This window comes from Indolivaga alginatilytica (assembly GCF_003201355.1).
Lineage (GTDB): Bacteria > Bacteroidota > Bacteroidia > Bacteroidales > Dysgonomonadaceae > Dysgonomonas_A > Dysgonomonas_A alginatilytica.
This window is the reverse complement of the sequence record NZ_QICL01000001.1, coordinates 288,357-346,027: the sequence shown is the minus strand read 5'-3', so window position 1 is coordinate 346,027 and position 57,671 is coordinate 288,357. Positions and strand designations below refer to the sequence as shown.

The following is a 57,671-nucleotide window of genomic DNA, read 5'->3' as shown; positions in this document are numbered from 1 at the left end:
CGAAGTGCTTTTTGATAAATTCTTGAACTACATCCATTCGAAATAAATAACCGGTTGATTCTGTATCAACAAGTACGCTGAGCGTGTTACTTATCCTTAGTTGGTAATAGGCATCATATTTTATGGCTTCAAATACGGGTGTATTTGGGTATTGTTTTGCCATAACATCTTTTATATTTTGAGGAAATGTGCTGTAAAGATTCCCGGAGATAGGGTAATTTTGGTTTGTTATCGAATACCAATCACCATTCTTGTCGAAACTGATTTTTGCAGATAGTTTTGTTATAACGTCTGTTCTTATATTGGTTTTCTGTTGCAGCGAAATTTTATATATTTCTCTGCCATTGCTTTCAGTAGCATATATTATATATTCGATATTCATTTCACTATAATATGTTTCAATGAAATTTTTTATTTTCTGAGGCACAGTTTCTTGTTTCTCAGTAAGATCAGTTGCTACTATTACTTTTACGGCATTAGCTTCGGTGAAGTCGGTATATAGTGCTAACGATGTATTATCGGCTAGTGTTACCTTTCTCCTGAACTCGGTATCATTGTAAATCGCTTTAAGTTCCGGATTTGGGTATTTGGTTTTCAAGGCTTCTATTTCCTCCTTGTCGAAAGCTTCTATCAGCGATGCTGGTAATTTAGTCTTACTTTCGGCACGCCACCAATAACCCACATTGTTGAATATAATAGTTAAATCGTCGGAGAAGGTTATCTTGTATTTATTCAGGTCGGTAACTTCGGGTTTTAAGTCCTCAATCTTTATTATTTGGTGATCGGGCAAATACTTATTTATAAACGATTTGGTTAAACCGGGTAATTCATCTTTACTTATCACATCGGACAATTGGTTATTGGGCAATTCGGTTTCTACTATGTGATTCTCTTCGTCTGACGAACATGAGGTGAAGCCTGTTATCAGAATTAAAAACAGACAAAATAATAGTTTAGATGCTTTCATTATATGTTCAAGTGTTTAGTTGTTAATTCTTTGTAAAGGTATATATCTTTTTGATAGCTAGCGCTTTGTATGGGGAATCTTAATAATAAGGATTTTGCTTAACAATTAGTTGTGTTCTTTTTAACAATAAGGTATATCTGTAATGATTTGTAGTGTCATTTGTTAATAATCTACTCTTTTTTTAATATGAACTACGCTCAATTATTACACCAAATTCACCAAATCTCATTTGTTTAATTTAAAATAGTGTTCTTCTCCTTTTATAGGTTGTTTCCTGTTTTTGACTTTTTAGTTTGAATTATTTGTTGTTAATTTGTATGCGTAAAAATTTAGGTACCAATTAATTAATAAAATTATGTTGTTAAAAGTAAAAGGGCTGCTCTCAGTCCTTGTAATGGCGTGTATGTTTTCTGCTTGCGGACTGGGTGATAATGAGAAGTTTTATTTGACCAATCCTACAGATAAATCTATTGAAGTTGAAATCGCTGATCAAAAATATACTGTTGAACCAAATGGGATTGTTGAATTGAACTTAACGGAAGGAACCTATACCATGGTATTACCTGATAAGGAGACCGTGAAGTTTAAAGTGTTTCAGAATTCTACAGGAGGAATAATCAATCCCACAAAAAGTCCGCATGTTATTTTCACAATGATATATGTTGTAGATGATAAGGCTGCAAGTAGTTTTATGCCTCCAACAAACGTAGTGCTTATTGATGGTGTGGAATATGAAGGTCCTATCCGTACTACCGATGCTATGTTTATCGATAATAATATCTATAGATGTACTTATCCTGTAGGTCAGCCATTTCCGGAGGTATTAACTGTGGGTGACCAAAACTCGAAGGGAAACATGAAAAGCAAATTCTTTACCAAAAACGAGTTTGTTGATTTTTTCAGTAAAGAAGCCGTTGGAGATGCAAATTTTCATGAGGATAATAAAACAGCAGGAGGTGAAACTACAATCACCGAGAAACAATCGCTTGTTTTCCCGGTAGCCGATTTTGAAAACAAAGAGCTACAAGAACAAGCTAATAAGTTAATAGCTACGATAAAAGGATATATGGATGCTGAGACGGGAAGTGAACAAGAGAAATTTCAAAAGCAGTATCACGATAATATGATGGCATTGGTGAATGCTCATAAAGATTATACGAATGTTGTTGAAAGTCAAAAGTATAATGACTTTGTGGGACAAGCAGGTTCGTTTATCGGATTGGGAATTGTGGAGTTATAATAGCTTCGTTTTCTTAAGTACGGAAATCTTATAAAAAAGTAAAAGCTGCTCTGTAAAGGGCAGCTTTTACTTTTTTATATTTAAATGAATGCTCAGCTAAGTAAATTGCCGTTACTGTCAAATTTATATACTGTATTCGCAGCTTCAACAGAATAACCGCCATCGGTCTCTTTAGTTATCTTTTTTGTCTGTTGAGTTATCTGTTTTTCAGTCAAAACAGTTTTTATACCTATGGGTAATGTATCGAATATAGACAAAGGCATAGGTTTTTTCTCCACTTGCAGCGTCTGCCAACTTCCGTCTATATATGCATCTATCTCAATATTATAGCCGGCTACATCTATTTTGCACTTGCGTGTACGGGGGTTACTATATTGATTTTTAGTGATAGACATGTTTAAAAAAGATGTAGTATTAGGGACAAAATGTGTGTAAATAAATTCTTGAACTACATCTGCACGAAATGGTTGTGTATCTGATTCTGCATCTATAATAACCATATAAGAACTGTTTATTCTAAGATGATAAGCCATTATATCCCTTCTAACCTCAATAATGGGAGTATTAGGATAATCTTTTGCCCACTTATCGATTATATGTTGAGGGAATGTTGCCCATATGTCCTCGGAGATATTGAAATTTACATTTGAAATGAGGTTCCAATCCCCATTTTTATCAAATTCAATTTGAGCGGAAAGCTTTGGTGCCACACTCATTTTTGTGCTTACCTTTTTTTGTAGCGAAACTTTATACACTTCGTTGCTGTTACTTTCTGTAGCGTGTATTATGTACTCCGCATACATATCGCTGTAATACCTTGCAATAAAATCTTTTATCTTTTGAGGTACAGATTCAAGATCTTCGGTCAGATCGCTGGCTACTGCTATAGCATTGGAATCGTAGTATAGAAATAAAGGTGTATTGTCAGCTAATACTATTTTCCTTCTGAATGGGGTATTGTTATAAATACCTTTAATTTCCAGATTCGCATATTTGGCCTTTAAAGCCTTTAACTCAATATAGTCAAGAGCCTCTATCAGTGATTCGGGTAGCTTGCTTTCACTTTCGGCACAGATCCAATAACCCTCTGTATTGAATATAATAGTAAAATCATTAGAGAAAGTTACTTTGTATTTGTCAAGATCAGTACCCTGTGGTTTCAGATCCTCTATCTTTACTGTTTGGTGATCCGGTAAATAAGTATTTATGAATGATCTGGTTTCATCGGGTAATTCATTTATACTTATTGTATTGCCCTCATCATCCGAAGAACAAGCCGTAAAGCCTGAGATCAGAACTGCAAGAATAAGATACAATAGCTTAGGTGTTTTCATAATTTATCGGAATGTTAATGTTTTTGGTAAGTATAATGATCTCTAGTTATTATACTTATAAAATATAGCAATGTTTTTTTTAATTTAAAGTGCTTTAAAGATAAGTTATTTTTGATATAATCGTTTCATGAATTTTTTTATTGCTTTAATTTTTCATAAAAGATTACTTATCTCCTACTAATGCGCCCGAAATACACCAGTAACTACGGCTCGACCCTTCGGGATCGCCCACGGGAATAGCTATTTTCAATTGATGACTACCTGCTTTTATATCACCTATATGAACAAAGACAGGATAACTGACTATACCCGGACACCATCCCGAACGGCTGAGGTCGGATGATGAAAGCCCGTTCGAAAAGTTACCCGATGCGGGATTCAATTCACGGTAGCTTCCGCAATCTTCACGCCAGGGAGTATAAGCTATGATACGGTTATTATCGAGGAATATTTCGTTCAGCTTGGGATTAAATTCGTCACCGCCTCCCCAGCCGCCATGACCTGTCGAAATATATCGGATATAGGCATTCTTAAGGTCGGTATCTGTTTTGAAATTCACAGTTAACGAATCGTTTCGGAACATTCCTTCGGGATATGCCTGACCTGCCATTTCCATGATATTTACAGTGGTAAATAACGGATATATTTCCTTAGCCTCCTTCTTTTCGTTTGGATAATATTTGATCTTTAACGAAACATTATGCCCGTTTTCTGCATAATTGCCTATCCATGCACCCACCCATACTTCGCCTTTTAGGGCTTTGGCATAATCGGTTACTTCTTGTTTGAAAACAACCGAATCGGGCCAGTTATAATTGGCTACTTGTATATGATTGAATCCTTTTACACCAAAAGAAGTATAGAAACGCATCAATTCTAATGGTGGTAGGTAATCGTTGGTAACAGTCATGCCCTCATATTTGTCGCCATGCTTGTCTGTATATTGAGGTAATGCTTCTTTGCCTTGCATCAATCCGTCTAAGAAGGATTGTTTACGATCGGTCGGAACTATAAATACCGATCCTGTGCGGTCATACGCATCGCCTTCGGAATGTTGGGACAGTTCCGTAAAAATTGAATACCCCGAATTATCAGCAGGAAGAGTCACTTTCTTCAAGATGATAGAACCATTTGCAAATTGCAACACTTCGGTACTATTCAAGTCTGTAGGTTTCGGTATATTTCTGAAATAGATGCTTTGACGGTCAAATACATCTACTGCTATTACTTTACTTTGCTGTATTTTATAATTGTATGCAGGTGTCGAAAGTTGCGATCCTGTAAGAACGGGTTGTAAAGAAGTTACCTCTTTCAGAAGCTCTACTTTTACGGCTTTCTCCTCTCGTTGTCCGTTGCGTACTATTTTCAGAACTATACCTTCGGGTATCGCAGTACCGGGTTGCATCGATCCCATAACTCCCAATTCGGTAGTGTACCATATCTCGAGTCGGTTCGAATTGATGCTTGCGGTAACTTTTTTGCAATTGTAGCCTGCAATTTTTTCGGTTTCGGGTTGAGGCGTAAGTCCGTCATTCAATACAAAGGTACGAGTGGTGTAAATAGTTTCGCCGCCATTTAACTTTGCCACTTTTGTTTCCTGATTATTGGTATAGTTCAGATAAATATTCTGAACGGCATCGTCCTGTTCCTTGCGTGTCGAATTGTAACTTATGCGAGCTATATTCTCGGATATCTCCATCACGGTAGTTGATGTAGAGTCGGGTTTATTATTGAAACTTGTTTGATAAGTTATTCGTACGGTTTTGAAATCTTTCTTGCCTTTAGCTTCTATTTGAAAAACGAGGCTTAAAAGGAGTAAGATTGCGAGACTTTTTTTCATGAATCCAGATTTATATTATACATGGTTTTTCTTAAATACAAAAGTATGAAAAATAGACTTTGATACTAAATAATTATTATCCGTTTCTCAATTGTCATTTATACTTATTGTTTTGTGTTAAAATAATTATATCTTTGCTTCTGTAAAATAACTCTTTAGCTGAGAAATGACATTGAATTTAACAAACATGTTTGCGGATAAAAATCTAAATTTTAACGGTTTAGGTTTGGTTAATTGCGTTGAAATATTAGAGAGAGAGAGAGAGAGAGAGAGAGAGAGAGAGAGAGAGAGAGAGAGAGCTAACTAGTACCTCATCGCATTTAAGTTACTACTTATTTCTAAAAATTACAAGCGGGGTCGTTTCTCTTCGCTTTTTGTTACGTCTTTCTGACGTTTATTTTTCCCTGTTACAATATTTCCCCAATAAATATATTAGTGGTTGTTTCGGTAAACACTTTCGTGTAACTGATTTGTTTTTTTGTTGTCGTTCAAAATCGGCACGAATCAAGTTTTTACCTGTGTCACAACTATGTCCGGCAGCAGCGTGTAGCGATTACATGTTGCTGCTTTTTATAAAACTAACTAACCCGAATATCAATTTAAATTAAAAGTAAGATATGAAAAAATTTCTGTTTTTGACAATTGTAATCCTGCTAAGCGTCTGCCCGATGGAGGCACAAGTCGGGATTAATACCACCAGCCCTCATCAATCGGCTGCACTTGATATCGAAAGTACGAGCAAAGGAATGCTGATTCCCCGAATGGCAACCATCCAGAAAACCGCCATTGTAAACCCTGCTCCGGGGTTGATTATATACGATACTACCCTCAGATGTATTTCGCAGAATGCCGGAACAGCCACCAGTCCTGCATGGGTATGCCTGTCACAAAAAGATGCCCAGAACGGATTCTTTTATATGCCCACCATAGCTGTCGATGCTTCCACCATAGTTACAGGCAAAACGATCGACCTGTATAATGAATACAAAAAACAATTCACAGCACCTGCAAAGAACCCTTCGGCTCCTGCCAACATCCCTTATTTCACCAGTAGAACCGATCTCTATTACTACATCACCAATTATGATACAGATGTCTTGAATAATATATCGATAAGTAATCAGGGTGTCATGACTTATGACGTGAAAGCAGAATCGGATTACGATTCGTTTATGACTGTGGTGTTTGTACTTAAGTAAACTTTATTTGAACTAAGATGAAAAAGATAATCTATATATTTTTGCTTGTACTATTTTGCCAATTAACTGTTTATGGTCAAAAAGAAACAAGCTGGTGGCATTTCGGATATAATAGTGGGCTTAATTTTAATTCGTTGAGTAATGCCAAAGCGAGTGATGGTACAGTTGTAACTAATATGCCTACTCCTATAGTCGGTTCATTGAGTACTTCGGAGGGTTGTTTTACTGTATCAACTTACGATGGTAAATTATTGTTTTCTTCGGATGGATCAATTGTATATGATAAAAACGGAAATCCTATGATTAATGGTTCGGGCTTATTGGGAGGAAATTCTGCTACCCAATCGGGTATTGCAATTCCTAAACCGGGAAGTTTGACCGAATATTATGTTGTTACAGTTCCACCGGATTATACTAATTTTCCCGATGGTATACGGTATTCGGTGGTTGATCTGTCTAAAAGAGAAGGGTTGGGAGAAGTTGTATTAGCTACTAAAAATTCCCTTATTAAAGCAGGTGCTGTGTATGAAAATATTGCAGCAGTACCCAATGCGAATGGAAAAGATTATTGGTTATTGCATCGGTCATCGGGCGAATTTTATGTATGGGCAATCACCGTAGCGGGAATATCGACAACTCCCCATCAGAAACTTGCAAGTACTCTTATTCCTAGTGTTGCTAATTCGCATGTTGGCGAACTTATCCTATCGGATGATCATACCAAACTAGCAGCAGCCACATATATAGCAAGAACAGTTGTTACTGCAAAATTTGATTCATCAACAGGTCTTATTTCCGATCTGAGATCAAATACTTTACCGGCAAGTACTTATCCTGAACCATATGGGGTTACTTTTTCTCCCAATAGCGACTATCTCTATGTTACAACCGGATATAATGATAATGGATTATTGTATGTCGGTAAATGGGATGCTCTGAGAGCGGGTGGGGCTTTTACTTACCTTACAGATAAAATAAGTAATCTAAAGAAAGGGGTGGATAATAGGTTGTATGGCATACATTCTTATAGAAGAACAGCTCCTCTCACCGGATTTGCGAGGACACGAAATTTAAGCGTAGTGCTTAATCCTGATCAGGGTGGTACAAACATTAAATTCTTTCCGGACTTCCTGATAAATGATGCTTATTTAGGACTGCCGACATTTGCAGCCGGTTTTATTCGTATTATACCCAAAGAGCGCCCCTTTGCTTGTACTGCCAATGATCGCACCTACATTGTTGAGGTTGATCTGACGGGAGGAAATGCTCCTGCAAGGCTTGAGTGGAACTTTGGTGACGGTACTCCGATTGTAAGCCAAGCGGTGATTACCACGCAAAACAAGCAGCCGCAGAATCATAAATACAATAAATCGGGAGTTTATACTATTACTGTGACTCCTTATAAGGGTGATGGTACGATGTTGGATATTGTAATAATGCAAGCAAATATTGTAGATTGTACGCTCAAAAGTAATCGTATGACCAGATCGGAATTGCTGAACTCCAGACAGATGATGAACTAAAAGGTCTGTTACTATATTAATCAGTTCAATAAATAGGCTTTAGACCCTAAATATAACGCAAATGAATAAAATTTTATCAATAATAATTGCATGTCTGATGCTTTACATGGCTGAAGCATCGGCTCAGATTGCAGTAAATACCGATACGCCCGATTCCTCGGCAGTGTTGGATATAACAGACTATAACAATAACAAAGGGTTGCTGATGCCTCAAATGACCACAGCACAAAAACTGGCAATAGCCAATCCTGCCCCGGGTTTGTTGGTGTACGATATCGATTATAATTGCATCTCACAATACAAAGATACCCCCTCTAATCCGGGAGTATTCGGCTGGACTTGCCAGACACTTTTCAACCGACATTTTCTATATATGCCATCCATTAATATCCCTACCTCCGATGGTACAGGCAATTTACTTTCGGGTACTCAGGCTATTGATCTGTACAGCATATACAAAACGGGATTTGATACACCTCCCGTCAGAAGTTCGGGGGCTCCTGCTTCGATCCCTTATTTTAATAAAGAACAACTGCATTATTATATTACCTATTGTGACCCGTGTATTACAGTCAGGGGAATCAGCGACAGCGGAGTTTTGAGTTATACCGTAAACTCTCTTCCCGATTACGATGCCTTTACCAATATTGTGTTCTTAGTACGATAGTATAAGCTTGCATATTTGCCTGCATATTTCTGCAAGAGGTGTTGCTATAAAAGGAGCATTTAAATAGCAGGTTGATGAAAATTTCTATAAAAACAAAAGTCTTAGCCTAAAAAGGTTGAGGCTTTCGTTTTTTATATTTTGTGTTAAGTTATTGTATATTCTGAAAAAAAAGCTACTGTTTTCTTGCCTGTCCTTAATACTATTTGTATCTTACTAAGCGATTAATTATTAAATGTATATGTTATGAAAAAGTATCTGTTATTCTTTTTTATTACGGTTACCTTTACAGTATTTTCTCAGGGACGAAAGGATATTAAACCCGATCGTATAATTGATGTGGGAGCTATGGGTATTAGCGATAAGTTTCAGATAGCACTCGATTGCTCTACGGAAAAGCTAAGTAGTTGGTCTGGACTCAATAAACTCGTGGAAGAGGATTGTGGAACTATCCAATTTGGCGTATCTCAAAATAATTCGGTAACTGTTGGAAGCTCTTTTTATTTTGAAATCTTTTATAATAATACCTCTACTTCTGGGGCACATCTTATTGGAGTTAAAGGAACCTATAAATAGCTGATATAGTTCCGTGTTTTTTATATCTGATCTAAACCTCGTCTTAAATCTATGCCCTGTTGCTTAAATCGGGTAGGAGTCAATCCTGTGACTTTCTTAAATTGTGCAGATAGGTGAGCCACACTGCTATACCCTAATTCGTCGGCTATTTCGCTCAATGTCTGCAGGTCGTAAGTAAGAAGCTCTTTCACCCGTTCTATTTTTTGTAGAATTACAAAATGTTCTATTGTAATGCCTTCAGTAGTCGAAAATAACTTACTGAGGTACGAATAATCGCGATGAAGTTCCGAAACAAGAAGTTCCGAGATATTTAAATTCTGCTCATCATTATAATGCACATGTTTGATGGCAATAGCTTTTATCTGCTCTATCAGTTGTTGTTGGCTGTCATCTAACAGTTCGAAACCTAAATTGCTTAACTCCTTGCGAAGGATGGAAAGCTGATTTTTATCAATCTCATTCGCTAATACTACTTCTCCTAACCTAACATCGAGTGAAATAATATTCAACTGATTAAGAGTATTTTCCACAGCCATAATACAACGGGGGCAAACCATGTTTTTTATGTATAGTTTCATTGCTTTACCTATTTTGAATGTATAAGATAAATTTTATAGATATCTTATCGAAACAAATTTACAGAATATTTGACAATTAGAGGTCGAATCGTTAAACAGTTTTGCCTGATTTTCGTTTATAGGATAGATACAGCCGATTTCAGATTTGCAGTATCTGTATAATAGAAGATAAGGAGAGGTCTGAGACCTCAATCTCTGGGAATATAAATATTTATCAAAACACATCCTATTATGGCTAAGAGTAAAAAGAAAAATTTCGTGTTAGACACAAATGTTATTCTGCACGATTTCAGATGTTTGGAGAATTTCGAGGAAAATGATATTTACATTCCTATTGTTGTGTTAGAAGAGTTGGATAAATTTAAAAAGGGTAATGATCAGATCAATTACAATGCCCGCGAATTTCTCCGTAATCTTGATAGTATAACCGATGACGACCTCTTTACCAAAGGAGCAAAGTTGGGTGCAGGGATGGGAAAGATTTACATCGAAACCAGTATTAAATCGCAAGACCGCATTCATGAGGTATTTCCCGAAAAAATACCCGACCATCGTATCCTCTCGGTATTGCTGGATATTTCGGAACGAGATCCCAAAACCAAAACAATACTGATCACCAAAGATATAAATCTGAGGATGAAGGCTCGTTCGATCGGGTTGTTTGCCGAAGATTATATAAATGATAAGGTGGCAGATGCATTTCTGTTTCAGGAAGAAGCCAAGACCTTTTCGGGGATCAGTTCGGCACTTATCGATAAATTATATGCAGAAGCGGATGGTGTGAGTTTAGATGAATTTGATCTGGAGTCGCCCGTTGATCCGAATGAATGTTTTGTGATGAAAAACGGCAAAAAAAGTGCTTTAGCCCGTTACAACCCATTCACCAAGAAGATAAAAAAAGTAGAAAAACAAACTTGTTTCGGTATACAACCACGTAATGCAGAGCAGGCTTTTGCCTTCGAGATATTAAATGATCCCGATATAAGGCTGGTTGCTTTGACCGGAAAAGCCGGTACAGGTAAAACCCTTTTGGCACTGGCTTCGGCTTTGAAACAGAATGACAATTACAACCAAATATTATTGGCTCGGCCTATTGTTGCTTTGAGTAATAAAGACTTGGGGTTTTTGCCCGGTGACGAGAAACAAAAAATTGCGCCTTATATGCAACCTTTGTTTGATAACTTAACCGTTATAAAAAGTAATCTGTCTTATAACGGTGCCGAAACCCGAAAGATAGACGAACTGCAAACTAGCAAAAAGCTGGAAGTAGAAGCTTTAGCTTATATCAGAGGTCGAAGTTTATCGGAAACCTATTGTATCGTAGATGAGGCTCAGAACTTGACACCTCACGAAATAAAAACAATAATTACCCGCGCAGGAGAGGGTACTAAAATGATATTTACGGGAGACTTGCAACAAATAGACTCGCCATACCTCGATAGCCAGTCGAACGGATTGGCTTATATGATCGATAAAATGAAATCTCAGGATTTGTTTGCGCATGTCAATCTGGTGAAAGGCGAACGTAGCCGCTTGGCTGAACTTGCCAGTCAGTTATTATAAAGATAGGGGCGTATTTTAACGCCCTCTATTATTTGATCAGGCGTATTTTTACCTCTAAAAACAAAGGGGGTAAAAATACGCCTGATTCAATCGGACGATACAATATACCCCCACATTCGAAATTTGCTCTGAAATCTACATTTTTATCCCTAAATATCACTACTTAATTAGACAATGTGAAAAAAGAAGCCTACTTTTATATATTATATCGAGGAAAAGGTTTATTTTTGCGACTGCATTTTTCGAATAAGGTCTCAGACCTGTTATTACTTTGGTAAGTAAAACAACTATAGAAAGTTATAATCTGAGAATGCATTATTAAAAAAATACTGTTACCTAATTAAAAAACATACAATAAAAATGGCAAGTAGAAAGGAAAGAGAACTTCAAGAAGAAAAAGACTGGAACAAGATCGATGAGGCTGTAATTGCATCGGAAAGTTTTATAATGAGATATCGTAATCAGTTGATGATCGGGGTCGGAGCTGTTGTGGTACTTGTTGGAGTCTATTTTGCTTACCAAAATTTTTATGTAGAACCTAAAAATGCGGAAGCACAAACGGCAATGTTTCGTGGCGAACAATATTTTCAGGCAGGTATGGATTCTCTGGCTCTATTCGGAGATGGTAATGCTTATATCGGTTTCGAGCAAATTATCAATGAATACGGATCTACAAAAAGTGGCGATCTGGCTAAAGCATATGCCGGACTTTCATATGCTCGTATGGGCAAATACGAAGAAGCTCTTAAATATCTGAAAGATTTTAGTGGTGGTGATGATATGGTGACTCCTGCCGTTCAGGGTGCTATTGGAGATTGCCTTGTAAATACAGGAAAACCGCAAGACGCAGTTTCGTATTTCGAAAAAGCAGCAAAATCGGCTGATGATGTATTACTAAGCCCGATCTTCTACAAAAAAGCAGCTATCGTAAATCGCGAACTTAAGAATTATGATAAAGTAATCGCTTTGTTTACCACTATCAAAAATAATTATATGGCATCGCCCGAAGCTTCGGAAGCTGACAAATATATTATGGAAGCAACCTTGTTGAAAGGAGCGAACTGATCAACTTAGATTATATATATTATGTATAAAGTTTCGCCATATGTGCGAAACTTTATTTTTTAAATAATGTAGCTATCTTTGCAGTGCAAAATAGGGGAAGCTTGTTTCTCCTATACTCATTAAGTAACAAACAGGTCTGGAGACCTTAAAACAAATAAATAATAGAATTATGGCAACAGCGTATCATAATTTATCGTCGTACGATCCGGCAACGGTTCCAAGTGGCGAAGACATGAAAATCGGTATAATAGTTTCGGAGTGGAACGAAGATATTACATATGCACTTCGTGACGGAGCCTGCGAAACTCTTGTAAAGCATGGTGTGAAACCCGAAAACATTCTGGTGGATTATGTACCGGGTAGCTTCGAATTGATCTACGGCGCTCAGGTTTTTGCCGATGTACACGAAGTAGACGCTGTTATAGTACTGGGTTGTGTGGTACGTGGCGATACTCCTCACTTCGACTATGTATGTAGTGGTGTGACTCAGGAGATTGCACGTATGAATGTCATGCATTCAATACCATTTATCTTTGGACTTTTGACTACTGACGATATGCAGCAGGCTATCGACAGAGCAGGTGGAAGACATGGTAATAAGGGTGACGAATGTGCTGTGACTGCACTTAAAATGATCGATTTTTCGAGAAGAAACCAATAAGATAGCTAGAGACAGCTATAACAAAGCAATTAAGCGGTCTTAAACCTCATATAAAAATTAAAGAGAAGGATATTATGTCCTTCTCTTTTTTTATGGGGTGTTGCGGTATAACATATCTGTTTATATCTGTTTGTTTTTTATTGCTGATTCGACCGATTGGGAATATCTTTAGCTAAAATCAGTGTTTTTTATGATAATGTACCTCAATTTACGCAATTGACATCATTCTTTTACGGTCTTGATAGTGTATTTACGGTCTTGTTAGATGTTGATTTGCAGTGTATTATATTAATTGGCTAGTTTTGCATATTATTTAATGTAATGAAAATTCAGACGACGATATATGTAATGCTTTCTTGTTTTTATACAAGAATGCAAGGCCCTTATTTTTTATTTATGACAAAATACATAGTTATATTTATTTGTTTGTTGAAAGCACTTTCTGTTTCAGGTCAGGTAGGTGTTAATACCAGAGATGTGCATTCGAGTGCTATTTTGGAGATAAGTTCCCCTGATAAGGGTTTCTTAATGCCCAGAGTTGCTTTATTGGGGACATTGGATGTCGCAACAGTAAAGTTGCCTGCAACGGGTTTGTTGGTTTTCAATACCAAGACATCAACAGGAGGCGGTGCACTCGGAAATCCTGTAGAGGCCAATAATGTATATTACTGGACGGGTACCGAATGGTCGCTTCTGCTGCATAAATCAATAATCACCGAAATTATAGAAGAGAAATTAGATGAACTGCGGATTCCTAAACCTGCTATTTATGAATTGAGGTCTAACATTACTAATTTCTTAAATACCTATGCGGCAGGTTATGCTCAATTGGTACCTATGGCAGAGTTGGTAAACAGTATACCTGAGTATATTTCCTTTAATGCTTCCACCAATCGGATAACTTTTCAACCGGGTACCTATAATATAGAGTTTACCTATGCCGGAATACATACAGGAACATGCACCCTGTCTTCTTATTATGTTGATTTTCCTACGAGTTCAGGGGAAACGATGCGTCGTATCCATTCAACAGCTACCCATGTTGCGGGAACAAATTCGAATCATGGAGGGGTAATTATCTGTACAACGAGGATAGTGACAACTCCTATTGGCTGGACAATTCAATTAGGCAGGGGGCAATCGGGTAATTGTTCATCGACCGGAAATACTTTAAATGCATACTCTACGCAAGTTTCCATTCTGAGACTGGGCGATTGATGTATTTGGTTTGCGAAGGCTTTTTATTTAAACTGTTTCAGCTATTTATTGCTGCATTTTATGATTATAACAATCTTCGGTTGTTATACCCAGCCAAAGCAATAAAAAGGTCTGAGATCTTAAAATTTTCATTTATGGCTAAATATATAGTTGCTCTTGTATTTTTATTCGGTGGTTTATCTCTTACCCTTTCGGGGCAGGTAGGTATCAATATAGAAAGTGCCGATCCGAGTGCCGCTTTAGATATGTATGCATCTGATAAGGGTTTCTTATTAAGCAGGGTAGTTCTTTTAGGCACTAAAGATGTGGTAACAATAAAGACACCCGCAACCGGATTGTTGGTTTTTAATACCAGTAATGCCAATGGGGGAGGGATAAACGGCGATGCGGTAGTAGCCGATAATCTGTATTATTGGACAGGTACCGAGTGGTCGCTTTTGGTTGGTACTAGTATAATAACAAGTCTTCTGGAAGAAAAATTAAGACAATTGAGGATTCCTAAGCCGGCAGTATTTGAGTTGCAGTCGCAGCTTATCAATTTTCTGAATGGTGTGTCGGGCACTACTACCCAACGAGTACCAATGAGGCAGCTTGTGAATAGTATTCCCGAATATATATCGTTCAATTCAACCACCACTCAGATTACTTTTCAGCCCGGAACGTATAAGATTTCGTTTGTTTATGAAGCAACCCATAATAACGGAACCGATTGTACGCTCTCTTCTTATTTTGTTGATTTTCCCAAGAATACTGCGGATGCGGTGCGCCGCATTTACGCTACTGCACCACATACATGGGGAGAGATTTCGAATCATGGAGCGCCGATCGTATCGAGCGTAAGGTTAACTCAAACTGTCGTTTGGACTATTGCTATGGGTAGGGGGGCTTCTGGAAATTGTACGGGTGCCGGTAATACACTATTGCCAAACTCTACCCATCTTACCATTCTAAGGATGGGAGATTGAAGTAAAATATATTAGTTACGAGTTACGAGTAAAGTAACTGCTAACTGATTAGAATTACAATTAAAAAAAATAGTATGATTAAATATATTGCTGTTTTGATTCTTTTGTTTGATACACTGCTGCTCTCGGGGCAGATTGGTATTAATACTGAAGATGTACATCCGAGTGCGGCACTCGAAGTATATGCGACAGATAAAGGAATTCTTTTACCGAGGGTCACACTCTTGGGTACCAAAGATGTAGTTACTATAGTTGCTCCTGCCACCGGGTTGTTGGTTTTCAATACTAAGGCGGCTCCGGGCGGAGGTGCACTTGGTGACAAGATGGAGGCTAATAATGTATATTATTGGTCGGGAAGCGAGTGGGCACTCCTTATACATTCCCTTATCATTAAAGAGGTAGTGAAGCAAAAAACGGACGAATTGAAGATTCCCAAGCCTGCTGTTTATGAAGTAGCCAATGATATACCTAATTTCTTACTGACTGAAGATGTAGGTTACGCTGTAAGGGTGCCTATGCGAGAGGTTGTAAATAGTATCCCCGAATATATTTCCTTCAATACAACTAATAACAGGCTTACTTTTCAGCCGGGAACCTATAATATTTCGCTTGTCTATGAAGCCACGCATAATGCAACAGGGTGTACCTTGTCTTCTTATTACTGCGATCTTCTGCGATATTACCCTGCTGATATGGGCGGTGGTGCCGGTCCGGGCTTTCGTATCCATTCCACCTCCTCTCATACCGAAGGGGGGCTTTCGAATCATGGAGGAACAATTGCCGCTACCATTGTTGTAACTACGCCTATGATTTGGACTATTCAGATGGGTAGGGGGCAATCGGGTAACTGTCATCTGAAAGCCGGTAATACATTAGCGGCACGCTCTACACATCTTACTATTTTGAGAATGGGTGACTAAACAGATTACATTTGGTGGCTTTTATAAACCGAATAGCTCATACTTTTATGAGCTGTTCTTTTTTGTTGATTCCGGAATGTCATGTGTTGTTTTCTTGACATTTACTTATGTAATTTATGCTTTTTATTATAGACTATATTTTTCCTTTTTTTGCGTTATGGGTAATTCTCGTATTAAAAAGATAGAAAATTAGGCTGCTGAAAATATTGTATTTCTGTTATGTGTTGATATATAGTTGTTTGTGATTTTATATTAAAATAAAAATGCTCAATAATGTGTTAAATAAACGCATCCTTATTGTTTTTTATAAAAACTTATCTATTTTTGTGCCCGATTAGATGAATAATCACATACTAAAGGACAACTAAAGGACAACTTTTGATAACTTTTATAATTAATAAATTTCTAAATTTTAATAATTTAGTATCTGCTTCGGGAGTCTTAGAATACTCAAACAAAAGACAATTTTCGGAAATAAGTGATGATTCACTTATGTCTCTCAAGTTTAGATTATGCTCAGAAAAATTTCACTTTGCATATTTTATCTACTTGACTCTCTATATTCTGAAATCTTCAAATAATAAATATTTTTAGACTTGCACGAGTAATACTTTTCGTGCTGTAAATTCCTATTGTTGTCGCTCTAAGTATTACGCATGAAGAGTTTACTTATGTGCTATGCAAGAGAAGTTTGTAGTGATTACATACTGCTGTTCTTTTATTGCCAAATAATATTGACAACTACGCTTTTATATTTTACTAATAATTAAAAATGACAATGAAGAAATTTCTTTTACTACTTATATGCTCAGTGTTAATTAACACTCTTCCGGCACAAGTCGGGATAAATACCGAATCGCCTGATGAAAAGGCTATTCTGGAGATCGTAAATTCGGAAAAAGGAATACTCATCCCTAGAATGACTGAAGCTCAGCGAGATGAAATTAAACCGACTAGCGTTAATCAACAAAGTCTGCTTATTTTCAATACCGATGAAGACTGCTTCAATTATTGGCACAAGATAGAGAAAGAATGGAAAAGTCTTTGCGGAAAAATCGGAAAAGCAATCTTTACAATAAATTGTGATGCCGTAAAAGTTGCCGGCGAATATAAAAACGGAGAAGCTCTTGGCGGAGCAAATTATGTTACTGTAATTGTACACGTTACTAAGCCGGGAACATATTCGATAGCGGCTACCGTTACCGACCCGAAGCTCGAGAACGGATATTATTTCACTACTTCGGGCGAATTTTTATCAACAGGAACCTATACGATAATAGTTCCGGGAATGGGAACACCCGCAAAATACACAACACCCAACAAAGATAACTTTACGCTTGCCCTGAATGGCGTTCGTGTTAATGGTGAAGAAAGTGCCTGTACCTTTGATGTAGAGGTTAAAAACTCGGCAATCAAACCACGCTATACAATGACCTGTTCGGGAACCAAAGTTTTCGGAGAATATTACGAAGAGCAAGCTTTGAATGGTTCGCATTATATAGAAGTTGTACTTGCCGTAGAATCGACCTCCTTCGGAGCCACCTATGAAATAGAAACCAATGAGGTGGATGGAATCAAATTTAAAGGTAGCGGTGTGCTTACCTCCAGTCCTCAGACTGTAAGGTTGCAAGGCGAAGGCGTTCCATTTGCCAACACAACCAAAAAGATGTATATAAAATCGAACAGCGAATCATCTACAGCAACCTGTTTGGCCAATGTGTATATTATTATACCTCCCAAAAGAATCCTGACAATAGGGAATGCTACTCTTTACGGTTATAATTTTGGTAATGTGGGAGCTGCTTCTAATAAGATGATAACAGACCCGTTGAACTTTGGACCTTTGACAAACAGTATTGTACGCTATTCGGGTTTTAAAAATAAGGGTACAGCTTTTGGAAGTAATAACTGGAACGGGACTGACGATGGTCGTACCATAATCAATATGCCAGATGCATACGCTAATGTTTATGAAGCAGATCTGGCTTTGTTGTTAACCACCGGAAAAGCAGGATTTCCCCCTGTTGATATTGTAAGCATTGGTTACGATTATGCCATCACAGCATCAGTTGCTCAAAAGCTGGCAGCATTTGTAAATAATGGCGGTATTCTTCTGGCTTGTTGCGAATCTCAGGCAGGAAATCAGAATTTGCTGCGTGCCATATTTAATAAGCAAGATATAACTACCGTAAATGGTGGTGCGAATAACCCTCCGGGAGCAATCTATCAATTTGAAAGTAAAGAAGATCCCATCCTTAACGGGCCTTTTGGTAATATCGGAGGCTTGTATTGGGGCGAAGACATAACAAACACTTACTATGCAACGAATCTGCCATTGGATGAAGTGGTGCTTTATACCTCCAATAAAAATATAAACAGCACAACCTCAGTAGCTATTCCCAATGCTGCAACAGCATTTCGTCACCGGACATTGCCTTTTGTATGGGTAGGAGACGGAGGTTTTAACTCGAATGATAATAATGTAACAACGGATGGTACCCTGTGTCCATTCAGATTACGTTCCAAGACAATTAGCGGTACAACCTATTTGAATTTTCCGGGGATCAGAGAAAATTATGGTTCACCCAGTGGTATCACTAAATACCCTGTTTATAATGCCATATTTACGGCTAATGCTATAGCTTGGTGTATTAAAACAGCCGATGAATTGAAAAGATCTCAAAAAGAACAATAAAAATAGTAATGTAGTAAGAGAGGTGGCTTCTTTTTTAGAAGAAGCTAAGTAAGGTCGGGCGATAACCAATTGCCCGACCTTATATTTTAAAGAAAATAGGATATTGTTAATTATTATTTTTCTTTTAATATAAAAATACTATATTTGTCCCTGTAAAATAACTCTTTACATGTATGATGAGGCATGAATTAACAAACATATTCGTATATAAAAATCTAAAATTTAACTATTTAGGTTTGGATATGTGTGCCGAAATATTAGAGAGAGAGAGAGAGAGAGAGAGAGAGAGAGAGAGAGAGAGAGAGAGCTAACTAGTACCCTATCGGGCGTACTTAAAAATATTTTAGACGGGGTTTTCCGTCTTTTTTTGTTTGTGAGTCAAAAAGACGCATTTGTCTGCTCTTGTGAATATACCCCCAATAAATATATTAATAGTTATTCCGGTAAACAGTTTCGTATAGCTGATTTGTTTTTTTGTTGTCGTTCAAAATCAGTGCGATTCATCCGTTTACCTTTGGCAGAACTATGTCCGGCAGCAGCGTGTAGCGATTACAAGTTGCTGCTTTTTTACAGTTATCAGTTATCAGTTATCAGTTATTCGTTAACAACAACAACAACAACAACAACAAACACATATAAAGTAATTAAGGCAATGAAAAAAGGTTTTATGTTCATTTTTAGTTTATTATCCATCGGATTATGTATGGCTCAGGTGGGTATAAATACCCTGGCACCTCTTTCGGGTAGTGTGTTTCATATCGACGGGGCAGGAGATAATACCTCCTCGGCTTCCGTAACGGCAGCTCAGGCGGCAAACGACGTTCTGATTGATGCTAAAGGTAACATTGGTGCAGGTACAGTAACTCCCACTGCTAAGCTGCATATTGCAACCACGGGTACTACTCCGGCAATGCGTATAGCAGATGGCACGCAGGGTTTGAATAAGATACTCCGTGCCGATGCCAGCGGTAACGCTTCGTGGATAAATCCCCCGACAACCGATGGGGTTATTTACAACATCACAGGCTCAACTACCACTTCCTACGCTAACAATGTGTACAATCTGCTGAAAGCAATACAGGTAACCAATACAGGCAATTTTCTGGTGACTATCAGGTGGTGGGGCATATCGAGTTCGTTGAATACCGCGAAACAAACGGCGGCTTATTTCTATGTGATGCAAAGTTCGTCGGCAGCAAATGTGTGGAGTACCGATAGTCCCGGTTTGCAGGATCAGGTCGAATACTATGTGATGCCTCCGGGCGATTCGGGCAGATTTTGTTTCAGCACATCCCTCTTTGCACGGGTGGTAGCCGGAACTTACCTCAAAGTATATATCAGGGTTTCGATCGGAGGACCCTGGGTAATAGGTACATCCTCCAGCACAAATACGACATGGAATCCGAGCATTGTTGTTTATAGAGTTTAATGATTATGAAAAAGAATATTTTATTAACGATAGCCTTTCTAACAGGTACTGTTCTTTGGGCACAGATCGGGATTAACACCGAAACGCCTCAAAAGTTATTTCACGTAGATGCGGTACGGAATACATCGGGGGTAACCAATGTTTCGGATGATGCAGTGGTGGATGCCGCCGGAAATATGGGATTAGGGGTGCTTTCGCCTACCGCCAAGCTGCATATTGCAGGCGACGGGACAACGCCCGCTTTGCGGATTGTTGATGGAACGCAGAAAGATACACGCATTTTACGCTCCGATGCTTCGGGCAATGCAACGTGGGTAGACCAACCTGCATCGGGAGGATTTATTTATAATGTTTTGGGAAATATCAATTACAGAAATGGAACTACATCTTTAGTGAAAGCCATGCAGATTACCGAAGCGGGCAACTACCTTGTAGTTGTGCGTTGGTGGGGTACTACCACATCGGCAGGAACTAATAACGAAACCAGTGCTTATTTGTATCTGGATCAGGGTAGCGATGGAACGGCTAGCAGAGGTACTGCCAAAGATGCTATCGAATACTATGTGCGTACCATTGCAAATAGTCCGTTTTGTTTCACCACCAGTCTCTATGCTACTGTATCTGCCGGTAGTTGGCTCAAGTTGTTCATCTCACCGTCTATCGGTAGTACCGGTACTACGTTTAATTGGGTGTTGGGTACTGCTTCGGTTACTAATCCTAACTGGAATCCGAGTATTGTACTGTTTAAAATTTAAATGATGAGAAAGTATATTTTATTTTTCTTGATTATATCGGTTGTACCTGTTTTATTTGCTCAGGTAGGTGTTAATACAACAAGCCCTGCGGGAGTTTTCCATATCGATCCCAATAAAAATAGTCCTACAACGGTAACAGACGACGTTGTTGTAGATGTAACCGGAAATATGGGCTTGGGCACGCTTTCACCTGCCGCTAAGGTGCATATCGCTGTGCCTGCGGGCAATGTAGCTTTTAGGATGACAGATGGCTCGCAAGCTGCCGACCGCATACTTATGTCGGACGCTAGCGGTAATGCCAGTTGGGGTGTGATAAAGGGCAGTGGTGGTTACACAATGAAGGTAACAGCCGCAAAAACATTTCCTAACGCAGCAGCTACACTTATGCCTCTTGACGGAAGCAACACCCAGATAAATATAGTGAGTGCCGGAAATTATCTGGTTACTATCCGTTGGAGTGGAACTACTACCACCATAGGTGCATCGGGGGCTGTGAGTGCGTATTTTTACCTGCGGAAGAACGGAAGTAACGTCGATGCGATAGAGTACTATGTTCCGGCAACCGCCAATACGCCTTTTGCTTTTACTACCATGCTGATGGCTACCAATTGCGTGCCGGGCAATTATTTACAGGTATATGTTACACCTTCGGTTGGAGGTCAGCCGTGGGTTATTAATGGCAGCGGAACGGTAAACCCTTCGATAGTAGTCTTTAGGATGTAGAGATTGTTTTATGGATAAAGTACCACCGCTTTATTATATTCTTAACGAGGTCATGTTATATTAATAGTAGCATGACTTTATTGTATTAGTGAAATCTTAAAAGTATATCTTTTTTGTTATTGATAATCTTTTTTCTATATTTGTCCCTGTAAAATAACTCTTTACATGTATGATGAGGCATGAATTAACAAACATATTCGCAGATAAAAATCTAAAATTTAACTATTTAGGTTTGGATATGTGTGCCGAAATATTAGAGAGAGAGAGAGAGAGAGAGAGAGAGAGAGAGAGAGAGAGAGAGAGCTAACTAGTACCCTATCGGGCGTACTTAAAAATATTTTAGACGGGGTTCTCCGTCTTTTTTTGTTTGTGAGTCAAAAAGACGCATTTGTCTGCTCCTGTAAATATATCCCCAATAAATATATTGATAGTTGTTTCGGTAAACGTTTTCGTGTAACCGGTTTGTTTTGTTGTTGTCGTTCAAAGTCGGCACGAAACACCTGTTTACCTGTGTCACAACTATGTCCGGCAGTAGCGTGTAGCGATTACATGCTGCTGCTTTTTTACTTGAAACTAACTAATATGAAGGTAATTAATGACGATTGTAAAGAAATTAACGCTAACTAAATAAAAATATGGTGATGAAAAAACTTTTTCTGTTACTCGTGGGCTTGTTTTTTGTCGGTTTATTGCAAGCGCAGGTCGGTATCAATACCAAAAGCCCGTTCGGTGCTTTTCATATTGATCCTAAACTAAATACCGGGGGAACATCATCGTTGCCTGCCAACGATAGTGACGATGTGATTGTAAGTGTGAATGGAAGGGTGGGGATAGGAACTGCCAATCCTACGGCAACTTTAGATTTAAGAGGAACCATCCGCATCGATGACGGAACGCAGGGCAGTGGTAATATCTTTACCACCAATGGTACGGGATTAGGCTATTGGGACTCTGAATTCAAATTTAAAATTCTGAGTGGTGTAATTTCCAATAACATATTATTGGGGGTGGGATGGTCTGTAATCAGTACTCAGCCTCTAACAATAACCGAAGGCAAATGGTTGTTGAGTGCCCGGGTTGTCACTAAAAATTCAACGGAGTCGAGCTATTATACATGGCTGCAAATCTATGATAAAACTTCTGCCGTAGCAGTCAATGCCGCAGGAGGGCGCCCATCATACGACAACTCTTTGTATTGTGTTGTTCAAACAGCCGGAGTTGTTGAAGTTGCCGCCGGACAAACTAAACAAATCGAACTGCATGCGCAAAACCATTCAGTATTTGCTTCCACTTCAGCAGGTATAGGAGGTTCGTATTTGTTTGCAATAAAACTCATGTAATAAGTAAAAGTAATAACAATGAAAATAAGAAAATATATAGCCGTTTGTTGCCTGTTCACGTTATTTGTCGGTTTGGGGTGGTCTCAATCGGTTACAATAAACAACAGTTCGACTTCCATTTTACTTATCGATCCGTTAAAGAACACCAGTGGTACAAGCGGAACATCCGACGATGTAGTGATTCTATCTAATGGAAATGTAGGTATAGGTACTCCTGCGCCTTCGGTAAGACTCGATATCAGAGGTACTTTGCGTATAGTGGATGGTGCTCAGGGGGAAGGTGCATTTTTAGTATCGGATGCCGCCGGAGTAGGTTCGTGGTACGATTCGAACTTTATAGGGCGCAGGGTAGTATGGGGATCAATCGTGCAGACAAAAAACCTGTCGGCTACCTATCAGGATATAACTTCTGTTCCATTAGACCTGACCGGAGGATTGTGGATGATTGTTGCCAAGACGGATGTTGTAGGTACGATTTCGAATACTGCGCTTGCTACTGCCGAATATGTATGGCTCAAGATTGTCGAGGAAGTTACTGATAATACCAGTGGGGCAAAAACATATTCGGATGTGAGCGAAGGGGGAGTGCCTTATTCGATTCGGAAAGGGGTTTATCAGAAATACTATAGTACACCTATGGTACAAGGATTTATATCCATTCCGGTAGAGGGGATTAATCAGAAAAAACGGAAATATTCCGTTCAGATAAAAAATCCTTCGACCGATTACACGAATGCACAACTAACGGGCGATCTTACAGGTGCATATTTTTATGCGATTAAACTTCAATAATTCATCTAAATACACACAAATAATCTTATGCTAAAATACAGAATTTTATTTATAAACATTATTGTATCCCTCGTAATAAGTTTACCTTCCTATTGTCAGATAGGTATCAATACCGAGAATCCGAAATACCTGTTTCATCTCGATGGATTGGGCAATAATGCAACTTCGGGATCGGTATCGGCTTCACAACTTTTAGACGATGTAGTAGTCGATAATAACGGAAATGTAGGCTTGGGAGCAGCTCCCACGGTGAAACTCGAGGTTAAAGGCTCATTGTTCCTTGCAGGTACAGGTTTAGAGCCGGAGATGAGATTAATATCTGATGCTAACGGATATGCAACATGGAGATCGATAGAAAATTTGCTGAATCCGATAGAAGCGGTAACAAAAGGTTTGCTTTACGGGGATCCGACGGGGCTGACAGATCCCAATGTAGCAGACCCGGCTCGAACCTATACTTGGACTGCAAGTCAGATAAATGCATGGACTAATCTGACTCGTACTTCTATAAAAGTTACTCCCGGTACATGGCTTGTTTATGCGTCGATGGGATTGACAGGAACTCCCGCTGCCATAGGAAACAATTTTTTCTGGATGCAATTAAGAAATAAAACCACAGGAGCTATTCTGGAAACTGTCGGTAATCTGCACGAATTTACGGGGGGAGGATGGGCTAAACCCCAATTTATGAAGCTGATTGTATTTCAGCAAAATGCCGAACTCGAAATCTGGGTCGGAAACGAAGCGGCAAGTAGTGTAAATAACAGATATGGAGGCAGCCATTTTGGAGCAATAAAAATATTGTAGTCACTTAGGATCATCCGTTTTTATGTCAGTCAAAGACGATATTTAAACGGATAATCTTATTCTGGTTTTATATCAGAAAGTAAAGCTATCCTTTAGGGCGGATGTACGGTCTTGCTATGCAGCAAAATTATTAATTGTTAATTTGTTTCTTTGTATTCTAAAAAAATACATTATATTTGCCTCTGTAAAAGACCAATTTACGATAACTATGACAAGAACGTTAACATGTATATCTGTGTATAAAAATCTAAAATTTAACTATTTAGGTTTGGATATGTATGCTGAAATGTTAGAGAGAGAGAGAGAGAGAGAGAGAGAGAGAGAGAGAGAGAGAGAGAGTTAAATAATACCTCTTCACATTTAAAACACTACTTATTCCCGGAAATTTCAAGGCAAGATATTTGTTTATCATATCTATTGTGTCTTGTAGACTTGTTTGGGTTTCTGCTTTTACATTCCTCAATTAAATTTAATAATAATAGTGATGCCGGTAATGCCTGTCGTGTAGAGAAGTCTGTAATCTGTTGTCGTTTAAACTTCTCACGATTTAAGGCTTATCTATGGCGAAGCTGTGTCCGGCAGTGGTGTGTAGTGATTACATGCCACTGCTTTTTCTATGCTTATACTTTAACATTAACTAATAAAATACTCACCCATTAATTTAAAAACGATGACAATGAATAAACGTTTTTTTCTATTGATTTTGATTTCCCTTTCGGTCAGTAGCCTCTTTGCTCAGGTCGGTGTTAATACCGAAAACCCGAATGTGTTGACAGAGCTTGATGTCCGGAATATTGTGAATGGCAGCGATACCATTCCCAAAGGTATTATGATTCCCCGTATGACCGAAGTCCAGAGAAATGAGATCGACGTATCGAATGTTACAACAGCAAACAGTCTGATGATATACAATATCGATGAAGACTGTTACAACTACTACTCAAAATCGAATCTCGAATGGCAGAGCCTTTGCGGTAAAATGGGTAAAGCCCATTTCGATATGGATTGCGATTTGGTGACCGTGGTGGGGCAGTATGGCGACAAGGTTGCATTAAATGCCTCTAACTACCTGAAAGTAACCGTTAATGTAACCCGTATCGGTTCATACAGTATTTCGGCAGTATCTACCCCCGATAATGGTTATTTCTTTGAAGCCTCGGGAACGTTCTTTACAACCGGAAAAATTACACTCACCATTCAGGGAACAGGTGAGCCTGTAAACCATACACAAGGTGCCAATCTTATTGACCCGAGCGACGATACTCCCAACCTGTTTATGTTGACATCTAACGGAGGCGGTTCCGATTGTAGCTTCAAAGTAAATGTACGGTCGACGGCAGCACGCCCTAAATTCACGATGGATTGTGCGGCTACCGTAGTTGAGGGTATGTATTTCGAAGATCAAGCCCTGAGTTCCACACCTAATCCGTATAACGGACAATCACACCGCATAAAGGTAACACTGAAAAATATTCCGTCGACCTCTTATGGTGCGGTAGCCGTATTGGAGACAAACACAGTAGACGGTATTTCGTTTAAAGGCGAGGCAGTCCTTATCTCATCAACACAGGAAGTATACCTTACGGGTACAGGCGTTCCCCGTGGTCTGACAGATAAGATTATGACTATTATTTCCAACAGCGAAAGTTCAACGGCATCGTGTACGGCTACCGTTCGTATGCTTATTCCCCGCAAGCGTCTGATGACACTGGGGAATACTACAGTCCCTTATTATTACAATGCCGGTTTGGTTGATACACGCAATCCTCCTAATAATTTGAATACTTTGCTGACCGACAAGAATAACTTCGGCTACAACCAATGGTCTATTCTCAGATTCCAGGGCTTTAATAATGTATCAACTTCTCTTTTATCAAACTTTATCCCTACCAGCCCCAATAGTTGGGTGGATGACGATAGAGATATTGTCGCCTTGCAAACCTCTACATGGCAAAATATGTCGGCAGAAAAATTGGAATCATTCCTGAAAGGAACAAACGGGGTATCTAAGGTCGATATCTTTATGATTGGGTATAATACCGATTTTTACAGGAATGCAAATGCCGCCGATGCTGCCAAATGTGCCAAGCTTGTCGATTTCGTAAAATCGGGAGGTATCCTTATGATCTGTTCGGAAGAGACTGCCTCGAACGCAAACTTCCTTAATCTGTTGTTTAATAATCCCAATCCTGCCATTACTTCAGTAATAGGAGCAGGAGCAGGTTCTAATTATACATTGGGTTTCAATAATAGCAATATGCCTGCCGATATGAAACCTTACTACTGTAAAGATGATGACCCTATCCTCAGAGGTCCTTTCGATGATATTGTAGGTAGAAACTGGGGTGAAGATGCATCCAATACCTATTTTGTAAATAATCTGCCCTTAGACGAAGTGGTAATCTATTCGGGTGCCAGAGAGATCGGAAATACCTTGCGTCCTGCAAATGGAGTGACCATTTTCCGTCACAGGGAATACCCGTTCGTATTTATCGGCGATGGAGGTTTTAATTCATCAGAAGCCAGATCTTATGCAAATGTAAACAGTGGAGTTTGCCCTTTTGTGCTGACCAACAAAACAATAAACGGTAAGACATATACCAATTATCCCACTTTCCGCCTCAATTTCGGAGGTTCAGGCAACAGGGTTTATAATACCATCTTTACAGCCAATGCTTTCGCATGGTGTATTATGAAAGCTGAAGAACTGAGAAAGCTGAATAATCAATAATAAGATAAAGCATTCTTTATTTCAAACCAAAAGAGGCTGTCAATTATTTGGACAGCCTCTTTTGGTTTATAGTGATAGGCAGTTTCATTATTTTCAGGATATACTAAATGAATGCGTTATATGTCTGAAAGACTTGTATACTTACATATTCCTTTAAATGATATAGTTATGTATTATACCTGTTTGGGGCGGTTTATTTTTTTGCTGTCAAAGTTAAAAAAAAGCGGCTATCTGTTTGGTGAAGCGAAAATTTTATTACCTTTGCATCGCATTTAAGAAAAAAGGGCAGTTACCAGAGTGGCCAAATGGGTCTGACTGTAACTCAGATAGCTTACGCTTACGGTGGTTCGAATCCATCACTGCCCACTTTTTTTGATCTTGCAATTGCGGAAGTAGCTCAGTTGATAGAGCATCAGCCTTCCAAGCTGAGGGTCGAGGGTTTGAGCCCCTTCTTCCGCTCCAAAAAGAAAAAAGCGATTACGTAAAGTAGTCGCTTTTGCTGTATTATTGACTGGAATTTTCAATAAAATTTGTTCCTCCCAATAACACGATCCTAGTGTAAACTCTCGAAAAAGAAGTGCAATCTATTGTCCTTTATGTTTTTAAGTTCCGAAGGAGTAAGGTTGAGTTCCGATTTACATTCACGGATGAAATGAGGCTGGTCGTAATACCCCCTTTCAAGAATAATGGGCAGATAATCATTATAATCGGTTAATAACAACTCTTTTACTGTTTTTTGAAAACGGCTGATAGTATGGAATCGTTTAGGAGACAGACCAAACTCAGACTTAAATATTCGCTCGAAATTTCGCAAACTCATATTCATGTTTTTAGCAATAGAGTAAATAGTACTATCTTCCGTATTTTTATATAGAACGTTTATAGCTTTGTCTATTACTTGATTATCTTTTCTGTACCTATGTAATAGCTTCGTGAAAAATTGGTTTAGAAGGTCGGTCTGTATAGCCATATCGACTACTTCGTCTTGTAACTGAGTAAGTAGGTTTCTACCGTCTTCTTTCCATATATCTTCAACAGAAAGAAAAGTATTGTTTATTTCGTTGAAGTTTATATCACAAAAATGTCGGAAAGATCCACAGCGGAATCTTGCGGCGATGAACTGTGTATTTCCCTCTGAACTCAAATCGAGTAGTTGACGAGGGCATAGAATATGAGACGAAGCCAGTTTGTGTTCTTTAGAACTGAAAGGAGTGCCTAAATGAATCAAAAGATCGACACCCGTTCCGGCAAACAAAGGGAACATATCTATATCGGATTTGCTTTCAACACTACAAGTCCAGTATCTGTCTATATAGTTACGCAAATGTTGAGCCGGAATATAGCTGTCACATATTCGAATCATATTATTATGTATTAGAATTTATATTCAATAAAAACATATAGTGCTGAAATAGTAGATTTTAAACACAAAGTTCACAAAGGCTTTTTCACAAAGAATACAATTTATAAGTATCTGAATGCGTACTTTGTGCCTAAACTTTGTGATCTCTGTGTTAAAGCAAATCGCTACAGATGAAACATATAATAATCTATTGAATATAAACTCTATTCTTTAAAAAGCAATAATAATTGTTTCTTCAAATATTAAGTAAAGGTAAGTATTTAATTTTTTACCTAAAGCCTCGCTAACCCTCTCATCCCATTCCATCCCATTTTGTAGGGGCAGACCTATGTGTCTGTCCGGAATAGGGCGAACACATGGGTTCGCCTCTACATCGAAATAAGGTACACTTAAATGATTTTAACCGCAGGCTCTTTATCCAACAAATCTGTTATTACCCCTATTGCTTTGTTGTAGTGAGGGGATGTCAGGTGAAAGTCTACACCAGACTGATTTTTGTATATTTCGTAAAAAACGAAGTCATTCGAATTTTCAACGGCTCTGTAATGTGTGTAAAACAGGCAGCCTTCCTCTTTTCGGGTATTCTCTACCAGTTCCGATGCAATTGATAAAAACTGATCTACATGATTGGGGTTGACACTAAACTGCGCAATAATAATTTTTTCCATCTTGATTTTACAATTTTAAAAGAGTATATATTTCTGTTGAATATAAATTCTGGAGAATCAATTCACTTTCTGAAATACAAATATATTGCTCGTAAATGGTTCTCGATTGTAAAAAAACGACAATGTAGTTTATCGAAGTCGGTTTTGATTTATATTGCATCGACAAAAAAATAACCATATCTTTATGCCCGAAAATAAATATTAGGTAACGGCATATTCTTCCAAGCTGAGGGTAGAGGGTTTCAAACCTTTCCAGTACTCAGAAGAACAAATAGCGACTACGTGAAGTAATCACTTTTGTTGCATTAGGTGAAAGTCCGAATATAAAGGTTCTGTTTTGGAGTTATAAGTGAATCACAACTATTTATTGCTGTATTTTTTAGCTTTAACAGGCTATGGTTTTTATGCTTATCCAAGTGATATAAAGGTCTGAGACCTTAAAAAAATAGATAATAAAGTATCCGAATGAAAGGAAGCGGTATTCAGAATCTTACCGAAGGTAAGATATTCTCGACTCTTATACGATTGGCTTTGCCCCTGATGGGGACAAGCTTCCTGCAGATGGCATATACGCTGATGGCTATGTCGTGGGTGGGGCGATTGGGGGCGGATGATGCTTCTCATGTAGCCACTAAATCGGAAGCCGCCATTGGAGCCATCGGGATGTTATTGTGGCTTACCGCATCCGTTGCCTATCTGGCGATGATAGGTGCTGAGGTAGCTGTGGGACAATCAATCGGTGCAAAAAAGATGCGTCAGGCAAAAATATATGCCTCCCATACCTCTACCGTAGCTATCTTTCTGGGTGTAGTGTGGTCGCTTACGCTGTTTGCATTTGCAGAACCCATTTTGATGTTTTTTAAACTCCCTGCCGATATAACGGGCGAAGCCGTACTTTACCTTCGTATAATGACTATATGCCTGCCGTTTCAGTTTTTATCCTATAACTTATCGGGAGTATATAATGGGGCGGGGCGTAGCTTTATTCCTTTCCGTAACAATGCGTGCGGACTGGTGTTGAATATGATTCTCGATCCTATCCTTATGTTCGGTCTCGATATGGGCTTACATGGAGCGGCGGTAGGCAGTGTAATATCTCAGATATTTGTATTCGGGCTGTTCTTTTATCAGATCAAATCGGCTAACCGGATTTTGGGAAATTTTTCTTTTCTGATAAAGCCCCGTACCGTTTTTCTTAAGCGTGTCTTTTATCTGGGAACACCCGTTTCGTTGATGAATTCGCTTTATGCAATCATAAATATGAATCTGGCTCGTGTAGCCTCTATATATGGCGGTCACTTGGGTTTGATGACTCAGACTACGGGCGGTCAGATCGAAGCTGTCACATGGAATACTTCACAAGGTTTTTCTACGGCTCTGAGTGCTTTTATGGCTCAGAATTATGCCGCAAATAAAATAGAACGGGGTAAGAAAGCCTATATCTATACCTTGCGTATAATGGTTTCGGTGGGTATTGTGGTGAGTGTTGCGTTCGTCTTCTTCGGCGGGGCTATCTTCGGGCTTATCGTACCCCACGATGATGCAATAAAAGCAGGATCGCAATACCTGATGGTAATGGGTTTGGTACAGATTTTTATGATGCTCGAGCTTACTACTCAGGGGATGTTTAACGGTATCGGGCGAACCGTAGAACCTGCAATTATCAGTGTTGTATTTAATGCTTTGCGTATTCCTCTGGCTTACTATCTTGCATCCGATATGGGTATTGTAGGTGTATGGTGGGCAATTGCTATATCGAGTGTCTGTAAAGGAATTATATTGCCGCTTTGGTTTTCATTTCTCTATAAAAAGGTCAAAAAATAGAGTTTTTCTATTGACTTTTCCTTTATGTCGTTTGAATGCGATTCAATACGATGTTTTATCACTATAACTATCTCCGATTGTTATGCCCGTTCGAAGCAATAAAAATAAAAGGTCTGTGAAATAATAAACCTATCAATGTTAAGGTTGATAGGTTCTTTTTTTGTTGTCGTTCAAATCTATTGGCAACAAGACGTTACCTATGGCATAACTATGTCCGCAGTACAATTATTTTATTATGTTGTTAGGTGTGTGTATGCAAAAGTATTGAAATATACTTTATTATGCAACAAAAAATATCTGAAAAGAAAATAATAAATATTTTATTACTTGACGTAGGGAAGTGTTTTCTTCTATCTGCCTTTTCGCAACAGGGAATCTTATTCATATCCAAATAAAAATATTTTGGTAAAATTTAAACGGACTCTAAATAAAAGAATTATATTTGCATCTGTATAATAACTCTTTACGCTCACAATGACCAATAAGTTAACAGATATATCTGCATATAATAATCTAAAATTTAACTGTTTAGGTTTGGATATCTGCATTGAAATATTAGAGAGAGAGAGAGAGAGAGAGAGAGAGAGAGAGAGAGAGAGAGAGTAACACATCCTCACGCTTAATAAACTACATTTTCATAAAATTTATAAGGCGGGCTTTTTGTCCTTATTATTTATTGTGTCTTTTTGACGCTATTGTTTACCATTTAAAATATATCCCCAATAAATATATTAATAGCTGTCGAGGCAGTATCTGTTCCCGTATAACATATTTGTTTTTTTGTTGTCGTTCAAAATTTATACGGATCAACGATCTGCCTATGTCACAACTATGTCCGACAGTAGGGTGTAGTGATTATACCCTGCTGTTTTTAAGTAAACCAAATAAAAATACTAACTAATGAGAGCTGCAAAATGAAGAAAATTATTTTATCGGGTTATGTATTCATTATTTCTGCTTCGGTCTTTAGCCAGGTAGGAATAAATACCCGCACACCCTACACTAACAGTGTGTTTCATATTGATGCAAAAGGAAATAATACATCTGCTACGAGTGTTACTAGAGCTCAGGAAGCCGATGATGTTGTGATTGATAAATCGGGAAATATAGGTGTTGGTGTGGTTAATCCCACAGCTAAAGTGCATATCGATTCATCAAAAGGAACAATTAAGCCCCTGCGTTTAGCGGATGGATCGCAAGGAATCAACAAATATTTTTTCTCGGATACTCAGGGAAGGGGTACATGGAAAGATAAACCCATGCCCAATGGCATTGTTTATTATAGCACTACACCGAAAACACTCACCAAAAATGTATTCACGGAGCTTCCCGTAGAGGTCAATTCGGCAGGATATAGCCGCATTACAATACCGCGGGCAGGCAATTATGTATTTACCCTGCGGTGGTGGGGAGCATTGGACGCCATACCCATCGGAACGAAACTGATGTCGACAGCCACCATTCAGCTATGCCGGTATGTAAGTTCAACTACGAGCACCGTTCTCGACCAGACTACTTACTATACATCGGTTACGGGGGTGGGAGGGAGTACTACCCGTTTCTCGTTTACGGTCAGCTTTTTTGCCTCGAATCTTCCTGCCGGTGATATTCTGTTCTTACGCCTCCGTCCCGATGACGGTTATAATTGGCTTACAGGTGCTTCGTTGGCAGCAGATCAGGTGAAACAAACTATTTATTATCCGAGTATCATGGTTTATAATATTTGAAAAAAAGACACTAATGAAAAAATATATAATTCTATTCGGTTTGTCCCTTTTGACATCTTCTTTATGCAAGGCACAAGTTTCCATTAATACAAGTAGTCCTCTGGGGATATTTTACATAGATGGGGCTGCCGATAATACAACCACCTCTGCCAACAGATTTAAGAACGATGTAATGGTAGATGTCAATGGCTCTCTGGTGTTGGGGAAAGCTACACAGCCCTCTGTGGGGCAGGCAAAGGTCGATATTACTTCGGATGCCGCTTATGGAACCCTCAAAATGGCGGATGGCGGCGAAGGCGACGGCATGGTTCTATTCGGCGATGCCAACGGGTATGCCCGATGGGGTATGCTGAAAGGGAGTGGAGGCTATCGGTTAAGCCTTACGGCTCCTACCGCGGCTATGGCAACCGGAACTTTCTATACAGTAGGTTTTAACAATAGCTTGAACTATATTCCCATAACAGAAAAAGGCAGTTATATTGTCATGATACGCATGGCGGCTACCTATACGGGAACATTGGGACGTACGGGTGGATATTTCTATTTACATAAGAACACGGTAAATACAGCCACTATGGGGATCGATTCGATAGAAATGTACATGGAGTGCCTTACGGGAAAGAAATTTTCTACATATACCGTACTCAGGGCACTCGATCTGGCTGTAGGCGATAAGATATATTTAGTGATGAGGCCGCAAACGGAAGGTACATGGACGCTTGATCTTTCTTTAACCACCGTATTCTTTTATCGTGTATAACCTTCTTACATTAAGCTAAGTAAATTATGAAACAAATAGTATTGACTTTTTTATTTACCCTGTCTCTTGGGCAGGTTCTCCCACAGATCGGGATAAATACCGAGAACCCTTCGGCAATGTTCCATATCGACGGGGCAATGGATAATCTGGCATCGCCTACAGCAGCTCAGATACTGAATGATGTAGTGGTCACTTCGGCAGGCAATATCGGTGTGGGAACGGTCACCCCTTCCGTAAGATTGGAGATTGTAAAGGGGGCGTCTTCTCCTCTGCGGATTGTAGACGGTTCGACTATGACGGCTAAGGTATTGGAATCCGATGCTAATGGGGTAGCCGGTTGGACGGAGCAACCGCCATCGTATGCCAAGTCATACAGAGCTTCGGCAGGAGGGCAGAAATTTTATTACGCTACAATAGCCGTGTTAACAATGGATCAGCCTATTGTTATCCCTCAAAACGGCAAGTATCTGCTTACTCTGCGTTGGTGGGGGTATAATAGATTGGATGTCGCTTCACGGCATATTCTCAGCGGATATATTTTTGTAAGGAAACAGGGGGCAGGAACAGTCTACCTCGATCAGATCGAGTATTATATGAATGGGACTATTAATGATGTTCTTACATTTACAACTTCTTTGTATTTGGGTGACAGAGTGGCAAATGAGGTAATTGAAATTCTGGTAAGACCTGCAATCGGAACTGACGGAACTGCGGGCGCTCTTCAATGGGAGCTTATCAATAATGCAGCACGTCCCGATCTTATGCCTCAGGTGATTTTGTACTCTATTTAATGCAATGACAGATATAAGAATCATTAAGCCTCGACTTTATCTCGTAAAAGTCGAGGCTTAATTTTTGGAGTCAAAACAGATTATATTTCTTCAAAAGCAAAATGTGCCGCACGATTCAATATATGATTAAACTCAAGGCTCTTTCTGAATTCCGTTAAACAGTTTTCCAGAAGATTGTCACTCATCAGGAAATCATCGGATACAAACTTCATCAGAGAATAATTTTTAAGCTTCAAATATTCGGCATGCTTATAATCCTGAGGGAAATCTTTGGGAACTTTCTTTAGTTTCGAGCTTTCGTCCAGTTCAAAACCTTTGGCATGCTTAATCGCTTTCAGAAAAGCATCACCATTATCTAGAATCTCTTCCCTTATACTTTGTAATACCTTCGGCTCGGGATTATGTACACCCGTTGCCAGTAAATGTCCTCCGATGAAATTGGCTCCGGGAGCTTCCACATGAAAATAATATCCTGCCAACCCCGATTTTTTACCATTCGGGCAAATATAAGCTGCCATATGTGTTTTGTACGGCTCTTTGTTGGGCGAAAAACGTACATCCCTGTAAATACGGAACGTACAATCCTTTGCAGTCAGATTTTTTATAGAAGAATCGAATTTAGCAATGCCCTCGATCAGCTTTTCCGCAAATGCGTTGAACTCCTTTTCCACCTCCTTATATAATGACTTGTTTGCCGTGAACCATTCCCTGTTATTGTTCTCTTTCAGTTGAGAGAGAAATTCGATTATATTTTTCATACAAATAATTTGTTGTTTAGTATTCTGTTAAGTAATTGAAAGTAATTAATGATGCATTTTAGTTGTAGGGGCAGACCTATGTGTCTGTCCTATGTTGGTGGATGCATAGATTTGCACCTACAACTAAAATGCAAATAGCTCTGTGAGCTTATATATTCTGGTCGCAAATGAAAAACAGTACAAAGTCGCCCACGGTTTCGCTATCGACCAATAACCACGGCGATTTTTCCTCTTTCGATTTTGTCTGTATAATCAGCTTATCATCGCCCGTGTAATCCTTTACCTCCAGTATTTTGAATCGTTTGCGTGTGCAATCGTACAAACCGTAAGTAACGGAGTAGCTAAAGTTATCCCATTTCCGGATCTTTTTTTCGGCATTCTTCCTGAAAACTCTCTTTATTTTGTCTACATAAGTTTGCCTGCTTTCGGCAGTGGTATATACCGTCTTAACGGTGGCATAAATACGCCCGTCTATCATTTTTACGTTTGTGGAATCTATGTAGAATTCCGAATTTTCGGTTACTGCCAGATCCTTCCACCCATTCTGTCCACATACCAAAAGAGGGGCTAATATTGAGATGATAAGAACGAATACTTGTTTCATTTGAGGAATTTTTTTTATACTAAGTAATTGTAAGTATTTAATGATATATTTCATAAGCATAACTAGCTTTGGCTGTTATATTTGCCAAAGCAATAAATAGCTCTGCGAGCTTAATTTCGAAAATAAGTCAACTATAAACTGATATATCATACCTGTGCAAGTAATAAAAAGAGTTGCAGACTCTTAATAAATTCGTAACAGATATGTTGCCGCATTTTAACCGAAATCGGCAAAAAACGTTTTATATTTGCAATAACAAATTAAACAAAAAAAAATGAAAAGAATAGCAGTTTATTGTGGTTCGAGTTCAGGTTCGAACGATATTTTTAAAATAAAAGCCGAAACTTTGGGAAAATCCCTTGCCAAAAATAATATCGAATTGGTATACGGCGGTGCCAAAGTAGGCTTGATGGGTGCGGTTGCCGATGGAGCACTCAAACACGGTGGAAAGGCAATCGGAGTACTGCCCAACTTTCTGGCAGAAAAGGAGCTGGAGCATAAGTCGCTTACCGAAATCTATTTGGTGGATACAATGCACGAGCGTAAATTCAAAATGGCAGACCTTTCGGATGGCTTTATAGCGCTTCCCGGTGGTTTTGGCACTATGGAAGAACTGTTCGAAGTATTGACATGGGCTCAGCTTTCGCTGCATAAAAAGCCGGTGGCACTTCTTAATGTAAACGGATATTACGATGCCTTGCTTCAATTTATAAAAGTGATGAATCGCGATGGTTTCTTAAAGGATGATTATCTTGATCTGCTGATTGTAAGCAGCGATATTGATGATTTGTTACTGCAAATGAAAACTTATGTTCCTTTGAAGAACGAAAAGTGGTTTGTCTCTAAATAACAGTTATCAGTTATCAGTCAACACTATCTTTGTGTATTTGTAACTTTTATGTAATCAGATGATTATCCGTTATTTTTAAGTTTAGTCTGTCCCCTTAGGATAGGCTTTTTATTTTATAGATAATGCCTTTCGAGAATAGATCACAGATAGCAGTCGGCTGCTATCTGTGATCTGTTGAATAATAGAATACAAACTTTTTCTCCCTCTCTATTATTTATTTTCTGTATCTTCTGTATCTTCCAGCATTTCTTTTATTTCGGCTTCGATACGTGCATAATCTTTGTTTGAAGCCTCAAGATATCGTCTGGCTCTTTCGTACTTTTCTGCCTCTAGTCTGAATTCTTCTTTATCCTTTTTGCGCTGTCTGAGGGCAAGCGAAATGAATACCACTAAGGTCAGAAGTACAACTATTCCAACTGTCAGATACAGGTAGAAGTCGGATTGTAATTCTCCGTAAAACCTGTCTTTTTGCTCTATACGGAAATTGGTATCGGCTTTTATCATTTCCGCAGGTTGCTCTTCTTTGGCAATCTGTAGGATAGTTTCGTTCTTTAATTCGCTGTAATTCAATGCCTGTTTGTAATCGCCTGTCAATTTATAATAATTGGTTAGGGCGGCATACATTTCTTTTTTCGTTTTAATATCTGTTACATCGGGTAGGCTAGCTTCTACTTTAAGTGCAAATTCTTTTGCTAAGTTCTTGTCTTGTTTTAGATTATAGATTTTAAGTAGCGACAGATAAGCACGATGTCTTTGATTGTCATCTGTAATTTTCATATCTAAGACCGACTGATAATACTCGATAGCCTTATCGTATTCGCCCATCTTGTATGTAATTACGCCCAAATTTTGAGTGATGTTGTTTTTATATTTCTCACCATTTATATTCTTCGCAATTTGTAATGCATTATTAAAATAAACATAGGCACTATCTAGCTTACCTAAATCTTCATAACAGCGACCTATTTGATTGGTTGCTCTCATCATTGAAATAGAATCTTTTTCTAAACTATAGCAATGCAGTGCTTTTCGATAATTAAGAGCAGCACTGTCCATAGCACCTTGCTCAAAATATACAGCACCTATGTAGTCAGATATTCTCCCACTCAACTTATTGTCTCCTGTTTTAGTGGCATTGACACCTGCTTTTAAGAAGCTGATAAGAGATTTGTCGTACCTGTTCATCTTACGGTTTATAATACCTGCGTAATAGTTAGCCAGTGCGGCTTGTTCCGAATTTTTACTACCGTCAAAATATTCTTGTGCTTCAAAAACCAATGTGTCGCCTAATATTTCTTGTTTTGTTTTATATTTCGCATGTATCCTTGTTACTATATGTTGCATGTAGCTGTCCGCATCCATATCTTCGGTATTTTGTATCGAATCGAGTAATGCTAAAGCTTCATTCGGCTTATCTTCAACTATATTCTGTGCTTGTCTTAATAAATCAGTTGAGGCATTATTTTGTTTACATGAGAATAATATACATGGTAATAATAGTAGCAGGAAGTTTGTGGAGATCTTCATAGTAGTAAAGTTTGTTTGAAACTCAAATCAATAATTAGTCTTTCGGAAAGTTAGAGTTTGTAACGGTATCATCTTTCGGAAATGGTATTGAATCGAGTACCTTTGATGATGCATTCCCATCAGGAGTGTTCTCCCCTGCTGAACCACCAACTCCCATTTCTCCCTCTTCTGAGCATGAAGTAAGTAAGAATGATAAAAAGCCTATAACCGAGAGTGAAATTAGCAATGTTTTGATTTTCATGGCAGTATATGTTTTGAAAAATTACTTGGAGTAAATGTTTATTGTTTATTCGGAAAGTTAGAGTTTGTAATAGTATTATCTTTCGAAAATGGAATTGAATCGACTATTACTTTTGATGGTGCATTACCATCAGGAGTGTTCTCTCCTACAGTTTCACCAACTCCCATCTCTCCTTCTTGTGAGCAGGAAGTGAATAAGAATGATAAAAAACCTATAACTGAGATTGCAATCAGTACTGTTTTGATTTTCATAGCGATATATGTTTTGAAAAATTTTGTTTAAATTAAATTAAAATATCTGTTAGTTTACAGTATAATAACTGATTTAACTTAAAGATGAAGAATTATTAGAAAAAAGATGGGTTTTGTTTTAGAAAAAAATATTTTGATGAAAATAAAGAGATTTAAATGGAAAAGACTCAAAAAAGGGAGTTCTACAAAAGACACACACTCTCTCTTTGAGCGGATACGCAGGTTCGCCCTTACACCAAGTTCAGAAAAAAGGTATGAGACTTAAGTCGGCTTTTTATCTTATCGAAAAAGTGACATCAACAGAATAAAATAATACTACGATACTTATCAAAATCAGAATTATATGTATGGCTCTAATCTCGATTTGTCCTTTTGCCTTGATGCAAAAGAACGAAAAGATCAAGGCTTTACCCCTCGGCGACCCAAAACCGAACTCAGGGCTGAGCAAAAAAACTCGCTCGTAGATACGGATAAGTTGCGAAAGTCAGATAAGCTCAAACACGTTTTTGCTCCGCGCCCTTCGTTTCGGATTGGGTGCCCCGCCTGCGGAATAGATGCCGTCTGCCTGCGGTCGAAAAAAACGTCGCTATGCGTTGACGGCACTTAACCCGCAGCAGGGGACACACCGTGCGAAGAGGGCGCAGAACAAAATTCTGTTCGAAGCCGACAGGCAAGTTTATTTTGTTTAGCCCTCAAGCAGTTGGTGGGTCTGCGAGGGTTGCAGCCTTGATTTTTTGCAACTTTTTTATCAAGAAAAAAGTTGAATAGATACAAATAATCAATATATAACTAAAGGTTGATGCCTGCTCACTTATACTTCAGATAATTTTGCCATGTACTATGATAATTACGATACTTTAATATTTTGTTTAGCATAGTAAATTATGTTGTTTTATATTCTATTTAAGAACAGATCATTAAATGCTTTCTTTTACTTTATTGAAAGTATAAAGAGACCTATTGTTGATAAGTATCTGTTGACATAATTTGTTAAAATAGAGTTTTTGCTTATCTTGCAGTCTCAATAATCGAAATTCGTGTAAAGTTACACTTAATTAAGCATATTAACTTTATAATCTACATTTAGTAAACAGTAAAGGCTATCCTCTCGGGGATAGCCTTTTACTGTATTTATTAGAAAATGATGTGTGTATCTTTATTTCTTCGAGAATTTGAAGCTCAATTGCCCTTCAGCCGATTTTAATATCAGCACATATATTCCCGAAGGCAGGCTCTGAACATTAATAGCATTATTACCCGAATAGTCGGCTTTTTTCATTAAACTACCTGCAATATTGTAAATGTCGAAACTTAGAATTGCCTGTTGAGAATTAACATACAGAATATCTGTTACAGGGTTCGGATATATGGACACATGCAGACCCTTTTTTCCCTCAGTATCATAGCCGGAGCATTATCCGCCTCCACATAGGTGCAGTTGTTTAAAGACAAAATTTATCTATAGTTTGAATGTATAGTTAACAGGTCGGCGACCTTTCTAAAATTGATATATGGATAAAGGATTTATTAAACTTAACCGGAAGTTTTTCTCTCATAAAATGTGGGAAGCAGCCCGTACGTTTTCAGAGTGCGAAGCGTGGATCGACTTGATACAGTCGGCACGATTTGGGGCAACTGAGCAAATTGAGCGTATCGGAGGTAGAGAAATACGTTGTGGAAGAGGGCAGTATCCGGCATCGAATCGCTATTTAGCCCAAAAGTGGAAGTGGGGAGAGCATAAGGTGAAAGCGTTTTTGGGAAGGCTGAAAGCCGAAAGTATGATAACGGTCGACAAGTCGCAGGGTATGAACGTGATAACCCTCTGCAAGTACGATGTGTATAATGATATAAACCCAGCAAATAACCCAGTGGACGACTCATCTATCGATTTGGTAATGAGAGAGTTGAATGGGTTGAAAGCCCAGCTGACGGCTCAGCAAACAACCCACGGGTCGCCCAGCGACAACCCAAACTTAAAGAAAGAAAAGAAAGAGGAAGAAAGAAATACTTATTCCCCCTATAATCCCCCAAAGGGATATGAGAAGGTTAACTTCGACTTTCTTGATTTCGAACTAAGGGAATACTTCTTTCAGTGGCTCGATTACAAGACTGACAAAGGGCAGAGGTATAAAAACCGAAAATCTATTGAGTTGTGCTACAAGAGATTGAATGATAAATCGGGAGGGAATTTCAAAACGGCGGTGGAGATAATCGAACAATCGATGGCTAATAATTGGAATGGTTTATTTGAACTAAAAGAACAAAACGGTGCAGGAAATAAGCAAGTTAAGGGAAGTGATGGAAAAGAGGCAGATTATTCGATCGGCATGTAAATTGTCTGATCATGAGATTACGGAGCGAAAGCGAAAGTTTCTTCGGGTAGCTGTGTCCGTTATTCCCGAATTTACGATCGACAGTTCCAACCGACAATTGATAACCGATCTCTTTAGCTACTTCAACGGCATCGGGGGGAAATACAATCCCGACAAGGGTTTGTGGATGTATGGAGATATAGGCACTGGTAAAAGTTCTTTGATGAGGGTGTTTTCGGAATACATGAAGTTGGAATTTAATGGCTTTAAACTTCATATCTGCAATGGAGTGGCTAATGCTTACAGCGGATCGGGCGATTTGGATGTGTACACTTACAATCAAAACGGGTATATCGGCGAGCCTGTTTGGATGTGCTTCGATGAATTGGGTAGGGAAACTATTCCTGCCAATCATTTCGGGACAAAGCTGAATGTCATGCAACACATTCTTCACGTCCGTTATTCGTTGTGGCAATCTTCCCGATTAAAGACTTTTGTTACAACCAATTGCGATCCTTCTCAGATTGAATCTTTGTACGGCGATTTTATCCGTGACCGCATTCGCGAAATGTTCAATGTGATTCTGGTGGAAGGAAGGTCGAGAAGGCAATGAGGTTTTTTATACTTTACTCTGCCGAGAATAATAGATCCATAGCAGCTTGATCTTTCAATTTGTCTTTAATTCGTTTTTCGATCGAATCTTTTGTGCTTGCCGAAACTAATTTTCTTTTGATAAGAAAAATATCGTGTGCCAGATTATCTATTGTATACCACTGTTCTACCGATAGGGTTGCTCTGTCTTCGGGAGTTCCCACCCTGGCAAAACCATCTATGTCTTTTGCATATTTTAAATAGATGGCGACCTGTTGTTCTGTTATCAACTGATTAAATGCTTTTTCTCTCTCAGCCAAATATTTTTCATCCCTCTTTTGAATATATGCAGGTGAATAATTTCTCAATATCAAATCAAGTATAAATATTGAAGCGATAAGCACTATAAACTGAATAATAAAAACGGGATAGATAGGTTCTGACGCTGCATAGCGAAAAGCAAAGCTGATAATTGTAATCGGAAAGGTAAATCCTCCAATAAATGATAGCTCATCGCTATATAAGGGGTCACTTGGATAGGCAGAGCATATCGCCAATGTTCCGATCACATTATAAATAAACATACAGATAGCCCCTTTCTTGCGAATATCCATTTTAGTCTTTCATTTTCTGATAGAGGACAGAAATACGGTCGTCTATTTCCTTTTCAATACGTAGAGCTTCGTTTCTGAAATCTTCATCACTGAGTGATTCAACATTGTTGATAAGGTCTTCCGACTGCATCCGTAATTCGATAATCTCTTTGTCTTTGTTTATATTTTCTAAGTCTTTTCTGGTCACGATCTTTTTTATTTAAATAAGTCAATTACATGGAAACAAGTCCAAGCATTACTAACAATTCAAAATTAGTGAATTTTGATTGTATTACTCTTAGAGTCTGTTTAAAATTTATTGCTTTCTTTTTTTAAGACTTATTTTTACCTTTGAAAATCGGACATACGATGTATAACTTAAAAAAGATATTTTGCGCATGAAAGTTTTAGGTAAAGAACAGTATAATAAGTTATCAGAGCCATTAAAATCAGTTACTACAAATAATCTTTTTGCCCGTTCGGTAGTCGAGAAGATAGTTGATGGGGAAATTTATGTCGATGACGCAGACAATCCGGCTACATACTTTATAGTGCATCCTTATGGAATGTCGTTGCTTTTTGGAGATCCCAATAATGCCGCATTTAATGAGGCGTTTAAAAAGTATGCTTTAAATGAAAATGGTAACAGGCATCGTGTGGAGTGGATGCAGGTATTTCCCTCCGATTGGGATGCGGTTCTGGCCGATTTGTTGCATGACAATCTGGTAGAACCTGCTTATCAGCATACCTCTTCGGATACCATCGAGTTAAATGTAAGAGTGAATTTTAAGCTCAATAAAGAGAAATATCTGAATGCAAAACGTGAATACGAAACGGTTGATCCTAACATTAGCATTGTGAGAACCGATAAGGATATTTTTGAAGCGATGAAGGGAACGGTTGTACCTCTTCACTTTTGGAATAATGCGGATGATTTTGTGAATAAAGGAGTTGCTTTCAGTCTTTTTTATAACGGCAAATTGGCATCCACCGCTTTTTCGGCTTATGTACATGATGATAAATTGGAATTGGGAATCGAAACATACGAAGACTTCAAAGGAAAAGGGCTGGCTTGCAAAGCCTGTTCGGCGCTAATAGACTATTGTTTGGAAAACGGATATGAACCGGTTTGGGCTTGCCGAAAAGACAATGTAGGTTCGTATCTATTGGCTCAAAAACTGGGATTCGAAAATGTAAAAGAAATATCCTATTACAGAATGGGTTTTGTTTAATAACAGATATGGTATAATAGACTACAATTGTTTTATACACGAAAGCTTCGGTTGATTTAATAATCGTCCGGAGCTTTTTTTATAAAAGCAGGTATATCAGATGCTTCTGTCCGAAATGTTATTAAAAGTGAGGAAAGCCTAAAACGGGAACTTATTATAAAGTCTGATTGTTTATAACAAATATCGATAAGTCAAATACTATTTGCTTAGGGGTATAAAATGAATATGTGCAGATTGCCGAACAGGCATATTCATGAAACGATCGGCTTTACTAAATAGTTACTTTATGAAGAAAATATTGTTTTTAAGTTTATTTCTCGTTGTAGCAGCTGCGTTCGGATTTAGTTCTTGTGGCGACGATGATGATCCCAGCTTTCTAGGAGCTAATGTAACAGTAAAGGTGACTAATGCATTAGGTGTTGTTCAGTCAGGTAAAACGGTTTATATGTATAAAGATAGTCCCGTAACGGAAGCGACTGTACCCGGTGATGCTAAAAAAATGGCTGTAACAGATGATAATGGAATTGCCAAGTTCAGTTTGAATCTTACGGAATTGAATATTCTTGAATCCCAAACCAACCTTTATTTTGCTGTTTTCTATACTCTTGCAGATAAAACTGCGGTTGCAGGTACCGAAGGGGTTACAGTAAAAAGAAATGAATCTAAGGAACTGGAAATCAAAATTCCGCTATAACCAACTACTATTTTAATCAAAATACAAGCCTCTCAGTAAATGGGGGGCTTTACTTATAGTAATAATCAATCTGTTATTCATTTTAGACCTATCTTGTATAAAGATCAGAAGACGAGAGAGATGGTAAAGAGAATAAAGCCATTGGAGATACCAAGACTGCTTCTTCTTACAATCTCAAAGACAGGTGCTATCTTTTTATTACCTTTGAGAATGATGATACTGATTGTATTGGTACAAGATAAATAATGTGATATGGAGAAAGAGATAAAACCGATAAAAGACATTGAGAGTTTAGAGGACATTAAGAAAATGGTCAATACATTTTATGCCAAAGTGCGAAAAGATGACTTGTTGGGACCTATATTTATTGAAAAGATAGGAGAACATTGGGACGAACATCTATCGAAATTACATTCTTTCTGGCAAAGTATTTTATTGAATGAAAGAACATATACAGGGCATCCTTTTCCGCCACACGCACAACTACCAATCGATAAGGAACATTTCGACCGATGGTTGTCTCTTTTTACAGAGACGGTCGACAAGCTTTTTGCAGGAGATATTGCCAACGAAGCCAAATCGAGAGCCTATAAGATTGCAGATGTGTTTCAGGGTAAGCTGGAATATATTCATCGAAGATCGGGTAATGATCCCCATAAATGAAAGTAGATTTTAAGTGAGCATATACAATAAAAGCCTGTCGATATTTTGATAGGCTTTTATTGTTTTATTAATTGTAGGCTACTAATCTTCTTTAATCGATCTCCCCGCTAAATTTCCATTTCTTCTCACTTTGGTCAAAGGCAATGGAAAAAATGGTGGCAGACGGTAAGCGCAGATACGGAAATTGAGCATTCAAAGCCAGTCGGGCACCCTCAATATTTGCAACATAGAAATTCCAGTCGAGTATTTTACAATAATCATCATTCACTCTATCCATATTAAACCCTCGGATGGCTTCGTTGATGTCATCAACAGTTGTTATAATACCCGATTTATCTCGCTTCTCGGTTAATTCATTATACTTTTCCATATAATGTTTAGAAAGTTCTTCAAAGTCCATGTGTGATAATTTAAGAGATTATTATGCTCTAAATATACAAATATTTTTTTATTTCAGCTATACTATTTCGTGTAATTAAAGCTTATTCGCTCTCATTTTGAATGGGGTAGGAGATTCGGTTATACTGCTTATGAGTACAATACGTGCAGTAATATTTTCGGCTTTATTATTTCTGATATTCAACAGGGGATGTTATTCTTCAGTTGACTAAAGGTAAGCTGAGCAGGGAACTTGAGGATCTTTACGGCACGAACTTCAAGCAGATACTCGGATGGGCTAAATGTTTTGATAGTCAATGGGTTGATGATTTTTTTGTCGAAATGATAAATTTTAATAGAAATAATTTATTTAACTTCAAATATTAATATATATATTGCAAACGAAATTTATCCATCCCTTTAACACTGGAAAGACGATAGATACAAATATCTCAATACAAATATCTCAATACAAATATCTCAATACAAAACTTATAATATCTTTAAATCTTAACAATAATCTTAATTTAGCTACCGGAAAGATGGGTTATTACTTATATAGTAAGCCATAAATGCAATAATCAAGAATATAAAGCTACTATAGAGAACCTTTTGGATGATGTTCAAACTGTACTGCTCTTAATGTGAAAAATGGATTAGCCGGTGTCTTAAAAATAAAAGAGCAATCTGATCAGTGTATTTGGAATTCGACAGTTGTTTAAATATAATACACCTAATATCACTTATAATTGTTTTGGCATATACTAAGGAAAACTATATTAAAATACCGGAAGCTGAAAAGGTTATAGAGTAAGCAAATTTTAAATCAAATTAAATTATGAAAAAATCAAAGAAGATTTCGCTGGACAGTCTAGATCAGAAAGCAAATTTTGAGGTTTTAGATGAATTTATGCAATCTAAGTTATTAGGAGGAGGTTATGCAGAAGGTCATAGCCAAACTCATGCACAAGTATCGCATACTCAAACTACTTAAATTTAGAGGAGCTAAATAGTGGACTATCTAGACTAGGTAGTCCACTATTATTTATGTTTTTTATAATGTAAAATATAAATCATATGAAATTTCAAGAATTTGTATTTAAGACGACGAGCATTTGTAACTTAGATTGCTCTTATTGCTATGTTTTTAATCAAGGTGATACCTCTTTTAAAAAGGATCCTCCAATCATAAGTCTTGATTTGGTGAAAATTAGCTTGCAAAAAATAAATGATTATTGTATAAGTAAAGAGATTGATAACATCGTAATTATTTTTCATGGAGGTGAACCGCTTCTTGCTGGAAAAGATTTTTATACAGAGTTTATAAACCTTGCCAATACATTGCTCCCTCATATCGAAAAGTATTATAATTTACAAACAAATGGTACTTTGCTAGATAAAATTTGGATAGAATTTTTAAAAAATCTGAATATTCATTTTGGTATTAGTTTAGATGGAACCGAAAAAGCTACTAGAAATAGAATTTATAGAAACAATAGATTACCTGCTTATAATGAAATAATTAGAGGGATAGAGCTCGTCGAAAGACCAGGTATATTGACGGTTATTAACATAGAAGAGGCTCCAGAAATACTTTACGCACATTATAAGAGCCTTAAAATTGCTAGTCTAGATTTATTAATACCTGAGTCTACTTATGAAAAGAGGGATATTGCTATAGGTAAAGTGGGAAAATGGTTATCAGAAATGTTCGAAATTTGGTATAAGGATAATGATAAAAATAAGCCTAGAATAAGAATTTTCGATATTATATCAAGTCTGTTTTTAGGATTGGATAGAGGAAATGAAGGTCTTGGTCGAAAATTTAATCGCATAGTAGCAATCAAGACAGACGGAGCAATAGAGGTTATTGATTCTTTAAAAATATGTGGGGATGGATTTGTCAAAACAGGCTTAAATATTGTCAATAACAAATTTGAAGATGTTGCAGAGCATCCTCTAATGAAAACATTCTATTATTCCCATCAGGATGAAGTACTGTGTGATAAATGCCAATTGTGCATTGCTAAAGAAGTATGTGGCGGCTTTCATTTAGCAACAAGATATTCCACGAGTAATGGATTCGCTAATCCTTCTGTATATTGCGATGATCTTATTGAATTATTTATATGCATACAAAACAAGATATTTACAGATCTCAAAGACTTAAAAAATATAGAAGTTGAATTACTTACCATTGAAGATTTTGCGTGAGATGAAAACAATATTTCTATTTTTATCAATATTTTTTTTCTTAACAACTGCTGATATAAAATCGCAAATTAAGATTGATGAAAAAATCAGGATATATTCTATACATCACGATAAAGATACTATTGATTTTATATGAATGAGCAAAGATTCTATAAAAAAACCGGTCATTATATATTGTCAAGGATCACAGCCTATACCACTAATAATTGAAAACGATAGTACGATCTATATCAATAATTTGGATAGTCTTTATGAAGAATTCTATGAAGATTATAATATTGTGATGATTTCACATCCACATACTCCTCTCATAGTTGCTGAAAATCTGTTATACAATCGAAAAATATATGTCCCTGATATTTTAGAACCGAATAAATTCGATGAAAAGTATCTAAAGGATTATTATAAAACAAAATTTGTTGATCGTGGAAGTACTGTTATCAACTTTTTAAGGAAACAAGCTTGGGTTGACAAGGAAAAAATTAGTGTCATTGGCATATCTCAAGGAGCTCAAATTGCGGTGTCACTGGTTAAAAAAAACCGGATATTTATGCAGTGGGATATTTGAGCGGAGATACTGATGGTCGCTATTCAGAATATATAAGAAAGGAACGAAATGATGCAAAATTAGGTAAACAGACAATGAAACAAGCTCAAGAGAATATTGATGAATTGTACAAACAATGGGAGATTATATGCGGAATAAATCCTGATAATCAAAGTTTTAAAACATGAAAGGGGATCCAATCCAGGCATGGAGAAGCTTTTCTACTCCGTATAGAGAAGATATTGTTCACTTAAAGATGCCTATATACATAGCGTATGGAACTGCTGATCCATCTTCTGAAAGTTGCGATCTCCTTCCCATATATTTTGAGTTATATGGTAAAAAAAATTATGAGTTAACACCTTATGTAGATCGTGGGCATAGTTTCCAGAAAGTAGTAAATGGAAAATCGGACTATAATGATATTATTTTTAAAGATATTATTCAGATCTTTATACTTTGGACTGAAAATTTACAAATAACAGAACGAGTAAATTAATAAATGACAATGCTTAACCCCTTTCCCAATTACAGACAGCTTGATGCCATGGATTGCGGTCCTACGTGTCTACGGATGATAGCTAAATATTATGGACGAAGTTATAGTATTCAGAACCTGAGGGAAAAAGCTTTTATTACTCGCGAAGGTGTATCTATGCTCGGTATCAGCGATGCTGCCGAAAGTATAGGACTTCACACCAATGGCGTTAAAATAACCTTTGAGCAATTGGTCGAAGATGCTCCGCTTCCTTGTATTCTTCATTGGAATCAAAATCATTTTGTTGTTTGTTACGGGATAAAAAAGAAACGGAAAGGTGAATATGATATCAAAATATCCGATCCGGTAGGCGAAAAATACATATTAACCAAAGAGCAATTTATTAAATGTTGGATCAGCACCAGATCCGAAGGCGAAGATGTGGGAACAGCCTTGCTATTGGAGCCTACCCCCGATTTTTATACATCGGATACCGAAGACGATGGCAATCAAAAGAGCCTAAGATACTTTTTTCGCTATCTGCGACCCTATAAGTCACAGGTAATTCAACTGATTATTGGCTTGCTTGTAAGCAGTGTATTGGCTTTAATATTTCCGTTCCTCACACAAGCGGTTGTCGATCAGGGGATCGGTAATAGTAACCTGAGTTTTATAACCCTCATTCTTATCGCTCAATTAGTGTTATTTGTAACACAGCTGGCGGTTGAGTTTATACGAAACTGGATAACCCTCCATGTAAATACACGAATAAGTATTGCCCTTATCTCCGACTTCCTGTCTAAGCTGATGAAGCTGCCTTTGCGTTTCTTCGATTCGAAAAATATCGGGGATATTATGCAGCGTATCGGAGATAACGAGCGTATCAAGTCGTTTCTCACCGGATCGACATTAACAACGCTCTTCTCATTTGCCAATTTTGTAATTTTTGCTATTATTCTGGCTTATTATAACCTCACCATTCTGCTCATATTTGTGGTCGGTAATACTTTATATATCTTATGGATACTTCTGTTTCTCAGGTATCGCCGAAAACTGGATATGAGCCGGTTCGCACAAGCCTCCGCAGTACAAAGTAATCTGGTGCAGATTGTAACAGGCATGCAGGAAATAAAGCTTAATAATTGCGAAAAACAACAACGCTGGAAATGGGAGCGTATACAGGTCAAACTTTTTAAAATCAGTATAAAAGGACTGGCGTTAGGGCAGTATCAACAATTAGGATCCGTATTCTTTAGCCAGACCACCTCTCTCTTCATTTCGTTTATTGCGGCAAGAGCTGTTATCGAAGGAGATATAACACTCGGTATGATGATGTCTATCAGTTATATACTCGGGCAACTGTCGGGCCCCATCGGTCAGGTAATAGGTTTTGTACAAGCAGCTCAGGATGCCAAGATTAGTTTGGAGCGGTTAAACGAAATACACAGCCGTGAAGACGAAGAGCAAACTATAGGTTCTAAGATTAACGAAATACCTTCTTCTAAAAGGTTGAGTGTTGACGATGTTTATTTCAGTTACGATGGTGCCGACAGGGATTATGTGCTGAATGGCATCAACTTGGTAATTCCCGAAAATAAAATAACGGCAGTGGTAGGAGCCAGCGGAAGCGGAAAAACAACTCTTATAAAACTCTTGTTGGCTTTCTATAAACCGAACAAAGGAGATATAAAAGTAGATAATATTTCGATTGAAGATGTCAACCCGCACCTGTGGCGTCAAAAGTCGGGAGCAGTGATGCAGGACGGATTTATATTTTCAGATACCATTGCCAATAATATAGCAGTGGGGGAGGATATTGTAGATAAAAAACGGCTTATGGAAGCAGTTCGGATAGCTAATATAAAGGACTTTATAGAATCGCTTCCTTTGAAATACAATACCAAGATAGGTATGGAGGGTAATGGAGTAAGTCAGGGACAAAGGCAGCGTCTTCTGATAGCCCGTGCTGTATATAAAAATCCCGATTTTTTGTTTTTTGATGAGGCAACCAATGCTTTGGATGCCAACAATGAAAGGCAGATATTGGACAACCTCAATGAGTTTTATAAAGGCAAGACGGTAATAATAGTAGCTCATCGTTTAAGTACCGTACAGAACGCCGATCATATTGTAGTAATGGATAAGGGCAAGATCATAGAAGAAGGTACTCATAAGGAATTGACCGATAAAAAAGGGGAGTATTATACGTTAGTCAAGAATCAACTGGAACTGGGTTCTTAAGGTCTCATATCTTTTTATGGTTTTATAAGGTATAAATACAAGGGATCGTTACAATTAAATAATGTTGTAAGTAAATGAAAGTATTTAATGATATACTTTCGGATTATAACAGACTATTGTTGTTATGCTTACCAAAGCAATAAAAAGGTCTAAGACCTTATCAGATACTTCTTGTTTCTTAATAATTATGTATATGCAAGAAAAAGAGATAGAAAAAGAAATAGAATTAAGAAGCGAAGAGTTTCAGGAAGTACTGGGTAGCGTACCCTCCTGGATATTACGTAGGGGGATAACAGTTGTAGCTGTCATTGTACTGATTATCCTTGTAGGAAGTGCTGTATTTAAATATCCCGATACTGTGGTTACCACTATGGTTCTTACAGGCACAACACCTCAGGCGCCAATCGTAGCTAAAACGTCGGGTAAATTAAAAGAATTGAATATCACAGACGAGCAGATCGTAAAAACAGGAGACTATCTGGCGGTCATCGAGAATCCTGCCAAGACCCAAGATATCCTCAAGCTTAAAGACTACCTGTTTCACCTGAATGTAAATATCGACAGTGCGATTATATCTATACCTCCCAAAGATTTGAATCTGGGTAGTATGCAATCCCTGTACTCGTCTTTTTATATAACCTCATTCGAATACCACGAATTTAAGCGTTTGAATTATTACATCCAGAAAATTGATTTTATGAGGGAGCGGATCGCTCAGTATCAGGAGTATTACAAACAGCTGCTTCATCAAAAGAATATTGTGGACGAGCAGATGAAGCTCGGCAGAAGCCAATATTCAAGAGATTCGATACTGAATAAAAGAGGAGTCATCTCTCAGGAGGATTTAGAGGCTACAAAAAATAAATACCTGCAAGGGTATCTGTCACTCGAAAACATGAATGGTACTTTGCAGAATACTCAAATAGAAATTGCAAGAATGCAAGAAAGCCTCTTGGATACCGAGTATCAATATATCGATAAAAAGAATACACTCGAAGCACAACTAAAAACATATATGGCTCAGCTATTGACCGAAATTCAGGTATGGGAGCAGAATTATGTATTCGTTACACCGATCGACGGAAAAGTTACTTTTACAAACTATTGGACTGAAAATCAGAATGTGGTAGCCGGAGAAAATGTCTTTAATGTCATACCCGATAAATCAGGTAAATTAATAGGAAAGGCTTCTATGGCAATGACACGTTCGGGTAAAGTAAAACCGGGACAAAGTGTAAATATTCGTTTTCCCAGTTTTCCCGACAATGAGTTTGGTATGGTTAAAGGCTTTGTAAGAAGCATATCGACTATTCCTTCTCAGAATGCCGAAGACAAAAACAATTATGTAGTTGAAATAGACTTGCCCGACGGGCTGAAAACCACCTATAAAAAAGAACTGCCTTATCTGCCCGAAATGGAAGCTCAGGCAGATATAATAACCGAAGATATGTCGTTATTGGAACGTTTCTTTATGCCTTTGCGCAAAATATGGAAGGAAGGCATGGAGTAAGTAATATAATTCAGGATTGCAGATCTTTGTTATGATTTTAGTTTTTAATTAGTTAACTGATTTGTAATTGGAGCTATAGTATAATGTTTATAACTTTGAACACAAATACATAGTTCGCAATACTACTTTTGTTTACATCTCTTTTTCCGGCGTGTAGTGATGATACACCCGAACCCGAAGTTGAGTCAGTTGTTACAATCGACCCCTCTTCTATAACTATCCCTAAAAGCACATTCATAGGATATAGGTTGACTCTTAAAGTTGGCGATGTAGACTGGAGAGCTGCTGAGGTAGACTGGAGTACCGGTGATGAGAGAATTGCTACTGTAGACAAAGCAGGAATTGTGACAGGTGTGGCAGCCGGAGAAACTGAGATTACAGGAACTCTACGTAATGGAAAAGGTGCTGCAAAATGTAAGGTTGTGGTTTCCGATGATAATAACTATAAATTCCGATTGACTTTAAGAGATAAAGGCACATCCTCTTTCTCAATAAATAAGCCCGAAGAATTCCTTTCACCAAAAGCAATAGAAAGAAGAAAGAAACGAAATATCCCCATCGATAATAGCGATTTGTCTATCTCTGCCTATTATATTAAAAAAACAGAAGAATTGGGAGGCGTTGTTGTGGCTCAGAGTAAGTGGCTCAATACGGTGACTGTACACGTTACGCAAGAATTGATGATGTATAAGTATAAAGAATTGCCTTTTGTAGCGGATGCTGTTGTAGTCTGGCAAGGAAAAAGATATGATGAAGCATCTTTAAAGGTGAAGACACAATCGGATGAGGCGGATGAGCCATTATCCGAATATGGAACTGCGTGGGTTAATATAAATATGAACAACGGACAAATTCTGCATGAAAAAGGATTCAAAGGGGCAGGCATTGATACAGCTGTTATTGATGGCGGTTTTATAAATATAAAAACATGATATGATACACAATAAAACAATAAAGGCAGCGATCAGGCTGCCTTTATTGTTTTATTGTTACTTAGTTAAGTGTTTTCAATAATCTTTTAAATGATTCTGTATCAGAAGTGCTTGCTGAGGTAGAAGCTGTTGCTGATTTTACAGTATCTGTGTAGGGAGTATATAACGTCATATAATATGTTGACTCATATACCTGAACACCAATTAACATTGTAGCTTTTTTTATAGCCAAAGCATTTATAAATACGGCCATATCAGTCGATTCATTAGCAAGTACGTATCTCTCAGTGAGAAACTTCTCTAATTCTACGCCAAATGATGTTTTCACCATAACAGCCGAACTTTTAAGCTTATTATTAGTATCAAATATATACAGAGCTATGGGAGCATTGGTCGAATAATTCGAATAAGCTATACCATCGCTGGTATCTGTGTCTGGTTTACCTAGTTTTTTAATTAAATCACTTTTAGATATTCCAAATTCAATATTAGGTTCGGGATACAGAGTACTTTTAGGAGTAACAGTTATCTTCACTTTTTTAGAGCTTGAGGCATCGCTTACCAAGATATTAGCTTCACCCACTTTTCCAGCCGTAACCAGTCCCGATTCAGAAACTTTTGCTATATATTCGTTTTCCGATAAATAGCTTAATTTAGTATCAGAAGTGGCTTCAATCTGATAGGTTTGAGTGTTATTTAGGCTTTTTTCGGATTCTTTTAATGTAATAGAATTGTTATCGTCATCCGAACCACACGAAACTAAAAATAGAGGAAAAGCTAAAAACAACAAAATACTTTTTTTCATAAATATAAATTATCAATTAATAAATTCCGTGCAAAGCTATGAAAAAAACATACATAACAAACAACGACCCGAGACAGGGCTTTGCTTGTTATCGGATTAACACTTGATAATCATACTTATCTGGGTATCTTTTTCTTAAAAAAAATCTGTTAGCCGAAAAATACTTAACAAAATGTAATTTAATTTATTTAGACCTGTATTGTTTATTAACTAGATAGGATATAGGATAGAGCAAACTGAAAGCATCGAATATTCTGAGAATAAGGATGAGTTTTCTTTAATTTATTCGAAGGACTCATAAAAAGATATAATTACAAAGAATTACAAATCGAGATGTTAATGAATTTTGTAGTTAAGTTGCTTTAATTGAGTTGATTATTAATCCCGATTTGTCACCATATTCGCAGCTTCCATTTCATGATTAAATTTCAATCTTATAGAGAATAAAGAAAGCCTTCATAATAGCTAATTTGCTAATTATAAAGGCTTTGATTTCAGTCGGGATGACACGATTCGAACGTGCGACCACACGCCCCCCAGACGTGTACTCTAACCGGGCTGAGCTACATCCCGAAATCGGATGCGAAAATACTACAATAATATATTATTTCCAAGTTTTATTTTAACTTAGTAGAAAATTTATGATCACATACTTATTTGGTAGCGGCTTAGCATCTATGCCCAATCAACATTAATGTGGTTTATTACATTCTTATACCCTTTCTATGTTTCTGTATGAGACAGGGTTAAATAAAATAGGACAATATGATTAAAAATATAATTTTCAAATATACACGGTGGTGTCTTTTATTTTCGATGTGCATTATTTTTTCGATAAGTCCCATTCAAGCGAAAGGATTTCTGAGAACCGACGGAACAAAGATTGTAAATGACAACGGTGAAGTGCTTCTTCGCGGAATAGGGCTTGGCGGATGGGTGTTGCAGGAACCTTATATGCTGCAACTGTCGGGAGTTGCTAAAAACCAGACAGATATAAGACGCCGTATTTCGGATCTGATAGGAGAGGAGAAAACCTCCGAATTTTATGCTGCATGGATACGGAACGGTGTTCAGAAAGCAGATATTGATTCGCTTGCCAAATGGGGATTTAACAGTATCCGTTTACCGATGCACTATAATTTGTATACCCTTCCGATCGAAAAAGAGCCTAAGAAAAACGAAAACACATGGCTCGAAAGCGGCTTTTTTCTTACTGACTCTATTCTCAGTTGGTGTAAAGCCAATGAGATCTATCTGATACTCGATTTACATGCGGCTCCGGGCGGACAGGGCAACGATCTGGCGATATCCGATGCTTCGGACGTGAAATTGTGGAACAGCGCTCAAAACAAAACAAAAACAGTGGCGTTGTGGCGTAAGCTTGCCGAACGTTACAAAGACGAAGAATGGATTGGGGGTTATGATATCTTAAATGAACCTAATTGGGGCTTTCAAGACTCAGAGGATATGAACGGTAATAAGGAGCAGCTCAATGCACCTTTGCGTCAGTTATATGTGGATATTACAAAAGCCATTCGGGAAGTAGATCAGAAGCACTTCGTTGTGATATCCGGCAATGCGTGGGGCAATAACTATAACGGGATATTTCCACTTTGGGACGATAATATGGTGATAAGCTTTCACAAGTATTGGAATCATAACGATGATCAGTCGATAGCCAAGTTCCTTGAATACCGTAAGCAGTACAATGCACCTTTGTGGATGAGCGAATCGGGCGAAAACTCGAATACATGGCATACCAATGCAATCAAGTTGTTCGAGTATAACGATATTGGGTGGTGTTGGTGGACATACAAGAAAATGGGATTCAACTGTGTGATGGAAATACCGACTAATCCCGAATACGAAAAGATCAAGGCGTATTGGAAAGGGGAGGGCACAAGACCCTCTGAGGACGAAGCCTATAAGGGGGTGATGCAATTAGCGAACTATTATAAAGTGGAGAATACTCTTTTCAAAAGAGATTTTACAGATGCCCTGTTCAGGCAGGTAAAGACAACTGCAACCAAACCTTTTTATAATTACTTACTGAAAGAACGAACATCTCTGGTAATCAATGCTTCCGATTTCGATTTAGGTCGCAACGGCTATGCTTATTTCGATAAAGATACTGCCGATTATAGAGTATCGACGGGTGTAAAAGGGTATGGTAATAAAGGGCGTGTGTATAGAAATGATGGTGTGGATATTATGCCTTCGGATGATGCCCTGTCGAATGGATATTGTATATTCAGTATCGAACCTGATGAATGGGTGCAATATACAATCAGTGTAAGAAAACAGGGTAATTGTAAAATAAATATCTCCACCAAGGCTGTTGATGGAGCAGGTATGCTTTATCTTACGGTTAACGGACGCAAGACACAACTATTCAAAACCTCTGATAGTACCACCGACTGGAATGTTTTAGAGGTGAAGAATGTGAACCTTAAAAAGGGAATCAACACCATTAAGGTTCATTTCGTAAATGGAGGTTTCAAAATGAGTAAAATTGAGATAAAGCGGTAAGATTACTCTATATCGAGCATCATCATAATATTGCATCGTTGGTAAGCTGAGTTGCTTACAGGCACTTTCTTAAAACCCAGTTTACGATAGAGAATCATGGAAGGTTCGAGAAGGGTATTTCCTTCGAGAAAAAGCTGTTTAATACCTTTTTCTTTGGCGTATGAGATGAGTGCTTCCCCTAATTTACGTCCTAAACCCAATCCCTGAGCTTGCGGACTGACCGCCATCTTAGCCATTTCGAATGTTTGTGTTTCGCGATGCGCTATCAGGGCACAGCAACCTACGGCTCTGTTATCAACCAGTGCTATGAAAACTTGTCCGCCGTTATCCAAAATATATTCTTCAACATGGTTTAGTGTATGTAAATCAGATTCTTCAAGGCGAAAGTAGGTAGTAATCCATTCTTTATTAAGACGGACAAAATCGTCTTTGTATTCAGGGGCGTATAATTCTATGCGAATAGTATTCATGAGGTATAAACTTGATTGTTTTTGTTTAGAGGAACTAAGTTACTGCTTTTTCTCTTTTTTGAATACTTCTCTTTTTATAAAAATACCTGTGAGAAAAAATACTTCTCTTAATATAGTGCCATCTGACCGAAGGCTGTTAAGGTTTCGCACTGTTGTCGATTTTTCCAAAAAAGATATTGGTATTTAAAGCAAATGAATTAATTTAGTATCTTTGTTTTTAAGTAATAGAAAAGATTTAATCCCGTATTTCAGAATCATAACTATCAGTTATTGTTTTGCTTACCAAAGTAATAAAAAGTATAAATCCGCAGAAAAACAGACCATTTATGAAGACGCAAACAGAGGAAGCCTCAAACGTACATCAGGGACATAATATACGAATGGTGAGAACATGGAACAAGATGTCGCAGGTTGCACTTGCCGATATGCTGGACTGTTCGCAGGATAGAGTATCGAAGCTCGAAAGGCAACAGACCATTGATGATGAAATACTCGAAAAAGTTGCACTGGCTTTGAATGTGGATATGGATTAT

General features: G+C 37.9%; 56 protein-coding genes and 3 tRNA genes (2 of these 59 cut by a window edge). 41 read left to right on the top strand and 18 right to left on the bottom strand.

The annotated features are described in order from the left end of the window. A protein-coding gene (locus CLV62_RS01540; protein ID WP_110309015.1) for a PepSY-like domain-containing protein crosses the window boundary here: on the bottom strand, positions 1–967 show its 5' portion. The gene continues 323 nt to the left of window position 1, outside the view; the window shows 967 of its 1,290 coding nt (coding positions 1–967); it begins with the start codon at positions 965–967; its stop codon lies beyond the left edge, outside the window. Positions 968–1,322: 355 nt separating this feature from the next. On the opposite strand from CLV62_RS01540, the gene CLV62_RS01535 reads away from it, so the two are divergent. Further along, positions 1,323–2,207, top strand: a complete 885-nt coding sequence (locus CLV62_RS01535) for a hypothetical protein (RefSeq protein ID WP_146212671.1) — start codon at positions 1,323–1,325, stop codon at positions 2,205–2,207. A 92-nt stretch (positions 2,208–2,299) separates the two neighbouring features. Here CLV62_RS01535 and CLV62_RS01530 read toward each other — a convergent pair whose 3' ends face one another. Both CLV62_RS01530 and CLV62_RS01525 read right to left on the bottom strand, forming a co-directional pair. Then, a complete protein-coding gene (locus CLV62_RS01530) occupies positions 2,300–3,541 on the bottom strand; it encodes a PepSY-like domain-containing protein (protein ID WP_110309013.1) in 1,242 nt (413 codons plus the stop codon). 163 nt (positions 3,542–3,704) lie between these two features. Then, positions 3,705–5,381, bottom strand: a complete 1,677-nt coding sequence (locus tag CLV62_RS01525; protein WP_110309012.1) for a PNGase F N-terminal domain-containing protein — start codon at positions 5,379–5,381, stop codon at positions 3,705–3,707. Positions 5,382–5,998: 617 nt separating this feature from the next. Between CLV62_RS01525 and CLV62_RS01520 the strand changes: the two genes are divergently transcribed. From CLV62_RS01520 to CLV62_RS01505, 4 genes are all read left to right on the top strand, one after another. Next, the gene (locus CLV62_RS01520) at positions 5,999–6,580 is read left to right on the top strand and encodes a hypothetical protein (protein WP_110309011.1); all 582 of its coding nucleotides are present in this window, start codon (positions 5,999–6,001) and stop codon (positions 6,578–6,580) included. 17 nt (positions 6,581–6,597) lie between these two features. Next, a complete protein-coding gene (locus CLV62_RS01515; protein WP_110309010.1) occupies positions 6,598–8,103 on the top strand; it encodes a PKD domain-containing protein in 1,506 nt (501 codons plus the stop codon). 61 nt (positions 8,104–8,164) lie between these two features. Further along, entirely contained in the window at positions 8,165–8,770 is a 606-nt protein-coding gene (locus tag CLV62_RS01510; protein ID WP_110309009.1) for a hypothetical protein, read from the top strand. Between the two features lie 243 nt (positions 8,771–9,013). Next, positions 9,014–9,343, top strand: coding sequence for a hypothetical protein (locus CLV62_RS01505; protein ID WP_110309008.1), 330 nt, complete (start codon positions 9,014–9,016; stop codon positions 9,341–9,343). Positions 9,344–9,363: 20 nt separating this feature from the next. Here the strand turns inward: CLV62_RS01505 and CLV62_RS01500 are convergent, their stop codons facing one another. Next, complete coding sequence (locus tag CLV62_RS01500; RefSeq protein ID WP_110309007.1) at positions 9,364–9,921, bottom strand: helix-turn-helix domain-containing protein; 558 nt, start codon at positions 9,919–9,921, stop codon at positions 9,364–9,366. A gap of 231 nt (positions 9,922–10,152) precedes the next feature. On the opposite strand from CLV62_RS01500, the gene CLV62_RS01495 reads away from it, so the two are divergent. The 16 genes from CLV62_RS01495 (at position 10,153) to CLV62_RS01420 (ending at position 28,047) form a co-directional block, all read left to right on the top strand. Then, the gene (locus CLV62_RS01495) at positions 10,153–11,484 is read left to right on the top strand and encodes a PhoH family protein (RefSeq protein WP_110309006.1); all 1,332 of its coding nucleotides are present in this window, start codon (positions 10,153–10,155) and stop codon (positions 11,482–11,484) included. Between the two features lie 360 nt (positions 11,485–11,844). Then, a complete protein-coding gene (locus CLV62_RS01490) occupies positions 11,845–12,549 on the top strand; it encodes a tetratricopeptide repeat protein (RefSeq protein WP_110309005.1) in 705 nt (234 codons plus the stop codon). A 169-nt stretch (positions 12,550–12,718) separates the two neighbouring features. Beyond that, a complete protein-coding gene (gene ribH / locus CLV62_RS01485; protein WP_110309004.1) occupies positions 12,719–13,210 on the top strand; it encodes a 6,7-dimethyl-8-ribityllumazine synthase in 492 nt (163 codons plus the stop codon). Between the two features lie 396 nt (positions 13,211–13,606). Next, positions 13,607–14,428 carry a hypothetical protein gene (locus tag CLV62_RS01480; protein WP_146212670.1) on the top strand — a complete coding sequence of 274 codons (822 nt, stop codon included), beginning with the start codon at positions 13,607–13,609 and terminating at the stop codon, positions 14,426–14,428. A 134-nt stretch (positions 14,429–14,562) separates the two neighbouring features. After that, on the top strand, positions 14,563–15,393 hold the full coding sequence (locus CLV62_RS01475) for a hypothetical protein (RefSeq protein WP_146212669.1): 831 nt from the start codon (positions 14,563–14,565) through the stop codon (positions 15,391–15,393). A 74-nt stretch (positions 15,394–15,467) separates the two neighbouring features. Then, positions 15,468–16,313 (top strand): hypothetical protein, encoded by an 846-nt coding sequence (locus CLV62_RS01470; protein WP_110309001.1) that lies wholly within the window; start codon positions 15,468–15,470, stop codon positions 16,311–16,313. A gap of 778 nt (positions 16,314–17,091) precedes the next feature. Continuing rightward, positions 17,092–19,008: a hypothetical protein gene (locus CLV62_RS01465; RefSeq protein ID WP_146212668.1), complete on the top strand. Its 1,917-nt coding sequence runs from the start codon at positions 17,092–17,094 to the stop codon at positions 19,006–19,008. Between the two features lie 652 nt (positions 19,009–19,660). Continuing rightward, positions 19,661–20,437: a hypothetical protein gene (locus CLV62_RS01460; protein ID WP_146212667.1), complete on the top strand. Its 777-nt coding sequence runs from the start codon at positions 19,661–19,663 to the stop codon at positions 20,435–20,437. 5 nt (positions 20,438–20,442) lie between these two features. Next, positions 20,443–21,192, top strand: a complete 750-nt coding sequence (locus tag CLV62_RS01455; protein WP_146212666.1) for a hypothetical protein — start codon at positions 20,443–20,445, stop codon at positions 21,190–21,192. 3 nt (positions 21,193–21,195) lie between these two features. Beyond that, on the top strand, positions 21,196–21,915 hold the full coding sequence (locus CLV62_RS01450) for a hypothetical protein (RefSeq protein WP_146212665.1): 720 nt from the start codon (positions 21,196–21,198) through the stop codon (positions 21,913–21,915). Between the two features lie 641 nt (positions 21,916–22,556). Beyond that, the gene (locus CLV62_RS01445) at positions 22,557–23,255 is read left to right on the top strand and encodes a hypothetical protein (protein ID WP_146212664.1); all 699 of its coding nucleotides are present in this window, start codon (positions 22,557–22,559) and stop codon (positions 23,253–23,255) included. An 18-nt stretch (positions 23,256–23,273) separates the two neighbouring features. Beyond that, entirely contained in the window at positions 23,274–24,047 is a 774-nt protein-coding gene (locus tag CLV62_RS01440) for a hypothetical protein (RefSeq protein WP_110308995.1), read from the top strand. Positions 24,048–24,074: 27 nt separating this feature from the next. After that, positions 24,075–24,854, top strand: coding sequence for a hypothetical protein (locus CLV62_RS01435; RefSeq protein WP_110308994.1), 780 nt, complete (start codon positions 24,075–24,077; stop codon positions 24,852–24,854). A gap of 676 nt (positions 24,855–25,530) precedes the next feature. Beyond that, positions 25,531–27,585: a hypothetical protein gene (locus CLV62_RS01430; protein WP_146212663.1), complete on the top strand. Its 2,055-nt coding sequence runs from the start codon at positions 25,531–25,533 to the stop codon at positions 27,583–27,585. A gap of 283 nt (positions 27,586–27,868) precedes the next feature. Further along, positions 27,869–27,951: transfer RNA gene (locus CLV62_RS01425), tRNA-Tyr, on the top strand. A 20-nt stretch (positions 27,952–27,971) separates the two neighbouring features. Continuing rightward, positions 27,972–28,047 (top strand) — tRNA-Gly (locus CLV62_RS01420). 91 nt (positions 28,048–28,138) lie between these two features. Here CLV62_RS01420 and CLV62_RS01415 read toward each other — a convergent pair. Further along, positions 28,139–28,948, bottom strand: coding sequence for a helix-turn-helix domain-containing protein (locus CLV62_RS01415; protein WP_110308992.1), 810 nt, complete (start codon positions 28,946–28,948; stop codon positions 28,139–28,141). A 389-nt stretch (positions 28,949–29,337) separates the two neighbouring features. Beyond that, positions 29,338–29,616, bottom strand: a complete 279-nt coding sequence (locus CLV62_RS01410) for a putative quinol monooxygenase (protein ID WP_110308991.1) — start codon at positions 29,614–29,616, stop codon at positions 29,338–29,340. Between the two features lie 465 nt (positions 29,617–30,081). On the opposite strand from CLV62_RS01410, the gene CLV62_RS01405 reads away from it, so the two are divergent. The 4 genes from CLV62_RS01405 (at position 30,082) to CLV62_RS01390 (ending at position 34,718) form a co-directional block, all read left to right on the top strand. Beyond that, positions 30,082–31,440 (top strand): MATE family efflux transporter, encoded by a 1,359-nt coding sequence (locus CLV62_RS01405; RefSeq protein ID WP_110308990.1) that lies wholly within the window; start codon positions 30,082–30,084, stop codon positions 31,438–31,440. Between the two features lie 914 nt (positions 31,441–32,354). After that, positions 32,355–33,167 (top strand): hypothetical protein, encoded by an 813-nt coding sequence (locus CLV62_RS01400; RefSeq protein ID WP_110308989.1) that lies wholly within the window; start codon positions 32,355–32,357, stop codon positions 33,165–33,167. A gap of 13 nt (positions 33,168–33,180) precedes the next feature. Then, positions 33,181–33,927, top strand: coding sequence for a hypothetical protein (locus CLV62_RS01395; protein ID WP_110308988.1), 747 nt, complete (start codon positions 33,181–33,183; stop codon positions 33,925–33,927). A gap of 26 nt (positions 33,928–33,953) precedes the next feature. Next, positions 33,954–34,718: a hypothetical protein gene (locus CLV62_RS01390; RefSeq protein ID WP_110308987.1), complete on the top strand. Its 765-nt coding sequence runs from the start codon at positions 33,954–33,956 to the stop codon at positions 34,716–34,718. An 80-nt stretch (positions 34,719–34,798) separates the two neighbouring features. Here the strand turns inward: CLV62_RS01390 and CLV62_RS01385 are convergent, their stop codons facing one another. Both CLV62_RS01385 and CLV62_RS01380 read right to left on the bottom strand, forming a co-directional pair. After that, positions 34,799–35,476: a DUF2461 domain-containing protein gene (locus CLV62_RS01385; RefSeq protein WP_110308986.1), complete on the bottom strand. Its 678-nt coding sequence runs from the start codon at positions 35,474–35,476 to the stop codon at positions 34,799–34,801. A gap of 148 nt (positions 35,477–35,624) precedes the next feature. Then, positions 35,625–36,080: a surface-adhesin E family protein gene (locus tag CLV62_RS01380; RefSeq protein ID WP_146212662.1), complete on the bottom strand. Its 456-nt coding sequence runs from the start codon at positions 36,078–36,080 to the stop codon at positions 35,625–35,627. Between the two features lie 274 nt (positions 36,081–36,354). Here CLV62_RS01380 and CLV62_RS01375 point away from each other — a divergent pair, with 274 nt between their 5' ends. Continuing rightward, the gene (locus CLV62_RS01375; protein ID WP_110308984.1) at positions 36,355–36,930 is read left to right on the top strand and encodes an LOG family protein; all 576 of its coding nucleotides are present in this window, start codon (positions 36,355–36,357) and stop codon (positions 36,928–36,930) included. A 210-nt stretch (positions 36,931–37,140) separates the two neighbouring features. On the opposite strand, the gene CLV62_RS01370 is transcribed toward CLV62_RS01375, so the two are convergent. The 4 genes from CLV62_RS01370 to CLV62_RS01355 form a co-directional block, all read right to left on the bottom strand. Next, a complete protein-coding gene (locus CLV62_RS01370) occupies positions 37,141–38,457 on the bottom strand; it encodes a tetratricopeptide repeat protein (protein WP_110308983.1) in 1,317 nt (438 codons plus the stop codon). 34 nt (positions 38,458–38,491) lie between these two features. Next, on the bottom strand, positions 38,492–38,698 hold the full coding sequence (locus CLV62_RS01365) for a hypothetical protein (RefSeq protein ID WP_110308982.1): 207 nt from the start codon (positions 38,696–38,698) through the stop codon (positions 38,492–38,494). Positions 38,699–38,736: 38 nt separating this feature from the next. Beyond that, positions 38,737–38,949, bottom strand: coding sequence for a hypothetical protein (locus tag CLV62_RS01360; RefSeq protein ID WP_110308981.1), 213 nt, complete (start codon positions 38,947–38,949; stop codon positions 38,737–38,739). Positions 38,950–40,105: 1,156 nt separating this feature from the next. Further along, positions 40,106–40,324 carry a T9SS type A sorting domain-containing protein gene (locus CLV62_RS01355; RefSeq protein ID WP_170119988.1) on the bottom strand — a complete coding sequence of 73 codons (219 nt, stop codon included), beginning with the start codon at positions 40,322–40,324 and terminating at the stop codon, positions 40,106–40,108. A gap of 136 nt (positions 40,325–40,460) precedes the next feature. Here CLV62_RS01355 and CLV62_RS01350 point away from each other — a divergent pair, with 136 nt between their 5' ends. Both CLV62_RS01350 and CLV62_RS01345 read left to right on the top strand, forming a co-directional pair. After that, the gene (locus tag CLV62_RS01350; protein ID WP_110308979.1) at positions 40,461–41,282 is read left to right on the top strand and encodes a hypothetical protein; all 822 of its coding nucleotides are present in this window, start codon (positions 40,461–40,463) and stop codon (positions 41,280–41,282) included. Further along, entirely contained in the window at positions 41,248–41,874 is a 627-nt protein-coding gene (locus CLV62_RS01345) for a hypothetical protein (RefSeq protein WP_110308978.1), read from the top strand. The genes CLV62_RS01350 and CLV62_RS01345 overlap by 35 nt, the downstream gene beginning before the upstream one ends. 13 nt (positions 41,875–41,887) lie before the next feature. Here CLV62_RS01345 and CLV62_RS01340 read toward each other — a convergent pair whose 3' ends face one another. Then, positions 41,888–42,466, bottom strand: a complete 579-nt coding sequence (locus CLV62_RS01340) for a hypothetical protein (RefSeq protein WP_110308977.1) — start codon at positions 42,464–42,466, stop codon at positions 41,888–41,890. Between the two features lies 1 nt (position 42,467). Further along, the gene (locus CLV62_RS01335; protein WP_110308976.1) at positions 42,468–42,653 is read right to left on the bottom strand and encodes a hypothetical protein; all 186 of its coding nucleotides are present in this window, start codon (positions 42,651–42,653) and stop codon (positions 42,468–42,470) included. Positions 42,654–42,843: 190 nt separating this feature from the next. Here CLV62_RS01335 and CLV62_RS01330 point away from each other — a divergent pair, with 190 nt between their 5' ends. The 3 genes from CLV62_RS01330 to CLV62_RS01315 all read left to right on the top strand — a co-directional run bounded on the left by CLV62_RS01330 (position 42,844) and on the right by CLV62_RS01315 (position 45,034). Further along, positions 42,844–43,677, top strand: a complete 834-nt coding sequence (locus CLV62_RS01330) for a GNAT family N-acetyltransferase (RefSeq protein ID WP_110308975.1) — start codon at positions 42,844–42,846, stop codon at positions 43,675–43,677. 286 nt (positions 43,678–43,963) lie between these two features. Further along, complete coding sequence (locus CLV62_RS01325; protein ID WP_110309257.1) at positions 43,964–44,371, top strand: hypothetical protein; 408 nt, start codon at positions 43,964–43,966, stop codon at positions 44,369–44,371. A gap of 252 nt (positions 44,372–44,623) precedes the next feature. Then, positions 44,624–45,034, top strand: a complete 411-nt coding sequence (locus CLV62_RS01315) for a group III truncated hemoglobin (protein ID WP_245903953.1) — start codon at positions 44,624–44,626, stop codon at positions 45,032–45,034. Positions 45,035–45,125: 91 nt separating this feature from the next. On the opposite strand, the gene CLV62_RS01310 is transcribed toward CLV62_RS01315, so the two are convergent. Continuing rightward, on the bottom strand, positions 45,126–45,434 hold the full coding sequence (locus tag CLV62_RS01310) for a hypothetical protein (RefSeq protein ID WP_110308973.1): 309 nt from the start codon (positions 45,432–45,434) through the stop codon (positions 45,126–45,128). Between the two features lie 816 nt (positions 45,435–46,250). Between CLV62_RS01310 and CLV62_RS21630 the strand changes: the two genes are divergently transcribed. From CLV62_RS21630 to CLV62_RS01275, 8 genes are all read left to right on the top strand, one after another. Beyond that, on the top strand, positions 46,251–46,406 hold the full coding sequence (locus CLV62_RS21630) for a hypothetical protein (RefSeq protein ID WP_170119987.1): 156 nt from the start codon (positions 46,251–46,253) through the stop codon (positions 46,404–46,406). A gap of 83 nt (positions 46,407–46,489) precedes the next feature. After that, a complete protein-coding gene (locus CLV62_RS01305; protein ID WP_110308972.1) occupies positions 46,490–47,626 on the top strand; it encodes a radical SAM protein in 1,137 nt (378 codons plus the stop codon). Positions 47,627–47,762: 136 nt separating this feature from the next. After that, complete coding sequence (locus tag CLV62_RS01300; RefSeq protein WP_110308971.1) at positions 47,763–48,194, top strand: hypothetical protein; 432 nt, start codon at positions 47,763–47,765, stop codon at positions 48,192–48,194. After that, the gene (locus CLV62_RS21625) at positions 48,191–48,361 is read left to right on the top strand and encodes a hypothetical protein (RefSeq protein WP_170119986.1); all 171 of its coding nucleotides are present in this window, start codon (positions 48,191–48,193) and stop codon (positions 48,359–48,361) included. Before CLV62_RS01300 ends, CLV62_RS21625 begins: the two co-directional genes overlap by 4 nt. Further along, the gene (locus CLV62_RS01290) at positions 48,358–48,672 is read left to right on the top strand and encodes a hypothetical protein (protein WP_110308969.1); all 315 of its coding nucleotides are present in this window, start codon (positions 48,358–48,360) and stop codon (positions 48,670–48,672) included. Before CLV62_RS21625 ends, CLV62_RS01290 begins: the two co-directional genes overlap by 4 nt. 9 nt (positions 48,673–48,681) lie before the next feature. After that, complete coding sequence (locus CLV62_RS01285; RefSeq protein ID WP_110309255.1) at positions 48,682–50,892, top strand: peptidase domain-containing ABC transporter; 2,211 nt, start codon at positions 48,682–48,684, stop codon at positions 50,890–50,892. A 193-nt stretch (positions 50,893–51,085) separates the two neighbouring features. Beyond that, positions 51,086–52,402, top strand: coding sequence for an HlyD family secretion protein (locus tag CLV62_RS01280; RefSeq protein WP_110309254.1), 1,317 nt, complete (start codon positions 51,086–51,088; stop codon positions 52,400–52,402). 128 nt (positions 52,403–52,530) lie between these two features. Then, positions 52,531–53,334 carry an Ig-like domain-containing protein gene (locus tag CLV62_RS01275; RefSeq protein WP_170119985.1) on the top strand — a complete coding sequence of 268 codons (804 nt, stop codon included), beginning with the start codon at positions 52,531–52,533 and terminating at the stop codon, positions 53,332–53,334. A gap of 61 nt (positions 53,335–53,395) precedes the next feature. Here the strand turns inward: CLV62_RS01275 and CLV62_RS01270 are convergent, their stop codons facing one another. Further along, positions 53,396–54,139, bottom strand: a complete 744-nt coding sequence (locus CLV62_RS01270; RefSeq protein WP_110308967.1) for an Ig-like domain-containing protein — start codon at positions 54,137–54,139, stop codon at positions 53,396–53,398. A 498-nt stretch (positions 54,140–54,637) separates the two neighbouring features. After that, a tRNA-Pro gene (locus tag CLV62_RS01265) sits at positions 54,638–54,712 on the bottom strand. Positions 54,713–54,904: 192 nt separating this feature from the next. Between CLV62_RS01265 and CLV62_RS01260 the strand changes: the two genes are divergently transcribed. After that, positions 54,905–56,668: a cellulase family glycosylhydrolase gene (locus CLV62_RS01260; protein WP_170119984.1), complete on the top strand. Its 1,764-nt coding sequence runs from the start codon at positions 54,905–54,907 to the stop codon at positions 56,666–56,668. A 2-nt stretch (positions 56,669–56,670) separates the two neighbouring features. On the opposite strand, the gene CLV62_RS01255 is transcribed toward CLV62_RS01260, so the two are convergent. Continuing rightward, complete coding sequence (locus tag CLV62_RS01255) at positions 56,671–57,138, bottom strand: GNAT family N-acetyltransferase (protein ID WP_110308966.1); 468 nt, start codon at positions 57,136–57,138, stop codon at positions 56,671–56,673. Between the two features lie 326 nt (positions 57,139–57,464). Between CLV62_RS01255 and CLV62_RS01250 the strand changes: the two genes are divergently transcribed. Continuing rightward, a protein-coding gene (locus CLV62_RS01250; protein WP_110308965.1) for a helix-turn-helix domain-containing protein crosses the window boundary here: on the top strand, positions 57,465–57,671 show its 5' end (the start). It continues 279 nt past the right edge of the window; the window shows 207 of its 486 coding nt (coding positions 1–207); its start codon is at positions 57,465–57,467; its stop codon lies beyond the right edge, outside the window.

Excerpts from the sequence above, each read along its gene's own strand:
- CLV62_RS01535 (WP_146212671.1), top strand. The coding sequence starts at position 1,323 with ATGTTGTTAAAAGTAAAAGGGCTGCTCTCAGTCCTTGTAATGGCGTGT.
- CLV62_RS01530 (WP_110309013.1), bottom strand. The coding sequence starts at position 3,541 with ATGAAAACACCTAAGCTATTGTATCTTATTCTTGCAGTTCTGATCTCA.
- CLV62_RS01525 (WP_110309012.1), bottom strand. The coding sequence starts at position 5,381 with ATGAAAAAAAGTCTCGCAATCTTACTCCTTTTAAGCCTCGTTTTTCAA.
- CLV62_RS01520 (WP_110309011.1), top strand. The coding sequence starts at position 5,999 with ATGAAAAAATTTCTGTTTTTGACAATTGTAATCCTGCTAAGCGTCTGC.
- CLV62_RS01515 (WP_110309010.1), top strand. The coding sequence starts at position 6,598 with ATGAAAAAGATAATCTATATATTTTTGCTTGTACTATTTTGCCAATTA.
- CLV62_RS01510 (WP_110309009.1), top strand. The coding sequence starts at position 8,165 with ATGAATAAAATTTTATCAATAATAATTGCATGTCTGATGCTTTACATG.
- CLV62_RS01505 (WP_110309008.1), top strand. The coding sequence starts at position 9,014 with ATGAAAAAGTATCTGTTATTCTTTTTTATTACGGTTACCTTTACAGTA.
- CLV62_RS01500 (WP_110309007.1), bottom strand. The coding sequence starts at position 9,921 with ATGAAACTATACATAAAAAACATGGTTTGCCCCCGTTGTATTATGGCT.
- CLV62_RS01495 (WP_110309006.1), top strand. The coding sequence starts at position 10,153 with ATGGCTAAGAGTAAAAAGAAAAATTTCGTGTTAGACACAAATGTTATT.
- CLV62_RS01490 (WP_110309005.1), top strand. The coding sequence starts at position 11,845 with ATGGCAAGTAGAAAGGAAAGAGAACTTCAAGAAGAAAAAGACTGGAAC.
- ribH (WP_110309004.1), top strand. The coding sequence starts at position 12,719 with ATGGCAACAGCGTATCATAATTTATCGTCGTACGATCCGGCAACGGTT.
- CLV62_RS01480 (WP_146212670.1), top strand. The coding sequence starts at position 13,607 with ATGACAAAATACATAGTTATATTTATTTGTTTGTTGAAAGCACTTTCT.
- CLV62_RS01475 (WP_146212669.1), top strand. The coding sequence starts at position 14,563 with ATGGCTAAATATATAGTTGCTCTTGTATTTTTATTCGGTGGTTTATCT.
- CLV62_RS01470 (WP_110309001.1), top strand. The coding sequence starts at position 15,468 with ATGATTAAATATATTGCTGTTTTGATTCTTTTGTTTGATACACTGCTG.
- CLV62_RS01465 (WP_146212668.1), top strand. The coding sequence starts at position 17,092 with ATGAAGAAATTTCTTTTACTACTTATATGCTCAGTGTTAATTAACACT.
- CLV62_RS01460 (WP_146212667.1), top strand. The coding sequence starts at position 19,661 with ATGAAAAAAGGTTTTATGTTCATTTTTAGTTTATTATCCATCGGATTA.
- CLV62_RS01455 (WP_146212666.1), top strand. The coding sequence starts at position 20,443 with ATGAAAAAGAATATTTTATTAACGATAGCCTTTCTAACAGGTACTGTT.
- CLV62_RS01450 (WP_146212665.1), top strand. The coding sequence starts at position 21,196 with ATGAGAAAGTATATTTTATTTTTCTTGATTATATCGGTTGTACCTGTT.
- CLV62_RS01445 (WP_146212664.1), top strand. The coding sequence starts at position 22,557 with ATGAAAAAACTTTTTCTGTTACTCGTGGGCTTGTTTTTTGTCGGTTTA.
- CLV62_RS01440 (WP_110308995.1), top strand. The coding sequence starts at position 23,274 with ATGAAAATAAGAAAATATATAGCCGTTTGTTGCCTGTTCACGTTATTT.
- CLV62_RS01435 (WP_110308994.1), top strand. The coding sequence starts at position 24,075 with ATGCTAAAATACAGAATTTTATTTATAAACATTATTGTATCCCTCGTA.
- CLV62_RS01430 (WP_146212663.1), top strand. The coding sequence starts at position 25,531 with ATGAATAAACGTTTTTTTCTATTGATTTTGATTTCCCTTTCGGTCAGT.
- CLV62_RS01415 (WP_110308992.1), bottom strand. The coding sequence starts at position 28,948 with ATGATTCGAATATGTGACAGCTATATTCCGGCTCAACATTTGCGTAAC.
- CLV62_RS01410 (WP_110308991.1), bottom strand. The coding sequence starts at position 29,616 with ATGGAAAAAATTATTATTGCGCAGTTTAGTGTCAACCCCAATCATGTA.
- CLV62_RS01405 (WP_110308990.1), top strand. The coding sequence starts at position 30,082 with ATGAAAGGAAGCGGTATTCAGAATCTTACCGAAGGTAAGATATTCTCG.
- CLV62_RS01400 (WP_110308989.1), top strand. The coding sequence starts at position 32,355 with ATGAAGAAAATTATTTTATCGGGTTATGTATTCATTATTTCTGCTTCG.
- CLV62_RS01395 (WP_110308988.1), top strand. The coding sequence starts at position 33,181 with ATGAAAAAATATATAATTCTATTCGGTTTGTCCCTTTTGACATCTTCT.
- CLV62_RS01390 (WP_110308987.1), top strand. The coding sequence starts at position 33,954 with ATGAAACAAATAGTATTGACTTTTTTATTTACCCTGTCTCTTGGGCAG.
- CLV62_RS01385 (WP_110308986.1), bottom strand. The coding sequence starts at position 35,476 with ATGAAAAATATAATCGAATTTCTCTCTCAACTGAAAGAGAACAATAAC.
- CLV62_RS01380 (WP_146212662.1), bottom strand. The coding sequence starts at position 36,080 with ATGAAACAAGTATTCGTTCTTATCATCTCAATATTAGCCCCTCTTTTG.
- CLV62_RS01375 (WP_110308984.1), top strand. The coding sequence starts at position 36,355 with ATGAAAAGAATAGCAGTTTATTGTGGTTCGAGTTCAGGTTCGAACGAT.
- CLV62_RS01370 (WP_110308983.1), bottom strand. The coding sequence starts at position 38,457 with ATGAAGATCTCCACAAACTTCCTGCTACTATTATTACCATGTATATTA.
- CLV62_RS01365 (WP_110308982.1), bottom strand. The coding sequence starts at position 38,698 with ATGAAAATCAAAACATTGCTAATTTCACTCTCGGTTATAGGCTTTTTA.
- CLV62_RS01360 (WP_110308981.1), bottom strand. The coding sequence starts at position 38,949 with ATGAAAATCAAAACAGTACTGATTGCAATCTCAGTTATAGGTTTTTTA.
- CLV62_RS01350 (WP_110308979.1), top strand. The coding sequence starts at position 40,461 with ATGGATAAAGGATTTATTAAACTTAACCGGAAGTTTTTCTCTCATAAA.
- CLV62_RS01345 (WP_110308978.1), top strand. The coding sequence starts at position 41,248 with ATGGAAAAGAGGCAGATTATTCGATCGGCATGTAAATTGTCTGATCAT.
- CLV62_RS01340 (WP_110308977.1), bottom strand. The coding sequence starts at position 42,466 with ATGGATATTCGCAAGAAAGGGGCTATCTGTATGTTTATTTATAATGTG.
- CLV62_RS01330 (WP_110308975.1), top strand. The coding sequence starts at position 42,844 with ATGAAAGTTTTAGGTAAAGAACAGTATAATAAGTTATCAGAGCCATTA.
- CLV62_RS01325 (WP_110309257.1), top strand. The coding sequence starts at position 43,964 with ATGAAGAAAATATTGTTTTTAAGTTTATTTCTCGTTGTAGCAGCTGCG.
- CLV62_RS01315 (WP_245903953.1), top strand. The coding sequence starts at position 44,624 with ATGGAGAAAGAGATAAAACCGATAAAAGACATTGAGAGTTTAGAGGAC.
- CLV62_RS01310 (WP_110308973.1), bottom strand. The coding sequence starts at position 45,434 with ATGGACTTTGAAGAACTTTCTAAACATTATATGGAAAAGTATAATGAA.
- CLV62_RS21630 (WP_170119987.1), top strand. The coding sequence starts at position 46,251 with ATGAAAAAATCAAAGAAGATTTCGCTGGACAGTCTAGATCAGAAAGCA.
- CLV62_RS01305 (WP_110308972.1), top strand. The coding sequence starts at position 46,490 with ATGAAATTTCAAGAATTTGTATTTAAGACGACGAGCATTTGTAACTTA.
- CLV62_RS01300 (WP_110308971.1), top strand. The coding sequence starts at position 47,763 with ATGAGCAAAGATTCTATAAAAAAACCGGTCATTATATATTGTCAAGGA.
- CLV62_RS01290 (WP_110308969.1), top strand. The coding sequence starts at position 48,358 with ATGAAAGGGGATCCAATCCAGGCATGGAGAAGCTTTTCTACTCCGTAT.
- CLV62_RS01285 (WP_110309255.1), top strand. The coding sequence starts at position 48,682 with ATGCTTAACCCCTTTCCCAATTACAGACAGCTTGATGCCATGGATTGC.
- CLV62_RS01280 (WP_110309254.1), top strand. The coding sequence starts at position 51,086 with ATGCAAGAAAAAGAGATAGAAAAAGAAATAGAATTAAGAAGCGAAGAG.
- CLV62_RS01270 (WP_110308967.1), bottom strand. The coding sequence starts at position 54,139 with ATGAAAAAAAGTATTTTGTTGTTTTTAGCTTTTCCTCTATTTTTAGTT.
- CLV62_RS01260 (WP_170119984.1), top strand. The coding sequence starts at position 54,905 with ATGATTAAAAATATAATTTTCAAATATACACGGTGGTGTCTTTTATTT.
- CLV62_RS01255 (WP_110308966.1), bottom strand. The coding sequence starts at position 57,138 with ATGAATACTATTCGCATAGAATTATACGCCCCTGAATACAAAGACGAT.